The organism is Bacteroides sp. OM05-12 (assembly GCF_003438995.1).
Classification (GTDB): Bacteria; Bacteroidota; Bacteroidia; order Bacteroidales; family Bacteroidaceae; genus Bacteroides.
In genome coordinates this window covers 1-57249 of record NZ_QSUN01000024.1, presented here as the reverse complement: position 1 = coordinate 57249, position 57249 = coordinate 1, and the positions used below count along the sequence as shown (strand labels likewise).

Annotated in this window: 46 protein-coding genes; 35 read left to right on the top strand and 11 right to left on the bottom strand. The window is 40.3% G+C overall.

Annotated elements, in window-relative coordinates:
* The first annotated feature begins 559 nt into the window (after positions 1-559).
* The 11 genes from DXB63_RS14850 (at position 560) to rpiB (ending at position 15608) form a co-directional block, all read left to right on the top strand.
* A complete protein-coding gene (locus tag DXB63_RS14850; protein WP_122127193.1) occupies positions 560-1651 on the top strand; it encodes an aldose epimerase family protein in 1092 nt (363 codons plus the stop codon).
* Positions 1652-1701: 50 nt separating this feature from the next.
* Positions 1702-3159 (top strand): MFS transporter, encoded by a 1458-nt coding sequence (locus DXB63_RS18275; RefSeq protein ID WP_233522873.1) that lies wholly within the window; start codon positions 1702-1704, stop codon positions 3157-3159.
* 72 nt (positions 3160-3231) lie between these two features.
* Positions 3232-4386 (top strand): galactokinase, encoded by a 1155-nt coding sequence (gene galK / locus DXB63_RS14835; RefSeq protein ID WP_122127188.1) that lies wholly within the window; start codon positions 3232-3234, stop codon positions 4384-4386.
* Positions 4387-4598: 212 nt separating this feature from the next.
* Complete coding sequence (locus tag DXB63_RS14830) at positions 4599-5741, top strand: aldose epimerase family protein (protein WP_122127192.1); 1143 nt, start codon at positions 4599-4601, stop codon at positions 5739-5741.
* Between the two features lie 24 nt (positions 5742-5765).
* Complete coding sequence (locus DXB63_RS14825; RefSeq protein WP_122127187.1) at positions 5766-7460, top strand: sodium:solute symporter; 1695 nt, start codon at positions 5766-5768, stop codon at positions 7458-7460.
* Positions 7461-7628: 168 nt separating this feature from the next.
* Complete coding sequence (locus tag DXB63_RS14820; RefSeq protein WP_122127186.1) at positions 7629-8306, top strand: NUDIX domain-containing protein; 678 nt, start codon at positions 7629-7631, stop codon at positions 8304-8306.
* A gap of 159 nt (positions 8307-8465) precedes the next feature.
* The gene (locus DXB63_RS14815) at positions 8466-9152 is read left to right on the top strand and encodes an L-ribulose-5-phosphate 4-epimerase (protein WP_122127185.1); all 687 of its coding nucleotides are present in this window, start codon (positions 8466-8468) and stop codon (positions 9150-9152) included.
* A gap of 445 nt (positions 9153-9597) precedes the next feature.
* Positions 9598-11109, top strand: a complete 1512-nt coding sequence (gene araA / locus DXB63_RS14810; protein WP_122127191.1) for an L-arabinose isomerase — start codon at positions 9598-9600, stop codon at positions 11107-11109.
* 200 nt (positions 11110-11309) lie between these two features.
* Positions 11310-12980, top strand: a complete 1671-nt coding sequence (locus tag DXB63_RS14805) for a ribulokinase (protein ID WP_199604218.1) — start codon at positions 11310-11312, stop codon at positions 12978-12980.
* Between the two features lie 175 nt (positions 12981-13155).
* Positions 13156-15171, top strand: a complete 2016-nt coding sequence (locus DXB63_RS14800; RefSeq protein WP_122127183.1) for a transketolase — start codon at positions 13156-13158, stop codon at positions 15169-15171.
* Positions 15171-15608, top strand: coding sequence for a ribose 5-phosphate isomerase B (gene rpiB / locus DXB63_RS14795; protein WP_122127182.1), 438 nt, complete (start codon positions 15171-15173; stop codon positions 15606-15608). Before DXB63_RS14800 ends, rpiB begins: the two co-directional genes overlap by 1 nt.
* Positions 15609-16324: 716 nt before the next feature.
* On the opposite strand, the gene DXB63_RS14790 is transcribed toward rpiB, so the two are convergent.
* Positions 16325-18355, bottom strand: coding sequence for a patatin-like phospholipase family protein (locus DXB63_RS14790; RefSeq protein WP_233522872.1), 2031 nt, complete (start codon positions 18353-18355; stop codon positions 16325-16327).
* Between the two features lie 148 nt (positions 18356-18503).
* Between DXB63_RS14790 and DXB63_RS14785 the strand changes: the two genes are divergently transcribed.
* The 6 genes from DXB63_RS14785 to DXB63_RS14760 all read left to right on the top strand — a co-directional run bounded on the left by DXB63_RS14785 (position 18504) and on the right by DXB63_RS14760 (position 22615).
* Positions 18504-18779, top strand: a complete 276-nt coding sequence (locus DXB63_RS14785; protein ID WP_122127180.1) for a tetratricopeptide repeat protein — start codon at positions 18504-18506, stop codon at positions 18777-18779.
* Positions 18780-18790: 11 nt separating this feature from the next.
* Positions 18791-19027, top strand: a complete 237-nt coding sequence (locus DXB63_RS14780) for a 4Fe-4S binding protein (RefSeq protein WP_122127179.1) — start codon at positions 18791-18793, stop codon at positions 19025-19027.
* A gap of 33 nt (positions 19028-19060) precedes the next feature.
* On the top strand, positions 19061-20143 hold the full coding sequence (locus DXB63_RS14775; protein WP_122127178.1) for a 3-methyl-2-oxobutanoate dehydrogenase subunit VorB: 1083 nt from the start codon (positions 19061-19063) through the stop codon (positions 20141-20143).
* Between the two features lie 189 nt (positions 20144-20332).
* Positions 20333-21097 carry a thiamine pyrophosphate-dependent enzyme gene (locus DXB63_RS14770; protein WP_122127177.1) on the top strand — a complete coding sequence of 255 codons (765 nt, stop codon included), beginning with the start codon at positions 20333-20335 and terminating at the stop codon, positions 21095-21097.
* Between the two features lie 20 nt (positions 21098-21117).
* Entirely contained in the window at positions 21118-21660 is a 543-nt protein-coding gene (locus DXB63_RS14765; protein ID WP_122127176.1) for a 2-oxoacid:acceptor oxidoreductase family protein, read from the top strand.
* A 130-nt stretch (positions 21661-21790) separates the two neighbouring features.
* Complete coding sequence (locus tag DXB63_RS14760; RefSeq protein ID WP_122127175.1) at positions 21791-22615, top strand: ion transporter; 825 nt, start codon at positions 21791-21793, stop codon at positions 22613-22615.
* Between the two features lie 127 nt (positions 22616-22742).
* Here the strand turns inward: DXB63_RS14760 and DXB63_RS14755 are convergent, their stop codons facing one another.
* Together DXB63_RS14755 and DXB63_RS14750 are read right to left on the bottom strand one after the other, a co-directional pair.
* The gene (locus DXB63_RS14755; RefSeq protein ID WP_122127174.1) at positions 22743-23153 is read right to left on the bottom strand and encodes a DUF3244 domain-containing protein; all 411 of its coding nucleotides are present in this window, start codon (positions 23151-23153) and stop codon (positions 22743-22745) included.
* 181 nt (positions 23154-23334) lie between these two features.
* On the bottom strand, positions 23335-24975 hold the full coding sequence (locus DXB63_RS14750) for a lipopolysaccharide assembly protein LapB (RefSeq protein ID WP_122127173.1): 1641 nt from the start codon (positions 24973-24975) through the stop codon (positions 23335-23337).
* 127 nt (positions 24976-25102) lie between these two features.
* Between DXB63_RS14750 and DXB63_RS14745 the strand changes: the two genes are divergently transcribed.
* Together DXB63_RS14745 and DXB63_RS14740 are read left to right on the top strand one after the other, a co-directional pair.
* Positions 25103-27202 carry a putative porin gene (locus tag DXB63_RS14745; protein ID WP_122127172.1) on the top strand — a complete coding sequence of 700 codons (2100 nt, stop codon included), beginning with the start codon at positions 25103-25105 and terminating at the stop codon, positions 27200-27202.
* An 18-nt stretch (positions 27203-27220) separates the two neighbouring features.
* On the top strand, positions 27221-28045 hold the full coding sequence (locus tag DXB63_RS14740) for a transporter substrate-binding domain-containing protein (RefSeq protein WP_122127171.1): 825 nt from the start codon (positions 27221-27223) through the stop codon (positions 28043-28045).
* On the opposite strand, the gene DXB63_RS14735 is transcribed toward DXB63_RS14740, so the two are convergent.
* On the bottom strand, positions 28033-28914 hold the full coding sequence (locus tag DXB63_RS14735) for a hypothetical protein (RefSeq protein WP_122127170.1): 882 nt from the start codon (positions 28912-28914) through the stop codon (positions 28033-28035). The two genes, DXB63_RS14740 and DXB63_RS14735, sit on opposite strands and share 13 nt — an antisense overlap.
* A gap of 153 nt (positions 28915-29067) precedes the next feature.
* On the opposite strand from DXB63_RS14735, the gene DXB63_RS14730 reads away from it, so the two are divergent.
* The 4 genes from DXB63_RS14730 to DXB63_RS14715 all read left to right on the top strand — a co-directional run bounded on the left by DXB63_RS14730 (position 29068) and on the right by DXB63_RS14715 (position 33233).
* Positions 29068-30042, top strand: coding sequence for a Gfo/Idh/MocA family protein (locus DXB63_RS14730; protein ID WP_122127169.1), 975 nt, complete (start codon positions 29068-29070; stop codon positions 30040-30042).
* 28 nt (positions 30043-30070) lie between these two features.
* A complete protein-coding gene (locus DXB63_RS14725; protein WP_122127168.1) occupies positions 30071-31126 on the top strand; it encodes a DUF4421 domain-containing protein in 1056 nt (351 codons plus the stop codon).
* Positions 31127-31180: 54 nt separating this feature from the next.
* On the top strand, positions 31181-31651 hold the full coding sequence (locus tag DXB63_RS14720; RefSeq protein ID WP_122127167.1) for a nucleoside deaminase: 471 nt from the start codon (positions 31181-31183) through the stop codon (positions 31649-31651).
* Between the two features lie 622 nt (positions 31652-32273).
* A complete protein-coding gene (locus DXB63_RS14715; protein WP_122127166.1) occupies positions 32274-33233 on the top strand; it encodes a hypothetical protein in 960 nt (319 codons plus the stop codon).
* Positions 33234-33351: 118 nt separating this feature from the next.
* Here the strand turns inward: DXB63_RS14715 and DXB63_RS14710 are convergent, their stop codons facing one another.
* Positions 33352-34938 carry an OmpP1/FadL family transporter gene (locus DXB63_RS14710; RefSeq protein WP_122127165.1) on the bottom strand — a complete coding sequence of 529 codons (1587 nt, stop codon included), beginning with the start codon at positions 34936-34938 and terminating at the stop codon, positions 33352-33354.
* A 35-nt stretch (positions 34939-34973) separates the two neighbouring features.
* Entirely contained in the window at positions 34974-36236 is a 1263-nt protein-coding gene (locus tag DXB63_RS14705) for a hypothetical protein (protein WP_122127190.1), read from the bottom strand.
* Positions 36237-36466: 230 nt separating this feature from the next.
* On the opposite strand from DXB63_RS14705, the gene prmA reads away from it, so the two are divergent.
* The gene (gene prmA, locus DXB63_RS14700) at positions 36467-37312 is read left to right on the top strand and encodes a 50S ribosomal protein L11 methyltransferase (RefSeq protein ID WP_122127164.1); all 846 of its coding nucleotides are present in this window, start codon (positions 36467-36469) and stop codon (positions 37310-37312) included.
* 163 nt (positions 37313-37475) lie between these two features.
* Here prmA and DXB63_RS14695 read toward each other — a convergent pair whose 3' ends face one another.
* Positions 37476-38366, bottom strand: a complete 891-nt coding sequence (locus DXB63_RS14695) for a glycoside hydrolase family 25 protein (RefSeq protein WP_122127163.1) — start codon at positions 38364-38366, stop codon at positions 37476-37478.
* A 96-nt stretch (positions 38367-38462) separates the two neighbouring features.
* Complete coding sequence (locus tag DXB63_RS14690) at positions 38463-40109, bottom strand: diphosphate--fructose-6-phosphate 1-phosphotransferase (RefSeq protein ID WP_122127162.1); 1647 nt, start codon at positions 40107-40109, stop codon at positions 38463-38465.
* A 251-nt stretch (positions 40110-40360) separates the two neighbouring features.
* Between DXB63_RS14690 and DXB63_RS14685 the strand changes: the two genes are divergently transcribed.
* Entirely contained in the window at positions 40361-40642 is a 282-nt protein-coding gene (locus tag DXB63_RS14685) for a putative quinol monooxygenase (protein WP_122127161.1), read from the top strand.
* Positions 40643-41118: 476 nt separating this feature from the next.
* On the opposite strand, the gene DXB63_RS14680 is transcribed toward DXB63_RS14685, so the two are convergent.
* From DXB63_RS14680 to DXB63_RS14670, 3 genes are read right to left on the bottom strand one after another with little or no spacing between them, the layout of a single operon-like run.
* Positions 41119-42507 carry an efflux transporter outer membrane subunit gene (locus DXB63_RS14680; protein ID WP_122127160.1) on the bottom strand — a complete coding sequence of 463 codons (1389 nt, stop codon included), beginning with the start codon at positions 42505-42507 and terminating at the stop codon, positions 41119-41121.
* A gap of 1 nt (position 42508) precedes the next feature.
* Positions 42509-45619 (bottom strand): efflux RND transporter permease subunit, encoded by a 3111-nt coding sequence (locus tag DXB63_RS14675; protein ID WP_122127159.1) that lies wholly within the window; start codon positions 45617-45619, stop codon positions 42509-42511.
* A 3-nt stretch (positions 45620-45622) separates the two neighbouring features.
* Positions 45623-46786 carry an efflux RND transporter periplasmic adaptor subunit gene (locus tag DXB63_RS14670; RefSeq protein WP_369869634.1) on the bottom strand — a complete coding sequence of 388 codons (1164 nt, stop codon included), beginning with the start codon at positions 46784-46786 and terminating at the stop codon, positions 45623-45625.
* Positions 46787-47167: 381 nt separating this feature from the next.
* On the opposite strand from DXB63_RS14670, the gene DXB63_RS14665 reads away from it, so the two are divergent.
* The 10 genes from DXB63_RS14665 (at position 47168) to DXB63_RS14620 (ending at position 56723) form a co-directional block, all read left to right on the top strand.
* Positions 47168-47437: a hypothetical protein gene (locus DXB63_RS14665; protein WP_122127157.1), complete on the top strand. Its 270-nt coding sequence runs from the start codon at positions 47168-47170 to the stop codon at positions 47435-47437.
* Between the two features lie 21 nt (positions 47438-47458).
* Positions 47459-48013 (top strand): lysophospholipid acyltransferase family protein, encoded by a 555-nt coding sequence (locus DXB63_RS14660; protein WP_122127156.1) that lies wholly within the window; start codon positions 47459-47461, stop codon positions 48011-48013.
* Positions 48014-48017: 4 nt separating this feature from the next.
* The gene (locus tag DXB63_RS14655) at positions 48018-48788 is read left to right on the top strand and encodes an amidohydrolase (protein WP_122127155.1); all 771 of its coding nucleotides are present in this window, start codon (positions 48018-48020) and stop codon (positions 48786-48788) included.
* 124 nt (positions 48789-48912) lie between these two features.
* Positions 48913-50904, top strand: coding sequence for a glucosamine-6-phosphate deaminase (locus DXB63_RS14650; protein ID WP_122127154.1), 1992 nt, complete (start codon positions 48913-48915; stop codon positions 50902-50904).
* A 262-nt stretch (positions 50905-51166) separates the two neighbouring features.
* Entirely contained in the window at positions 51167-51946 is a 780-nt protein-coding gene (locus DXB63_RS14645) for a Cof-type HAD-IIB family hydrolase (protein ID WP_122127153.1), read from the top strand.
* Between the two features lie 100 nt (positions 51947-52046).
* Positions 52047-52769: a tyrosine-protein phosphatase gene (locus DXB63_RS14640; RefSeq protein WP_122127152.1), complete on the top strand. Its 723-nt coding sequence runs from the start codon at positions 52047-52049 to the stop codon at positions 52767-52769.
* Positions 52770-52799: 30 nt separating this feature from the next.
* Positions 52800-55721 carry a xanthan lyase gene (locus DXB63_RS14635; protein ID WP_122127151.1) on the top strand — a complete coding sequence of 974 codons (2922 nt, stop codon included), beginning with the start codon at positions 52800-52802 and terminating at the stop codon, positions 55719-55721.
* Positions 55722-55781: 60 nt separating this feature from the next.
* Positions 55782-56102: a hypothetical protein gene (locus DXB63_RS14630; RefSeq protein WP_122127150.1), complete on the top strand. Its 321-nt coding sequence runs from the start codon at positions 55782-55784 to the stop codon at positions 56100-56102.
* A 58-nt stretch (positions 56103-56160) separates the two neighbouring features.
* A complete protein-coding gene (locus tag DXB63_RS14625) occupies positions 56161-56382 on the top strand; it encodes a sulfurtransferase TusA family protein (protein WP_122127149.1) in 222 nt (73 codons plus the stop codon).
* Complete coding sequence (locus DXB63_RS14620; RefSeq protein WP_122127148.1) at positions 56379-56723, top strand: hypothetical protein; 345 nt, start codon at positions 56379-56381, stop codon at positions 56721-56723. Before DXB63_RS14625 ends, DXB63_RS14620 begins: the two co-directional genes overlap by 4 nt.
* The last annotated feature ends 526 nt before the right edge of the window (positions 56724-57249 follow it).

Sequence of the window (57249 nt, the reverse complement as noted above, 5' to 3'; positions counted from 1 at the left end):
TAATTTCATGTGTAAGACTCTTTTTTGTCCAACTTTTGGGGTGCAGTTCAAAAAAAAGTGCCTTCACTGTAATTCACTGTTAATCAAGAACAAGAATGCGAATAGTGATAAGGTGAAGAAAGAAAATAATAATTTTGTTTTAGTACAAAACACTGATAAAGTCTATAAAAATCGACCTAGATGACTTATTCAATCAACCTGATGTTTTCGAAAAACATCAGGTTGATTGAAAAAAGACATACGGACGATTAAAGACAAAGGTACGGTCGATTGATGACAAACTCCTATCGTTTGTTAACGATCGACCGTATCCTAAAATTCAAGCATATATGTCCTCAAACTGTTCCGTTCCGATAACATTTCTCATCCGTAGAAACCTCCTTTTTCGTCTACCACCGAAAAATTCAAGCATATTAAATCAGCAGACACATATAGATAATTATTTATAAGCGAAAGTTTCTTAAACCGACAAATAGTTTTATAGTTTTTATTTGGGTATCCCAAAGTTTTTAATTTTATTTGCGTACAAATTACAAATACTTTAAAATTGAAGAATATCATGATAAACACATTTTCAACAGAAAATAACCTGTCAAAACTTGACAAAAAGGACTTTCAAAAGACGATAAACGGAAAGCAAACGGACTTGTTCATTCTCAAAAATAATAAAGGTACAGAAATAGCAGTGACCAATTATGGCGCTGCTATTCTATCAATTATGGTACCGGATCGCAATGGCAAATATGCAAATGTAATTTTAGGGCATGATAACATTGACAAGGTCGTTAATAGCCCCGAACCATTTCTAAGCACTACCATCGGACGTTATGGGAATCGTATTGCCAAAGGCAAATTCACACTTGACGGAAAAGAATATTCTTTAACCATTAACAATGGTCCCAACTCATTACATGGCGGTCCTACAGGTTTCCACACCGCGGTATGGAATGCAGAGCAAACTACTGCAAACTCCGTTACTTTCAAATATACATCTATCGATGGTGAAGAAGGTTTTCCCGGCAACTTATCCGTCATAATGAGCTATACGTTGGATGATGACAATGCTTTTATTATTAAATATGAAGCCGAAACAGATAAAAAGACACTCGTGAATCTCACTAACCATGGTTTCTTTAATCTGGCAGGAATTGCGAATCCTACACCTACAGTAGATAATAATCTAGTAACTATCAACTCCGATTTTTATACCCCGATGGACGATGTATCCATCCCTACCGGTGAAATAGCAAAGGTGGAAGGCACACCGATGGATTTCCGTACCCCGCATACCGTAGGAGAGAGAATTAATGATAAATTTCAACAACTGATATATGGCGCAGGTTATGACCATTGTTATGTTTTAAATAAAAAAGAACCGAGAGAACTCAGTTTTGCAGCAAAATGTGTAGAACCAATAAGCGGAAGAAGCATGGAAGTATATACCACTGAACCGGGTGTACAGCTTTATACAGGTAACTGGTTGAATGGATTTGCCGGAGCACATGGAGCAACTTTCCCCGCAAGAAGTGCTATATGCTTTGAGGCTCAACATTTTCCGGACTCACCAAATAAACCGCATTTTCCTTCAGTAGTATTAGATAAAAATGAAAAATACCACCAAACTACTATTTATAAGTTTGGCATCGAATAAAATAGGAATAACTAACCCAATTTAATAACAAAAAATAACTTTAAAAGATTATGAATCAGGAAAAAAAGAATTATGCATTGCCTATTGCAATGATGTTCGCTCTCTTCTTCATGATAGCTTTCGTCACAGGTCTTCCTAGCCCTATGGGAGTTATCGCAGCTAAACAATTCAACGCTACCAATTTCGAATCACAACTTGGATTCTTCGCCAATTTTATAGCATACGCTTTTATGGGTATTCCCGCCGGCTTAATGCTTAAGAAGATAGGTTACAAGAAAACAGCATTAGCAGCAATTATTGTAGGATTTATCGGTGTAGGTATTCAGTTTTTATCAGGAAAAGTAGAAAGCTTCCCGGTATATCTGGCAGGTGCTTTTGTCAGCGGTTTCTCTGTATGTATGCTTAATACAGTAGTAAACCCAATGTTGAACACATTAGGCGGCGGAGGAAAGAAAGGAAATCAGTTACTCCAATTCGGAGGTTCCATCAACTCTATCGGTGCTACGATAGCTCCTATGTTAGTAGGTTGGCTAATGGGAGCAGAAGCCGGAAGAACGATAGCAAAAGCTACTCCTGCCTTATTCTTGGCAATGGGTATCTTTGCTCTTGCATTCATTGTTCTTTACTTTGTTAATATTCCGGAACCCGATATGCAAAGCAATGAAGCAGGCGCTAAAAAAGGACAAAAAGACAAATACGGTCCTATGTCTTTCCGCCACTTTATATTAGGTACAGTTGCTATATTTATCTATGTAGGTATTGAAGTAGGTATTCCAAGTACTGCTAATTTATTCATGACAACTCTTACCACGGAACAAGCCGAGGTTACAATTGCAGAATATGAAAAACAACAAGCCGACAATACTTATTTAGTAACATTGCAAGAAGAAGACAAAGCCAACTTCGGAAACGAAGAATATACTCCGAAAGTAATTGGTCAGGATACTTATAATAAAGCTCAGAAAGTTGTCAACCAAGAAGTAAAACCGGGATTAGGTATTGCTGCCGGTATAGCAGGAACACTCGTCGGACTATATTGGTTACTCATGCTGGTAGGCCGATTGGTCGGAGCATCTTTAGGAAATCACTTCTCCAGCAAATCAATGTTGACTTTCGTTGCTTGTTTAGGTTTAATTCTTCTTATAGGTGCTATCTTCTTACCGACATCTATGGGTGTAAACGTCAGTTCCTTGGTTGGTTCAGATGAAACAGTCATTATTCCGATAAATGTCATATTCCTTATCCTCTGCGGATTATGTACCTCAGTTATGTGGGGTGGCATCTTTAACCTTGCCGTAGAAGGATTAGGAAAATACACAGCTGCTGCATCCGGTATCTTTATGGTCATGGTTTGCGGTGGAGGTATCATTCCTTTAATTCAAGGATATGTTGCCGACGTAGCCGGTTACCTCAGCAGTTACTGGGTTATGTTTATCTGTGTAGCTTATCTGTTATGGTATGCACTTATCGGCTGTAAGAACGTAAATAAAAATATTCCTGTAGAATAATAAAGAATTAAGGTATACCCGTACAATATAATGTGCGGGTATATAATTATAAACCTTTAAACGTATAATATCATGGATATAGAATTTGTAAGAAGCCGCTTTATTAAGCATTTTGATGGGACAACCGGTTCGATATACGCTTCTCCGGGACGTATCAATCTGATTGGTGAGCATACCGACTATAATGGCGGATTTGTATTTCCGGGTGCGGTAGACAAAGGCATGCTTGCCGAAATCAAACCTAACGGAACAGACAAAGTACGTGCTTACTCCATCGACTTAAAAGATTACACAGAATTCGGTTTGCAAGAAGAAGATGCCCCCAAAGCAAGTTGGGCAAGATATATTTTCGGTGTATGCCGTGAAATGATCAAACGAGGCGTAAACGTAAAAGGTTTTGATACAGCTTTTGCAGGTGATGTACCTCTAGGAGCAGGAATGTCATCATCGGCAGCTTTGGAAAGCACCTATGCATTTGCTATTAATGAACTTTTCGGTGAAAATAAAATAGATAAGTTCGAATTAGCGAAAGTAGGTCAAGCTACTGAGCATAACTATTGTGGAGTTAATTGTGGTATAATGGATCAATTTGCTTCGGTATTCGGAAAAGAAGGCAGCCTTATTCGTTTAGATTGTCGTTCACTGGAATATCAGTATTTCCCATTTAAACCGGAAGGATACCGTTTAGTATTGGTCGATTCAGTTGTAAAACATGAATTGGCTTCTTCTGCTTACAACAAACGCAGACAAAGTTGTGAAGCCGCTGTAGCAGCTATTCAGAAAAAACATCCTCATGTAGAATTCCTTCGTGATTGTACTATGGAAATGTTGAATGAATCAAAAGCTGAAATCAGCCAAGAAGATTATATGCGTGCCGAATACGTTATCGAAGAAATACAGCGTGTACTTGATGTTTGCGATGCATTGGAAAAAGGCGACTATGAAACGGTTGGGCAAAAGATGTACGAAACACATTATGGCATGAGCAAATTGTATGAAGTAAGCTGCGAAGAACTTGACTTTTTGAATGACATAGCATTTGATTGTGGTGTTACCGGTTCACGAGTAATGGGTGGCGGCTTCGGTGGTTGTACTATCAATTTGGTAAAAAATGAGCTCTACGATACTTTCATTGCTACAGCTAAAGACAGATTCAAAGCTAAATTCGGTAGAAGTCCGAAAGTATACGATGTAGTAATTGGAAACGGTTCTCGCAGAATTGAATAAGACTATATAATTCTCTATATATAATAAGGTGTAATATCGATTGTGATATTACACCTTTTTTATTTCAAGCTCTTTAAAGTGTAAATATTACAATTATCATCGCTTTCATGTTGCATAACATACTAATTACCTATATATTGTATCGTAATAAGTGTTACTTTTACACCATTAAATTACAGTAGAAATTATTAATATCATTACCAATGAAAGACATGAAGAAGCTTGTATTCAGTATGGGATTAGGAATGCTTATTCTGGCATCTTGTACTACAAAACAGAAAACGACTGTCACCACTTTATCAGGATTAAATCCTCAAAACTTTGTAACCGAAGTAAACGGAGAAGCAACAAAACTGTTCACACTTAAAAACACCAATGGTATGGAGGTGTGTATCACTAACTTCGGAGGAAGAATCGTTTCCATCATGGTACCCGATAAAGATGGCAATATGCAAGATGTTGTTTTGGGATTCGACAGTGTGGCTGACTATATTAATGTTCCTAGTGACTTCGGCGCATCCATCGGAAGATACGCTAACCGTATAGATCATGGGCAGTTTGTTTTGGATGGAGACACCATTCAATTACCTATAAACAATTATGGACACTGTTTACATGGAGGCCCTAAAGGATGGCAATACCAAGTTTATCAAGCTAATCCGATAGATAGCACGACATTGGAACTGACCCGCATTTCTCCGGATGGTGACGAAAACTTTCCCGGAAACCTGACGGCTACCGTACTTTTCAAACTGACGGACGACAATGCCATCGACATCAAATATTCTGCAACTACGGATAAGAAAACGATAATCAACATGACACAACATTCGTATTTCAATCTATCCGGTAATCCGGCAAATGCAGCTACCGATCACATTCTATATGTTAATGCAGACTATTATACTCCGGTAGACAGTACATTTATGACAACCGGTGAAATACTTCCGGTGAAGGAAACTCCAATGGATTTCACTACTCCCAAAATGGTGGGACAAGATGTAGCTAACTTTGAATTTGCACAACTGAAGAACGGTAACGGATATGACCATAACTGGGTATTGAACACAGCAGGAGATATCACCCAACCAGCTGCAAAATTGACTTCTCCTACCAGTGGCATCAGTGTAGAAGTTTATACTAATGAGCCGGGCATTCAAGTATATACAGGCAACTTCCTTGACGGAACGGTGAAAGGGAAGAAAGGTATCGTATATAATCAACGTGCATCCGTTTGTTTAGAGACACAGCACTACCCTGACAGTCCTAACAAGCCGGAATGGCCTTCTGTAGTACTGGAACCGGGACAAACTTACAACAGTGAATGTATATATAAATTCTCGGTAGAGAAATAATCGTTAACTCTTAAACTATATAGTATGGAATTTTTAGATTGGTTAGTTATCGGGGTATTCTTTTTAGCCCTTATAGGAATCATCGTCTGGGTGGTCAGACAAAAGCAGAATAATTCGGCAGATTACTTCTTAGGTGGACGTGATGCCACATGGCTGGCTATCGGTGCCTCTATCTTTGCATCCAACATTGGTTCGGAACATCTTATCGGACTTGCCGGTGCAGGTGCTTCAAGCGGTATGGCTATGGCACATTGGGAAATTCAGGGATGGATGATACTTATTTTAGGTTGGGTATTCGTTCCGTTCTATACCAGAAGCATGGTTTATACTATGCCGGAATTCTTGGAAAGACGTTATAATCCACAATCACGTACGATACTTTCCGTGATCTCATTGGTCAGTTATGTACTGACAAAGGTTGCCGTTACCGTATATGCCGGAGGATTAGTATTCCAGCAGGTATTCGGCATCAAGGAATTATGGGGGATTGACTTCTTTTGGATCGCTGCCATCGGGCTTGTATTGTTGACTGCCGTTTATACAATCTTCGGTGGTATGAAGTCCGTACTTTATACATCTGTACTTCAAACGCCTATCCTGTTACTCGGTTCATTGATTATCCTTGTACTCGGATTCAAGGAACTTGGTGGATGGGACGAGATGATACGTACTTGCAGTGCCGTAACAGTGAATGAATATGGAGATACGATGACGAATCTGATACGCAACAATGGCGACCCGAACTTCCCTTGGCTGGGAGCACTGATCGGTTCGGCTATTATCGGTTTCTGGTATTGGTGTACAGACCAGTTCATCGTGCAACGTGTGTTGTCCGGTAAGAACCAGAAGGAAGCACGACGCGGTACTATCTTCGGAGCATACCTGAAACTGCTGCCTGTATTCCTGTTCCTTATTCCGGGTATGATTGCATTTGCACTTCATCAACATAGTTTGGCAGCCGGAGGAGAAGGATTCCTGCCATTGCTTGCCAACGGCAGTGCAAATGCCGACGCAGCATTCCCGACATTGGTTGCCAAACTATTGCCTGCCGGTGTAAAAGGCCTGGTGGTTTGCGGCATCCTTGCAGCGCTGATGAGTTCACTCGCATCACTGTTCAACTCGTCCGCCATGCTGTTCACCATCGACTTCTATAAACGCTTCCGTCCTCAAACTTCGGAGAAGCATCTTGTTACCATCGGACAGATTGCAACGGTAGTAATCGTTATTCTAGGTATCCTTTGGATTCCTATCATGCGTAGCGTCGGTGATGTGCTTTATACCTATCTGCAAGACGTACAGTCGGTATTGGCTCCGGGTATTGCCGCAGCGTTCCTGCTGGGTATATGCTGGAAACGTACTTCGGCTCAAGGCGGTATGTGGGGACTTATCTCGGGTATGGTCATCGGATTGACCCGTCTCGGAGCTAAGGTGTATTACAGCAACGCCGGCGAGGCAGGTGATTCACTCTTCAAATACCTGTTCTATGATATGAACTGGCTGTTCTTCTGCGGATGGATGTTCTTATTCTGTATTATCGTAGTAATTGTTGTCAGTCTATTGACCAAAGCACCTACGGCAGAAAAGATTCAGGGACTTGTATTCGGTACGGCTACGGCCGAGCAGAAGGCTGCGACTCGCGCAAGTTGGGACAAATGGGATGTTATCCATACGATTATCATCCTAGGGATTACCGCCGCTTTCTATTGGTACTTCTGGTAGGGGTCACAGACCCTCTTGTTTCGACAAGCGATGATTAGAAAGCAAAAGAACAAGGTTCGCTGATGACGCGGATCGAACGGATAAAGACGGATTAATCATATTAAATCCGTTCCAATCAGCCCAATCGGCGAGCCATCGGCATTAATAACAGTAAAACAATTAAGATATATGACAAATTATTATAACCATCACCCCAAGTTTTACGTAGCAGTAGACTGCATTATCTTCGGATTCAATCAGGGGGAGTTGAGCCTGCTCTTGCTGAAGCGGAACTTCGAGCCTGCCAAAGGACAGTGGTCGCTGATGGGAGGATTCGTACAGGAGAATGAGAGTGTGAATGATGCTGCCAAACGGGTATTATCCGAGCTGACCGGACTGACGGACGTGTACATGGAACAGGTAGGCACATTCGGAGAGATAGAGCGGGATCCGGGCGAACGGGTAGTTTCCGTTGCCTATTATGCATTGCTGAATATCAATGAGTCCGACCGCGAATTGGTACAGAAGCACAATGCGTTCTGGGTGAACATCAACGAACTGCCCGAACTTATATTCGACCACCCGCAGATGGTAGAGCAGGCCCGGGAATTGATGCGTATGAAAGCCTCTACGGAGCCTATCGGATTCAATCTGCTGCCTAAGCTGTTTACCCTATCGCAGTTGCAAAGCCTGTATGAAGCCATCTATGGTGAAGACATCGACAAGCGCAACTTCCGCAAACGGGTAGCGGAGATGGACTATATTGAGAAGACAGACAAGATAGATAAGTCGGGATCAAAGCGTGGGGCTGCGTTGTACAAGTTCAACAATAAGGTTTACCGTAAAGACCCGAGATTCAAACTCTAACAATCCATGCCCGATAAAGAATAAGAACGAGGTTCGCGGATAACACGGATCAAACGGATGAAAACGGATATGGAATATTAACCCGCACCAATCAGCCTAATCAGCGTCATCCGCGCACCATCGGCATTGATAAAGATTTAGAACTAATATAAAAGAACTATGTTAGAAGCATTAAAAGAGAAAGTATTCCGTGCCAACCTTGACTTGGTGAAGCATGGATTGGTGATTTTCACTTGGGGAAACGTCTCGGCTATCGACCGTACAAGCGGGTTGGTGGTCATCAAACCCTCCGGAGTGGATTACGATGTAATGACAGCAGACGATATGGTGGTGGTAGACCTCGACGGTAACGTGGTGGAAGGACGGTTGAAACCTTCCAGCGACACTCCCACCCATATCGTGTTATATAAAGCGTTCCCCGAGACGGGCGGAGTGGTTCATACGCATTCCACCTATGCCACAGCGTGGGCTCAGGCCGGATTGGATATTCCCAACATCGGAACTACACATGCCGATTACTTCCACGACGCCATCCCCTGCACAGCGGATATGACGGCGGAGGAAGTAGAAGGTGCTTATGAACGGGAGACAGGCAATGTCATCGTACACCGTTTCAAGGAGTTGAATCCTGTTCATACGCCGGGTGTGCTGGTGAAGAATCACGGACCTTTCGCATGGGGACGGGATGCAGCCGATGCCGTACACAACGCCGTTGTCATGGAGCAGGTGGCCAAGATGGCAAGCATCGCCTACGCCGTGAACCCTGCGTTGACGATGAATCCGCTACTCGTGGAGAAGCACTTCAGCCGCAAGCACGGGCCGAACGCCTACTATGGGCAGGGGTAATTGTTCGTGGTATAGCGAACGCATACGTTCGTGCCATAGTGAACACTACTGTTCGTGTACCCATGAACACGTACGTTCGTGGTATAGTGAACACATACGTTCACGTAGGCATGAACACGTAAGGACCGGTACCCCATTCCGCATAGGGACCGGTCGACCGGTACACGTAAGGAATGGTCGACCAAACCAAAGAGGGGCGGTCACAGATTCCGTCCTCAGTGCAGAAGCGTGAAGCGGAGCGACAGAGAGGGCGTCGAGAACGAAACGCTGTTTGAGCGTTAGCGAGTTCGTTTCGTTTAGCCCTCGACCGAGCGGAGTAGCTTTGGAACGCAGACGGCAGCTTTTCTTTGCTTCCGTTTCTTTTCCCTGCGGAAAAGAAATGAAGAGCCTGCGCGGCTGGAGCGCAATAACAAGATTAATAATAGATAGTATAAACAACATTAGTATGGAAAAAGCATTTGATAATTACGAAGTATGGTTCGTCACCGGAGCACAGCTCCTTTACGGAGGCGACGCAGTGGTGGCAGTAGACGCACACTCTAACGAGATGGTAAAGGGATTGAACGATAGCGGCCGTCTGCCCGTCAAGGTAGTATATAAAGGTACGGTAAACTCATCCCGTGAGGTGACGGCAGCTTTTAAGGCAGCCAACAATGACGACCGTTGCGTGGGCGTCATCACTTGGATGCACACCTTCTCTCCCGCCAAGATGTGGATACACGGATTGCAGGAACTCCGCAAACCGTTGCTGCACTTCCACACACAATTCAACAAGGAGATACCTTGGGATACGATGGACATGGACTTCATGAACCTGAACCAATCGGCTCACGGCGACCGTGAATTCGGACACATCGTCACCCGTATGCGCAAGAACCGCAAAGTTGTGGTAGGCCATTGGCAAGATGAAAAAGCTCAGGCACAGATAGCTGCATGGATGCGCGTGGCTGCTGCATGGGCAGATGCTCAGGATATGCTCATCGTACGTTTCGGCGATCAGATGAACAACGTAGCCGTAACCGATGGTGACAAGGTCAGTGCCGAGCAGGTATTGGGCTATCACGTGGATTATTGTCCGGTAAACAATCTGATGGAATACTATACGGCTGTGGAAGATAAAGACGTAAAGGCACTTGTAGCCACTTATTTCCAAGAATACGACCATGCTCCCGAACTGGAGAAAGAAGGTACGGAAGCCTATACCAAAGTGTGGAACTCCGCCAAAGCCGAGATAGCCCTCCGTCGTCTGCTGAAAGACAAAGGCGCCAAAGCCTTCACTACCAACTTTGACGACTTGGGACTGTTCGACCAAATACCCGGCCTCGCTTCACAACGCCTCATGGCGGAAGGTTACGGTTTCGGTGCAGAAGGCGACTGGAAGACTGCCGCCCTCTACCGCACCATGTGGTTCATGAGTCAGGGTATGCCCAAGGGTTGCTCCTTCCTCGAAGACTACACACTGAACTTCGATGGCGAACGCAGTACCATCCTTCAGGCACATATGTTGGAAGTCTGCCCGCTGATAGCCGAACAGAAGCCTAAATTGGAAGTACACCGCCTCAGCATCGGTATCGACAGCGAGACAGCACGTCTGGTTTTCACCAGCAAACAAGGTGAAGGTGTTGCCGCTACCATCGTCGATCTCGGCAACCGTTTCCGCCTCATCGTAAATAAAGTGGATTGTATCAAAAGCAAACCGCTGCCCAAGCTCCCGGTAGCTTCCGCACTGTGGATCCCCCGTCCTAACCTCGAAGTAGGTGCCGCAGCATGGATTCTTGCCGGAGGTACTCACCACACCAGCTTCTCCTACGACCTCACAGTGGAATATCTGGAGGATTATGCCGAGATGGCAGGTATCGAAATGGTAGTCATCGACGAGAATACCACCATCAGCGAGTTCAAGAAAGAACTGAGAATGAATGAGGTGTATTATATGCTGAATAAAGCGTTGCTATAATTAACAATGAAGTGTGAAGGACTCTCCTCTGAGTAATCCGTACCTAAGAAAAGAGGACAAGAACGAGGTACACGGATAACGCTGATTAAGCGAATGAAGACGGATTCTAATATTAATAATCCGCATTAATCAGCCCAATCAGCGTCATCAGTGAACCATCGGTCTTAAAAGTTCTTCATAACACATAATTCGTAATTAATATGAAATACGTAATAGGTTTAGACTATGGCAGCGACTCAGCCCGCGCCATCGTCGTCAACGCCCAAACAGGCGAACAACTTGCCACCGCTGTGAAATATTATCCGCGATGGAAAGAGGGCAAGTATTGCAATCCCTCCATCAATCAATACCGCCAACACCCGTTGGACTATATCGAGGCATTGGAGGTGAGCGTGCGGGAAGCCCTCGCACAGTGTCCTGCCGGAACAGCCGAACAGGTAGTAGGTATTGCTTTCGACACTACCGGAAGTACTCCCGCCTTCACTGACGAGAATGGTACTCCCCTCGCCCTGTTGCCTGAATTTGCCGAGAACCCGAATGCGATGTTCGTCCTCTGGAAAGACCATACTTCCGTGCAGGAAGCAGCCGAGATCAATAAGCTCAGCAAAGAATGGGATATCGACTACACTGCCTATGAAGGAGGTATCTACTCCTCCGAATGGTATTGGGCAAAAGCACTGCATATCCTCCGTGAAGATCCGAAGGTGAGAGAGAAAGCCTACTCCATCGTGGAATACTGCGAATGGTTGCCGGCACTCATCACAGGAGTAAGCAAGTCGAAAGACATTGTCCGCAGCCGTTGTGCCTGCGGTCACAAAGCCATGTGGCATGAGAAATGGGACGGACTGCCAAGCGAAGAGTTCCTGACCAAGCTCGACCCTGCATTGGCCGGATTCCGCAACAGACTGTTTACCAAGACCGAAACGGCCGACAAAGCAGTAGGCACGCTCTCTCCCGAATGGGCAAAACGCTTGGGGCTGACAACAAATGTAGTGGTTGCCGGAGGAGCGTTCGACTGTCACATGGGTGCTGTCGGTGCCGGCGTAACACCTCACACATTCGTACGTGTCATCGGTACATCCACCTGCGATGTGATGGTAGCCTCCTACGAAGAAATCGGGCATAATCTGATCAGAGGTATCTGCGGACAAGTAGACGGTTCTGTTATTCCTGGCATGGTAGGTTTGGAAGCCGGACAATCCGGATTCGGTGACATCTATGCATGGTTCAAGCGTGTACTGGAGTTTCCGTTGAAGAACATTATCGGGCAGTCTTCACTCATTGATGAAGCCACCAAAGCAAAACTGATAGAGGAAGCCTGTGACCGTATCATTCCCGCCCTCACCGCAGAAGCAGAAAAGATACCGGTAAGTGAGAGCACCATCATCGCAACCGATTGGATGAACGGACGCCGTACACCGGATGCCAACCAACTGTTGAAAGGTACGATTACCGGATTGACATTGGGCAGCACCGCCCCTCGTATTTTCCGCGCATTGGTGGAAGCAACTGCTTTCGGTTCCAAAGCCATCGTAGACCGTTTCCGCAACGAAGGTGTACGCATCGACAATGTGATCGGTATCGGAGGTATCGCATTGAAGTCGCCTTTTGTGATGCAAACCCTGAGTGATGTGCTGAATATGCCTATCAAAGTATGCAAGACAGATCAGGCCTGCGCACTTGGTGCCGCCATGTTTGCTGCAACAGCAGCAGGTATCTATTCCAAAGTGGAAGATGCACAGGCAGCCATGAACTCCGGTTTCGCTAAAGAATACTTCCCCAATGAGGCGAATGCCAAAGCCTATCAGGAGATATATGACAAATATATCAAGTTGGGAGCATTCACAGAAAAGGAATTATTCAATAAATAACATCAAAGTCACCGATGCAGAGCACTCTTATTGCTCTGCACCGGCACGACTTATCTTCCCCTACGAACTTTTCCCTGCTTATAACTGTTACAGATAGAATAAAAATACACATTAGCTTGGTGGATAATTGGGGGTAATCCATTATCTTTGCAAGAAACATAAACGATATCCTGACATGAATGATAGTAAACTTATGAACCGTGCTGCCGACAACATACGTATCCTGGCAGCTTCGATGGTAGAGAAAGCCAATTCCGGGCATCCGGGCGGTGCTATGGGTGGTGCCGACTTTATCAATGTACTTTATTCCGAGTTCTTGGAATACGACCCGGAAAACCCTAAATGGATAGGTCGCGACCGCTTCTTCCTCGATCCGGGGCACATGTCGCCCATGTTGTACTCAACATTGGCACTTACAGGTAAATTCACACTCGACGAACTCAAAGAATTCCGCCAATGGGGAAGCCCTACTCCGGGACATCCGGAAGTAGACGTCATGAGAGGCATCGAAAACACTTCCGGTCCGTTGGGACAAGGACATGCCTATGCAGTAGGCGCAGCTATCGCAGCTAAATTCCTTAAAGCACGTTTCGGTGAAGTAATGGGACAAACCATTTACGCTTTCATTTCCGACGGAGGCATACAAGAGGAAATATCTCAGGGAACAGGACGTCTTGCCGGACACTTGGGCTTGGACAACCTGATAATGTTCTACGACTCTAACGACATTCAGCTTTCTACGGATACCAATGCCGTAACAAGTGAAGATGTTGCCAAGAAATATGAAGCATGGCATTGGAAAGTCATTACCATCAACGGTAATGATCCCGACCAGATCCGTAAGGCTTTGGTTGAAGCTAAAGCAGAGAAAGAACGTCCGACACTTATTATTGGTAAAACAATCATGGGTAAAGGCGCGGTTACGGAAGCCGGAGATAACTTTGAACGTAAATGCTCCACTCACGGTCAGCCGTTGAGCGCAAGCGGTGCTTCTTATGATGCAACCATCAAGCATTTAGGTGGCGATCCTACCAATCCGTTCCAAATATTCAGCGAAGTAAAAGAACTCTATGCCAAGCGTGCGGAAGAGTTGAAGAAAATAGTAGCCGGCAAGAAAGAGGCTCAGGCTCAATGGGCAAAAGCAAACCCAGAACTTGCTGCCAAGCTCGATACATTCTTCTCAGGCAAAGCTCCGAAAGTAGACTGGGCAGCTATCCAACAAAAACCGGATAGTGCAACCCGTGCCGCATCGGCAACTGTACTCGGCGCATTAGCTGTGCAGGTTGAAAATATGATTGTATCTTCAGCCGACTTGTCGAACTCAGACAAGACAGACGGTTTCTTGAAGAAAACTCATGCTTTCACGAAAGGTGATTTCACCGGAGCATTCCTTCAAGCAGGTGTTTCCGAATTATCTATGGCATGTATCTGCATCGGTATGTCACTTCACGGTGGCGTTATCCCTGCATGTGCCACATTCTTCGTATTCTCCGACTATATGAAACCTGCTGTCCGCATGGCTTGCCTGATGGAACAACCGGTTAAATTTATCTGGAGCCATGACGCATTCCGTGTCGGTGAAGATGGTCCTACCCATGAACCGGTAGAACAGGAAGCACAAATCCGACTGATGGAGAAACTAAAGAATCACAAGGGACATAACTCTATGCTTGTTCTCCGTCCTGCCGATGCAGAAGAAACGACAGAAGCATGGAAGCTCGCGATGGACAACGTATCCACCCCGACCGCACTTATCCTCTCCCGTCAGAACATTAAGAACCTTCCGGCAGGTAATGACTATAAAGGCGTAGACAAAGGTGCATACATCGTAGCCGGTTCGGATGCAAATCCTGATATTATCCTGGTAGCTTCCGGTTCGGAAGTAGCAACATTGATAGCAGGTGCAGAATTACTTCGTAAAGACGGTGTCAAAGTACGTATCGTATCTGTTCCGTCCGAAGGATTATTCCGCAGCCAAAGCAAAGAATATCAAGAATCCGTAATACCGGCAGGTGCCAAAGTATTTGGTCTGACAGCAGGGCTTCCTGTAAACTTGGAAGGACTTGTAGGTGCCAACGGTAAAGTATTCGGTCTGGAATCATTCGGTTTCTCCGCTCCTTACAAAGTGCTCGACGAGAAACTTGGTTTCACAGCAGAAAACGTATATAACCAAGTAAAAGCAATGTTATAATGAAAACAATAGGGTTAGCTTGTGACCATGCAGGCTTTGAACTAAAAGAATTTGTAAGAACATGGCTGGATGCCAAAGGATGGCCTTACAAGGATTTCGGAACTAATTCATGCGAAAGTGTGGATTATCCGGATTTCGCTCACCCATTGGCACTTGCCGTTGAAGCGGGAGAATGTTATCCGGGCATCGCCATTTGTGGCAGCGGCAACGGAATAAACATGACACTCAACAAGCATCAGGGAATCCGTGCAGCTCTCTGCTGGATACCGGAAATTGCTCATTTGGCACGACTTCATAATGATGCAAACATTCTGGTTATGCCGGGACGTTTCATCACCAACGAGGAAGCAGTTCAAATAATGGAACAATTCTTCTCTACCGAATTTGAAGGCGGACGTCATATCCGGAGAATCAACAAGATTCCCATAAGCAAATAAAATAATATAGAGTTTAAATCCCCTTATTCCATCCTCGCACTCTGAATTGCAAGGAAAGAATAAGGGGATTTTTCTATAAAAGAGCCCTCCTATCCATAAAAGCACTCTTATTTTAATTTAATAACCATAGGTTCACGTCTTCACTTTTTAATGTAAGTTATTGCGATACAAGCAATAAAAGTGAAGGCACTTTTTTGAGTTGAGAGTTAAGAGTTGTGTAAACTTTTTCTACAAGAAATTTAAAGAACTTGGTTCACGGATAACGCTGATTAGGCTGATTATAACGAAATAATAATCTTAAAATCCGTCTTCATCCGCTTAATCGGTGTTATCCGCGAACCATCGGCTTTCTCTATTCTCAACTAAGAAAAAGTGCCTTCACTGTAACTAAATAGTAATCAAGTACAAAAGAGCGAATAGTGATAAGGTGAAGGCAAGTCAAAGTAAATTAAATAACAGCTAAACAGGCAAAATAAGCAAGCTAAAATCGCTCAAGGGAGCGTTGGCTTACACCCCAGTAGCTATAAGCCAACGCTCCCTTAGGCGTTAGACATCACTCCCTTGAGCGAAAAGCAACGCTCCCTTAGGTGATTTTACAAAGGTACGGTCTGTTGCAAACAAACATACGGTCCGTCGATCACAAACTCCTATCGTTTGCAAACAATCGACCGTATCTCTTTTTTTCGAGTTTCAGACAACAACTAAACGGTTGTATATCAGAACACATATCCTATGGATGCATAAAACTTCAATCGATGGGTAATCCCCGTAAAACCAAATTGAGCTTCCAAAGGACCGAACAAACTGTTATAAGCATATCCGGCAGCCACACCCCAGAGATTTTTACCCTCTGTCAGATGCAAAAGGCTGTTTTCCGTCAGTCCGTAATTACCTGTGACGGAAACATAGTTTTTACTCCCGATGCGTTGACGGAGTTTCACACGGGCCACGATTGTTGAGTTCTCCTGCACTTCGAGATGCCCCAATCCGGCAAAAGGCATTTGTTGCGGCACATACCGTCCAAAAGTAGTACCTCCCAAAGCATTTAAGTAAGAGAAAGGTATGTCTTTGCCCGTCAGCACACGTCCGTAAAGAGTCGGAAGGACGGCAAAACGATCCGTTATTCTCGCAACCGTTTCCACGGATAAATTAAATGCGGCAATAGGTATATGATTCTTATAATTTACCAGATTATCCGTATAAACGGAACAACCGGCATTGAACCGGAAACCTTTTTCCGGAAAATACCATTGATCGAAACCTTCAATATCAAGATTCGCAAAATAGCTGAAGAATCCTTCGGGAGAAACTTTCAAAGTTCCCTCGCTCTCCTTATTATATAAGAAAGAATCATAGTCGAAAAACTCATACCGCAGCCCCGCCTCCAGTTTCAATCGCCTGTTGAATACATTAGAATAACTAAGAGCACCTCTGTAATAACGATAAGTAGCATTATATTTTCTATGACCTTTATTATAAATATCAATATCATTGTATCGAAACTCAAAACCGGCATTCACACTCTGTTCTTTCTTTAGTAACACCGAATAGTCAGCCCTGACCAACGGATTTTTACTTAACAGTCCGGTCAGCGCAAGACGTGAATTAACCTTTCCATCCAGATACATCGTCGCATTCATCAACAAAGAGCCAATCACTTCCGTATCAAAGCCAAGTCCGAAGTTAAGTGTACTATGCCGGAAGAACGTTTCCGAAAAATTATGTTTCCGTTCCTCTGAAGTTTCACTACGAGGATGATATTTTGCGGTAAAAGGGCCATGAGGCATAGGACGATAATCTTCCCCCACCCCAATGCTTTCTTTTAGTTTCATTAGTTCCGGCCATTTATCCATTGTCGCCCTTTCGCCATTTACAATAAGCGTATCTATCGCCTGCTTGCTAAAACTGGCTGTCGAAAATCCCTTTACATCAGGATGGATATAAAGCGTTGTTCGTTTTTTATTCTCATCATACAAATTCTGACCGGTCAAGCCGATCAGCTGCAAAAGTATTTCTTTTGTACCCGTAAGTTCGGCAGCATCGAGCAAAGGCGACTGTACATCAATACCAATTACCACGTCGGCCCCCATCTCATACGCTATATTCACCGGGAAATTATTAACCATTCCACCATCCACAAGCACCATACTATCCATACGTACCGGAGTGAACACAGCCGGAATGGCCATGCTTGCCCGCATCGCCTCATCCAATAATCCCTGATGAAATATAACCGCTTCACCGTTCACCACATTCGTAGCTACACAAGCAAAAGGAATCGGAAAATCATTAAAATCCAAAGGCACATTATATCCTACCGTCAATTCCGTAAAAAGATTGGATAAGTTTTGACCGTTGATAACCCCGCCTCCTACAAACTTTTTACCTTTTCCTATACTGAACGGGAATGATAGCTGATACATCCCCGCCTGTTCTTTTTGCATAAACGTCTGTTCATCCGGTAGTAATTTATCACTAAGAAGAAATGCCCAGTCCTGCTTATTGACCATACTATCCAGTTGGTGCGCCGTATAACCGATAGAATATAATCCGCCTACAATAGCTCCCATACTTGTTCCGACAATATAATCAATCGGAATCCCGGCTTCTTCCATCACTTTCAACGCACCTATATGTGCCGTTCCTTTCGCGCCACCTCCGCTAAGCACTACCGCCACCTTTTTTCTAGCCATCACTACCGGAGCAAACACGATGGCTAACAGGATTATAAATACTATTTTTCTCATGATAGTTATAACAAATAGTCAATATATAGTGTTTACTCTCATCGCGGATCATAAAAAAACATCTATTTCTTTTTTTTCTTCTAACATTATGCTTCTTTTTTCCAAATAAAAACTATCTTTGTAATTACAAACAGATGTCAAGACAAAGATGGAACAGCTAAATAATATCAAAATGCTTATCAGTCAAGGTTGTATAGACCAAGCCATCAAAGAGTTGGACGTTATCATCACAAACAATCCTTCAACTTGTGATGAGGCTTATTATCTGCGTGGAAATGCTTACCGCAAACTAGGTGACTGGAAGAATGCCCTAAACAATTATTTGTCGGCAATCGAAATTAATCCGGAAAGCCCGGCTCTCCAAGCGAAAGAAATACTTATGGACATTCTGAATTTTTATAATAAAGATATGTACAATCAATAAACCTAATCATTATGGCTAAAATTAAAGGAGCAATCGTAGTAGACACCGAGCGGTGCAAAGGATGTAACCTTTGTGTGGTGGCTTGTCCGCTCAACGTTCTGTCATTAACTAAAAAAGAAGTAAACATCAAAGGGTATAACTTTGCCCGGCAGATACTTGAAGATACCTGCAACGGCTGCGCTTCGTGCGCAACGGTTTGTCCGGACGGATGTATTTCCGTATATAAAGTAAAAGTAGAAAACGTATAATTTATAATCAGAAAACTTGTAATTCCAAAAGATATGGCAGAAGAAGTAGTATTAATGAAGGGGAACGAAGCTATTGCACACGCAGCTATCCGCTGTGGTGCCGACGGCTATTTTGGATACCCCATCACTCCTCAATCGGAGGTATTGGAAACGCTTGCCGAACTTAAACCTTGGGAAACTACCGGAATGGTTGTTCTTCAGGCTGAAAGTGAAGTAGCTGCAATTAACATGGTGTACGGAGGAGCAGGAACCGGAAAAATGGTACTGACCTCTTCGTCAAGCCCCGGTGTCAGCTTAAAACAAGAAGGTATCTCCTACATTGCAGGAGCAGAACTTCCTTGTCTGATTGTCAATGTAATGCGTGGAGGTCCCGGCCTTGGAACAATCCAACCTAGCCAGGCTGATTATTTCCAGACAGTAAAAGGTGGCGGACACGGTGACTATCGTCTCATTGCCTTAGCTCCTAACTCAGTTCAGGAAATGGCAGATTTCGTTGCTCTAGGATTTGAACTTGCATTTAAATACCGCAACCCGGCTATCATACTTGCAGACGGTGTTATCGGTCAAATGATGGAAAAAGTAGTACTTCCTCCTCAAAAGCCACGTCGCACAGAAGCTGAAATCATAGCTCAATGCCCGTGGGCAACTACAGGTAAACCTAAAACCCGCGAACCCAATATCATCACTTCATTGGAATTGAAACCGGATATTATGGAAGTCCGTAATATTCATTTGCAAGCTAAATATAAAGAAATCGAAGAGAATGAGGTTCGCTTCGAAGAAATCAACTGTGAAGATGCGGATTATTTGATGATTGCATTCGGTTCTTGCGCACGTATTGCCCAGAAAGCAATGGAAATGGCACGAGCAGAAGGCATTAAAGTCGGATTATTACGCCCAATTACTTTGTGGCCTTTCCCATCCAAAGCAATCGCTGATTATGCCAATAAAGTAAAAGGTATGCTTTCAGTAGAATTGAACGCCGGACAAATGGTTGAAGATATTCGTCTGGCTGTAAACGGAAAAGTAAAGGTAGAACATTTCGGACGTCTCGGCGGTATTGTTCCCGATCCGGATGAAGTGGTGAATGCTATCAAAGAGAAGTTAATCAAGTAAGTACGAATGAGTACCGATAAGTTAAGAAATATACTGAATATCCTTTTCATGGTTCTGGCATTAGCATCAGTTATCATGTATTTCACAATGGATGACAAACACCCCTTTATGTATGTATGTGGTGTTGCTATCTTTTTGAAATTAATGGAGTTCTTTATACGATTCACCCGATAATAAAGGAAAGAAATTATGACTAAAGAAGAAATAATAAACCCCGAAAACCTGGTTTACAAAAAACCTACCCTGATGAATGATAACCCGATGCATTACTGTCCGGGTTGCAGCCATGGTGTAGTACACAAATTAATCGCAGAAGTAATCGAAGAGATGGGATTGGAAAACAAAGCTGTCGGAGTATCACCGGTAGGTTGTGCCGTATTCATCTACAATTATCTTGATATAGACTGGCAAGAAGCAGCTCACGGACGCGCTCCTGCCGTAGCTACCGCAATGAAACGCCTTTGGCCTGACAGACTGGTATTTACTTACCAAGGTGACGGTGACTTGGCTTGTATCGGAACTGCTGAAACAATCCATGCTTTAAACCGTGGCGAAAACATTACGATTATCTTTATTAATAACGCTATCTATGGTATGACCGGAGGACAAATGGCTCCTACCACCCTAGTTGGCATGAAGACGGCAACTTGCCCTTACGGACGTGATGTAAACTTGCACGGCTATCCTTTGAAGATGACGGAAATTGCTGCAACATTGGAAGGCACGGCTTATGTAACCCGCCAATCCGTACAAAACGTTCCTGCAATCCGTAAGGCGAAAAAAGCGATCCGCAAGGCATTTGAAAATTCCATGAACGGAAAAGGCTCTAATCTTGTAGAAATCGTATCTACTTGTAACTCCGGATGGAAAATGTCTCCTGAAGCATCTAACAAATGGATGGAAGAGAATATGTTCCCATTCTATCCGCTGGGTGATTTAAAAGATAAAGAATAACTTAGCAAATGTGATTACAAATGAAAGAAGAAATAATTATAGCAGGATTCGGCGGACAGGGAGTACTATCTATGGGTAAGATTCTGGCTTACTCAGGATTGATGGAAGATAAAGAAGTAACCTGGATGCCGGCATACGGACCTGAACAACGAGGCGGAACTGCCAATGTTACGGTCATTGTGAGTGATGAGAAAATATCTTCTCCGATCCTCAGTACATATGATACAGCTATCATCTTAAACCAACCTTCTCTGGAAAAATTTGAAAGTAAGGTAAAACCCGGAGGTATTTTAATCTATGATGGTTATGGTATCATTAATCCACCGACACGTACGGATATACAGATATACCGTATTGATGCAATGGACGCAGCCAATGAGATGAAAAATTCCAAAGCATTCAACATGATTGTTCTTGGCGGACTTTTAAAACTACGCCCGATGGTTAAGATCGAAAGCGTACTGAAAGGTTTGAAAAAGACACTTCCGGAGCGTCACCATCATTTAATCCCGATGAATGAAGCCGCAATCATGAAAGGCATGGAAATCATCCATTTACAGTAATACAAAAGAAAAATTCATAACGTAATAAGAAGGCATATTCTAAAACTATTGATAGTTTTAGATATGCCTTTCTTTTTTATCAAATCTTTTTGTCCCAATAATTGTTTATAGAGATAAACCATCATTTAACATGAATTTAGCGGACAAGAAACTTCAACATAGGCTATACACCATTATCTTCGAATCGGATACTCCGGCAGGGAAAGCATTTGATGTAGGACTGATCTGTGCCATTATTTTCAGTGTAATAATAGTAATGCTGGAAAGTGTGCAGTCATTCGCAGAAAAGTATAAGATTCTATTCCTTACATTGGAATGGGTACTTACCTTTTTCTTCACAATAGAATATATACTCCGAGTTTACAGTTCACCTCAGACAAAAAAATACATATTCAGTTTCTACGGTATCATCGATTTTCTAGCGACATTTCCTGCCTACCTGATCTTTTTTTTCTCCGGAGCGCACTATTTCATGGTTATCAGGGCATTCCGCTTAATTCGGATATTCCGTATCTTTAAACTATTCAATTTTCTAAACGAAGGGGAAATATTGCTCTACTCCATACGTGATAGCCGTAGGAAAATCTTTGTTTTTTTCTTCTTTGTGGTTATCCTAGTTATATCTATCGGCACTATTATGTATATGATAGAAGGTTCATTACCCAACAGTCAATTCAACAACATACCCAACAGTATATATTGGGCAGTGGTAACCCTGACTACCGTAGGTTACGGAGACATAACTCCCATAACAGCATTCGGCAGATTCCTTTCTGCCTGCGTTATGTTACTAGGATATACAATTATAGCCGTACCCACAGGAATTGTTTCTGTATCTATGATTAATGCACATCGAAAGAGAATACAGCTAAAAGAATGCTCCAACTGTCATGCTTATGGACATGATTACGACGCTGTATACTGCAAATATTGCGGAGAGAAACTAACAAAATAAAATAATAAAACTCTCTTCTCGGGACGTTAGGTCTAAGTTAAAAGGGTATTAAATAAAGACAATTCATATTTATAATAAAAAGAATCCCAAAGAAGAAAGTTTTATTTTAACTGACGACTCAGTTAATTTATTCTATCTCAAAATTTCCATAATATTCTTCATTGCCCGGATATACTAAATCAAGAACATATCCTTCTGATTCTTCATAACCAGCCAAAGAGATGACAACTGTTCCTTCTGATAGAGCAACGACCTCTTCATAAACGACTTCACCTTCTGCATTCTTAATAGTAACAATTACATCATCATTGCTCATTGCAAAGCGAGAAAGAGCCGGGGTATCTGTTTTCACAGACGAACCAAATTCAATTGTTATCTTGTCATAATCAAGATTAGCAACTGGAGTTTCAAATTTTGGTCGGGTTTTATCTTGTTGAGCTTTTATCACTATTTGCCTTGTTGTAGGAGGAATCGCCATGACTTCATTACACACAAAAGAAAACAAAGCTAATAAAACAAATAATTTTAGACTTTTCATAATGCTATTTTAATTAAGTATCAAACACTGATGCAAAATTAAAAATGTCAGGAGAAAGATAGTTAAGAGATAGAGGGACAGATTATACTACAATAAAGCATTATATATAGTTATTTATCAATCTATTAATTAATAATGCCAAGTAATTATAGTAGGGACAAAATGTCACTAATCATATATATTAGAAGTTCATGATGAAATCTTCAAGAGTTATATTTTTGTTTATTTTCAGAAAATGTTCTTTTTTCAAACGTTGTTTCCGTTTCTTAATTGCATCTTTACCTACACAATATATATTACATAAATCATCCAAGCTAACTTTCAAACGGATCAACAAACATAATTGCAAATCATCTTGAGATAATGTTGGATACTCTTTTTTCAATTTTAAAATAAAACCATCAAATACATCATCCGCCATTTGCATTAGCTCCGCCCAATCCCTATCACTTAAATATATTTTCTTATCTATAGCATTAGCCTCTATTTGAGACAATGAATCTAAAGAAGGAATTTTTCTCACAGCTAATGCCTTTTTATAAAGATGCTCCCGCAATATAGCTGTTTTTTTCTGAAGAATAGATAACTCCTGAGCTTGCATCATTAAAACTAAATCTTTATTCTTTAGCTCTAATTCTTTTAACATTAAAGTATTCTCCTTTCTGTTTTTTCTTATTTCATATAATAAAATAATACCCAATATAGCAATTACGCCAAACAACACTAACCTATTTATAACTAGAACTTTATCTTTATACTTCAATAACAATTTATTATTTTCATTCTGAAGTTTCTCATTCTCATACTTTTGCTGTATCCGAATGACTTCTTCACGCTGTTCTATCTTCTCTATAGAATCCCTATAAAATAAATATTGATCATTATATTTTATAGCAAAGTCCCAATTATTCTGTTCTTTTTCTAATCTATAAAGACCTATATAACTTGCAGCTTTTATATATAAATCATTACTAGTCAAAGCTTTTTTAAGATATAAAGCTGTAGAGTCGTAATTATTCAAAGAATTATAAATATCAGCTTTCAACAAATAATAATGGTACAAATTGTTATCTGTGCCTAAATTAATTGCATGAGATACATATTCTAATGCCAAAGCAGAGTTTCCTATTGCATAATATGAACGGCCTAATTCATTTAATAATCCAACATAAAGTTCACGACGTTTAATTGTATCTACACTATTTAATGCTTGCTGATAATAATAAAATGCACTATCATCTCGTTCCTCCATAAAATAGCAGCGAGCTATATCCCTATATACAAACTCAATATTATGGTTATTATCTAGTTTAGAATATTGTAAAGCCTTTCGTTGCATCTTTAAACTTTCTTCATACCAATCTCTATTATAATAAATATTACCCAAGTTCCAATATATCAATGTAGCTAAACGATAATCTTTCGTTTTTTCGACAGCACTGCTTGCTCGGAGATATAACATTGTAGCTTGTTTCAAACTATCCTGTGTTTCATAATATCGACCCCAATAATAATATGTTTGAGCTTTCCGAAAAGAATCTGAAACATTTTTGAAATAATCAACCGCTACCAATATAAGAGAATCTGATTCCAAAGGAATATCATTTTTATCCATAGCCTGAACGAGCAATAAGGAATAAAGAGCATTATCAGCATGCGACAAAGACTTTACATCCATTTTCTTTAATGAATGATAAGCACTATCCGGATGAATATCCATTTGCTCTGATACTTTCATTAATACTGATTCCGCATTATTTTCTCTAAAACAAGCAATTGGAATGATCAAGATTATAATAAATATTATTGGAAAAGCTTTCATTGAAGTTTTTAATTTTAGGCAAAGATAAAAAATCCCTCCCAAAAACGCTTAAATATTTTACCTTTCAGTTAAGAGACAATGAAAATAATCCCAGTGAATTATTTTTTGTTGTATATTTGCGCCAATTATGAAAAGAATATTCATCATATATATCTTCTTACTCCTATTGGGGCAAATATCAGTCTCGGCACAGGATATTAACCGGTTGAGAGAGAGAGACTCCAACTACGGAAATAACAGTATTGCCGATAGGAACTATGATACGATGGAACGAGATTCAACCGAGCAAGAAGAAATTGATGCCAGTAGCATTCCCATTGAACTCCATATGTGGAACGTAGACGAGAGACTAGGAACCAGAAGTCCTGCGCCGGTAGACACGATATACCACTTATTTCAAAACAGTAATCTTACAGATGGATATAATGGAGAATATAACTATCTTGGTAACTTGGGATCGCCACGTGAATCACGAATATTCTTTAATAGGCCATCGCATACACAGTTTATGTTTACCGATCCATATTCTGCCTTTATTATTCCTCCTGAAAAAATAATGTTTACCAACACTAAATCTCCTTTTACCAATCTCACTTATCATAAAGCAGGAAGTAAGCGGGACGGAGAAGACAGATTCAAAGCCTATTTTTCTGTTAATGTTAATAAAAAGTTAGGAATAGGTTTCTCATTCGATTACCTCTATGGACGAGGATTATATGCCAGTCAATCTACTGCATTTTTCAATAGTTCTTTCTTTGGAAGCTATGTCAGCGATCATTATGATTTACACGCAATATTCAGTTTCAACAGATTAAAAATGGCAGAAAACGGGGGAATCACAGATGACAGATATATAACCAATCCTCTTGACATGGAGGCTAATTCGAAGAAAACTCCTCAACCATCTGATATTTTGACGAATTTATCAAATACATGGAACGAGAATAAGGGATTCTATTTCTTCTTAACACATCACTATAACTTAGGCTTCGAGCGTGACAAAGACATGGAAGCCAAGAAGAAAGATGAAAAAGAATTTATTCCTGTAACAAGTTTCATCCATACATTACGTGTTGACAAGAATGAACGTAAATTTATTAGTTATGACAAATCTGCTGATATATACGTACATAACTATTTTCAACAGGACTCGGTAAAAGACATAACAAAAACATTATCAATAAAAAACACATTAGCAATTTCTATTCGCGAAGGGTTCAGTTCGTGGGCTAAAGCTGGCTTAACAGGCTTTATTACACATGAATTTAGAAGTTTTACATTACCGGACACCATACCGGGAAATCGTACTATTTTTAATGAGAAATACAAAGAGAATATTGTTTCTGTAGGTGGAGAGTTTGCCAAAAGACAAGGAACATTCTTACATTATAATATTACCGGAGACATCGCCATCCTTGGAGAAGATCTGGGACAATTCAATATCGACGGTAAGCTAGATCTCAAATTCCGTTTATTTAGAGACACCGTACGATTTGATGCTCATGCCTATATAAAAAGCCAAAATCCTGCTTTTTATTATCGCCATTTCCAATCTAATTTTTATTGGTGGGATAATCACAATTTATCAAAAGAATACCGCACACGCATTGAAGGACAATTATCTATTGATCGTTGGCGAACTAAACTAATGGCAGGTATAGAAAATGTGAAGAACTACACCTATTTTGGAAATACCGATGAAGCATTTTCTGATAATAGTGGAAATACATTCTATAAGAACAATGTACAAGTAAGACAGGCATCAAATAATATTCAAGTCTTTTCAGCGACATTAAAACAAGATTTTAAAATAGGAATTTTACATTTAGACAATGAAGTCACCTATCAAAAATCCAGCGACAACACCATACTTCCCCTGCCAGATCTTAATCTATATCATAACCTATACCTCAGTGCCAAACTAGCAAAAAAAGTTCTAAGTGTTGAGATAGGAGCAGATGTTCGTTATTTCACAAAATACCATGCTCCCAATTATTCCCCTGTTATCGGGCAATATTATCAACAAAATCAGCAGAACTTGATTGAAATCGGTGCATACCCGCTCATTAATGTGTATGCAAATATCCATTTGAAACGTACCCGCATCTATGTTATGATGTATCATGTAAATAAGGGCATGGGTAATTCGAACTATTTCCTAGCTCCTCATTATCCAGTTAATCCACGTATGTTCAAATTTGGAATATCGTGGAATTTCTTTGATTAACACACAAAAAATGAAGTCATGTATTCTCGTCAAAAACGCTATTTAGGTTATCTTATCATGGGAATTATAGCAACTCTGATAGCAACTATTTTATCCCGTAATGAATCTAAAAATCAGACTCACCCACGTGATTATGAAGAAATAGAAAGATCCGGAATCTTGAAAGTCGTTACTGAATATAATTCACTTAGCTATTTTGTAGATGGAGATACCATATCCGGATTTCAATATGAATTAATAAAAGCTTTTGCACATGATAAAGGACTCAAAATGAAAATAACTCCGGAAATGAGTTTTGAGAAACGCTTGGAAGGTCTTAATCATGGAGTCTATGACATAATCGCATACAACATACTAGTTACAAGTGAACTAAAAGATACAATAGCACTGACAAGACCTATCATCTTAAATAAGCAAATCCTAGTTCAACGTAAAGGTGATAACAAAGATTCGACCTATATATCCAACCAATTAGAATTGGCACATAAAACCTTAAATGTGATAAAAGGTTCTCCTTCTATACTTAGGATACGCAACTTGAGTAATGAAATCGGAGATACGATTTATGTGAATGAAATAGATAAATATGGTTCAGAACAACTCCTAGCAATGGTAGCTCACGGAGACATAGACTATGCTGTGTGTGATGAAAGTATAGCAAAAGCCTGCATCGATTCTTTACCACAATTAGACATAAACACGGATATAAGTTTTACACAATTCTATGCATGGGGAATAAGCAAACAATCTCCCGCCCTATTAGATACACTCAATAACTGGTTAAAGAATTATACAGCAACAAAAGAGTATAAAAAACTTTATAAAAAATACTATAAAGATTGATTATCCTCCATTAATAACTCCTTGCGTTTAGTCTCTGCACTACCATACTGAAACGCCATAGCTGAAATTATCAGAACATTTGTTAAGTAAGAAATCAATAAAGCAATTGTTACTAAGAAAAACATCAAAAATGGAAAAAATCCAGGTAAAACAACAGTTTCTCCACTCATTACAGCTATAGTTGCATAACTATTCACCATAAGTCCCATAAGCCAAGGTAAGCAAACTATCAGTTGAATAATAAATACAATAAATGAAGATATAAACCTGATTGCAAAAATAGCTCCCCATGTCGGAATTCCTAATTTAAAAGACTTAATGATTGCATTTATTAGAGATGTCTCCTCCAAAATATAAACAAATGGAGTATAGCTGAATGGAAGTAGAACAAACAGAGCCAACGGAATGATTAAAATCAAGGTATAAGGGCTCAAAGAAAGTAACAAAAGGATCAAGATTCCACATAAAGTCCCTATAACAAAAATCACAAGACCATACAAAAAAATCTTTTTCGCATTAACAATAAGTGCTTGTTTTAAATCTTTCAATCGATATTCAGGAAGTGAACCAGACCGCGCATATTTATAAAACAACGTATATATCAATGAATTAAAACAGCAAGTACCAGCTATTAATATCAAAAAAGATATTATAGTAACAATCCAGTATCCAGCAGAAGTTTTATCCTGTAATCCGGTAATAAAAAGGACATTGTATAATGCTAGTATAACTACCATAGGTAATAATAGATATGTCCCTAACTTCAGAAAAACTCTAAGATTATTATTAACGAACCTAAAAGCAGCAAATAATCTACCTAATAAAGAACGCGACTTAAACAATTCAAGATTATAGATTTGATCAGCCATTTTATTCTATTTTTAATTGTTATTTACCCTTACTATTCATTATGATGTCAAAATAATCACATCAGAGTGATGACAAAAGTAGCGAATTTTAATATATTTGCAACCCAATAGACTGTTATTTTGTTATAAGATTAATAAAGAGAACTAAGAAATATGATTAAATGGGGTTTCATAGGTTGCGGTAATGTGACTGAAAAAAAGAGTGGTCCGGCTTTCAGTAAAGTCGAGGGTTCGATGGTTACAGCCGTTATGAGCAGAGATGAGAAGAAAGTAAAAGATTATGCTCAACGCCACAATATTCCCAAATGGTACACAGACGCTCAGGAACTTATCAATGATCCGGATGTAAATGCCGTATACATAGCTACTCCGCCATCATCCCATGCTACTTTTGCCATCATGGCAATGAAAGCAGGTAAACCGGTATACATAGAAAAGCCTATGGCCAGTAATTATGAAGATTGCGCACGCATAAATCGTATTTCGGAAGAGACAGGTGTACCTTGCTTTGTAGCATATTACCGACGTTATTTACCTTATTTTATCAAAGTAAAAGAATTAATAGAACAAGGTGAAATAGGTAACATCATCAACGTGCAGATACGTTTTGCGCAACCTCCCGGTGAACTTGATTATAATCGTGAGAACCTGCCTTGGCGTGTACAATCAGATATAGCCGGAGGAGGATATTTCTATGATTTAGCTCCTCACCAATTGGATATACTTCAAGATATGTTTGGTCCAATCCTAGAGGCAGAAGGTTTTAAGAGCAATCGTGGCGGTCTTTATCCGGTAGAAGATACAGTTAGTGCATGTTTCAAGTTTGACTCAGGTCTTGTAGGTTCAGGGTCATGGTGCTTCGTTGCACACGAATCAGCTAAGGAAGATCGTATCGAAGTTATAGGTGACAAAGGTATGATTTGTTTCTCAACTTTTACTTTCGATCCTATTGCTTTACATACAATAAGAGGACGAGAAGAGATTCTTCCCCCTAATCCAGAACATATACAAATTAATTTGATACAAGCAGTAGTAGACCATTTATTAGGAAAATCCATCTGTACATGTGACGGTATCAGTGCTACTCCCACAAACTGGGTTATGGATAAAATATTAGGAAAGCTATAAAACAAATTCAAAGTTTTTACAAACTATCATGCGGAAATATTTTTCAATACTTATGTTTATTCTCCCTTTATGCTTATTACAGGCACAAAATGAGAAGCCTAAAGGATTTTTCCGTAAGATAGGACATTTATTGAATGATATTGATACTTTATATATATCCCCCAATAAGTACAATTTTGCTTTCATGCTTGAAAACAGCAACTGGTATGAAAACTATCGTTTTAGGACTATCGGAAAAGAAGTTCCACAAACGCTAAGAATTTCCCCGAACATGAACTATAAACTCGGAGCTTATTTTGGATGGAAATGGATTTTCATAGGTTATTCTATCGATATGAAAAATTTATTCAGTAAAAATAAGGTTTCAGACCAACGTACCGAGTTTGCTTTAAGTTTATATAGTTCCATTGTTGGTTGTGATCTTTACTACCGAAAAAGCGGTAATGCCTTTAAACTACGTAATATGTCAGACTTCTTTCCAGAAGGATATTCTGGAAAGATTGATAAAAATATCAATGGCTTTTCTGTAGACATAGCCGGTTTAAACGCTTATTGGATTCTAAACCATAAGCGATTCTCATATCCCGCTGCTTATAGCCAATCAACCAACCAAAAACGCAATGCAGGATCTATCATTGTAGGTTTTTCTTTCTCTACACATAAAATCAATTTTGATTATGAAAAATTACCAATAGACGTCCAAACACAGTTAGATGACGGACTAAAATTTCGCAAACTGACTTATTCAGATTATAGTCTAAGCGCAGGATATACCTATAACTGGGTATTTGCCCGAAATTGCCTTTTCAACGCTTCACTAGCACCGGCTATTGCCTATAAACGTTCAAAGGTAAATTCTGAAAAAACAAATTATCCGGCATTGAAAAATATTAATTTTGATTTAATCACTCGTGCCGGAATCACATATAACAATTCAAAATATTTCATAGGTGCATCATTAGTTATGAACACATTTGGCTATCGCTCGGATAATTTTTCCATGAGTAATAGTTTCGGAACAATTCGGATTTATGCCGGATTCAATTTCTTTAAGAAAAAAGAATACCGCAATAAAGAAAATTAGTAAGAAATAAAAATTATCTTTGAAGATAGATAATAAATTTAATAACCTAAGCGTATGAAAACTAAAAATGATTTTATGCGGAAAGCAATTGAACTTTCCATTGAGAATATCCATAATGGCGGAGGTCCTTTTGGAGCAGTTATTGTAAAAGATGGAGAAATTATAGCTACAGGCGTAAACCGTGTAACAGCTTCATGTGACCCGACCGCTCATGCCGAAGTCAGTGCCATACGTGCCGCTGCTAGCAAACTCGGAAGTTTCAATCTCAGTGGATGCGAAATATACACGTCATGTGAACCTTGTCCTATGTGTTTAGGAGCTATCTATTGGGCACATTTAGATAAAATCTATTATGGTAATAACAAAACCGATGCAAAAAATATCGGATTTGACGATTCTTTCATTTATGATGAACTGGAATTAAAGCCGGAAAATCGAAAGTTACCATCTAAAATACTTTTGCACAATGAAGCGATAAAAGCATTCGAAGAGTGGAGAGATAAAGAAGATAAAATTGAATATTAATTTTTAACCAGACTATTGTAATATCCAGAAGAAATAATAAAGCTCTTTATATTCATCGATACTACTATAGTTTTTTGAGGAGTTAATAATGATTTGATTCCTCTTTTTCTATAATATTTCAAATTCTAAACAATAAAAAGCCTGTGCCTGACGACTCAGGACAACAGACTTTTTACAACGACGACGACATATTTTTTAAGTATAGCATAAATACATATGCTTTTCTTAACGGGACAAAAATAGAAATTAAATATGTCACATTTATATCTAATAATATGTATTCTATTTTTTCACGTTTTCTATTTTCCTAACTATTAAAATTAATCAGCTGATATCCGAAAAAAGACAAAACATCTACCTAGAATAGTTTCAATTTTCGAAATAACACTACTCCTGTTTTTGTTAAACAGAAAAACATATCAGAAATAAATTTATTTATCAAAAACATAAACAATATTACTATATAAGACCACACTACAAATAATTACTAAACTAAAAATAAGTACTCCAGAAATATATGATATAGCATACCGTATTCTTATCAAGATGCTATATATTTGTAAAGAACAAATGCATTCCACTATATTTTCACAAATTATATGTATATCAAAAAAGTAAACACATGAAAAATGGTATAATAGCTGAATTAATTAATGAAATGAAAGAACGTATTCCTGCAGGAGAAACTCTTGCGAACTTTCTTACTGACGCCCTATGTATGGGAAAAGAGGCTGTATACCGCAGACTACGAGGAGAAGTCTCATTTACTTTTGATGAAATTGCAATTATATCCCACAAATTAGGAATATCCATAGATCAAATTATAGGCAATCATATAGAAAACCGGGCTACATTTGATCTCAACTTACAATATTCTCCTGATCCTATCAATAGTTACTATGAAATACTAAATCGATATCTAAAGATATTTGATTTCATAAAAGATGATCCTAGTACCATAATATATAGCGCCGCCAATATTATTCCTTTCACCATCTATTCCCCTTATGAAAATCTATCAAAATTTCGATTATGCCGATGGATATACCAAAATGATAAAATAAAAACGCCTCATTCATTGATAAATATGCAAGTCCCAGAAAAAGTAATAATTGCACATAATAAACTTAGTAAGGTGGTAAAGCAATGTGTTAAGACCTGTTTTATCTGGGATAACAATATCTTCCATTCTCTCATTAAAGAAATTAAATATTTTGCAGGATTAAATCTAATCACAGAAGAAGATGTAAGACTACTCAAAACTGAACTTATTCAATTGTTATATGAAATGGAGTATCTGTCATTAAAAGGTGAGTTCAGTAGTGGTAATAAAATAGAGATTTATCTCTCCTATCTAAATTTTGAAGCAACTTACAGCTATATTGAAAAAGAGAATTTCCAGATTAGTTTATTCAGAGTATATTCCATAAATTCTATGGATTCACAGAATCCACAAATATGTAATCTACAGAAGAAATGGATACAATCTTTAAAAAGGCATTCCATCCTTATCTCGGAAAGTGGAGAAATGCAGCGTATCAAGTTTTTAGAGGAACAAAAGAATATTATAGAAAAGTTATAGAATACTTTTACAAGATAAAAATCACCTTGATGAATTTAAAATTCATCAAGGTGATTTCTTGCATTCATCCTTATGTTTTCAAAAAACATCCTGATTGTTTTTTGATTCAATACAAATATCAAAATCTTACACCTAAGGTCATCATCAGTTGGTGACGATCATTGTTAACCTTAGCTGGGACATAACTTATATATTCATTACTAAAAGGATAAAAATCAGATTTGTACATAGTTAACTGATATGCCAAATCAGCATAGAAGACACGCCCTTTATATCCTAGCCCCACAGTAATATTATTTATCCCTTTTATATTCTCAAATTCTGTATCTGTACGGGTAGTATCATAAGGCAGAAGTTTAAACGCTCCATTCTTAAATGAGCCGGTTGTATAATTATATCCTGCTCGAACGGAGAATTGTGGTAATAACTTTCCTTCAACACCAACACGTACGGTATGAATACCTTTCAAATATTGTTTAACCCTATCATTTGTTGTACCAAAAACGACTCCATCAGGATCTTTCATTTTAGCCGTCGAATAATCTGTATATTCATATTCGGCACCAAGAGCAACCGACTTACCGATTGTATATCCCAAACTAAAATTATATTTCCACGGAGTTATCAATTGATAATCCAATACCCTGTTACCTGCTGCATCATAAGTATCTTGTACTGCATGATATTGCTGTCCTTCATAAGTAATATCCGATTCTAAACGAGCAGAATGAATATCTGTTAAATTAAACCAAGTCGGCGTATGTATAGCTACGCCAATACGCAAAGGCAAAGAAGCAACAGGACGTACAATAGCACCAAACTTAGCATCCACACCGGCTCCATTTGTACCATACCAATTCGATATCGTGTAGCTTCCCGTACTTACAGTTTCTGTATAAGAAGAAAATCTTGAATAGTCTACATCATAAGCACCAATAGTCACACCAAAATAGAATTGATCTTCAATATTAAAGGCTATATTAAAATCATATTCATTCATTCCACCGGATTCTCTACTCTTGTAGTTATTTCTCACGCCCGGCAAACCTTTATAGTAATCATAATAATCTGTTCTTCCATTTTCAGTAATTTCATCCGAACGATCATAATATAATAAATTTCCCCTTGTCCCCATAATAGACAGCCACCCCACATCATTCCAATCTCTATTATTATAGGCATTAAAATTCGGATTATCTAATAAATAATTAAAGTCTTCCAATGGTAATCCATTAGTCATCGTCGCAAATTGGCTAGTTTGAGACAATCCATTCAAATCACCTCCCATAAGCATTGCTTTATTGAAGTTTTTCTTCTTATGGTAATTAAAAGCGAAATTGACAAACTTTAAAGTAGTCTTATTCCCTATTTTATTAGAATAAACAAATCCGGCATTATCAAATGAGCCTACGAACTTATTATTATTCAATACACTATTTGAAAAAGTACTCTCTGATGCAGAATTATTGAAGCCAAACGAGAACATTATATCATTACTTCGATAAATACCTATTCCGGCTGGATTTGTACTTATCGTTGATATATCTCCTCCAAGTGCTCCCATAGCACCTCCCATACCCACAAAGCGAGCAGTTCCATTCAAATCACTTCCTAAAAAACGATTCACATCATATATAGTCTGAGCTCCTGCATTGCCTACGATTATTAAAGCACAGGCAGCTACCATTAATCTTATATTTTTCATTGCTATTCCTTTTTTACATTTTACCAATTGAAAAACTATCTTCTACCTCCTGATGAACGTGAACTTCCACCACCGGAACGGCTTCCACCTCCAGAATAGCTTCCGCTTGAACGAGATGAGCCACCACTGCTACCTGAAGAAAAACTTCTGCTAGAAGAACCACTGTAAGATGGACGTGTGCTTGAGCTAGAGCTACTCCCTCTGCTATAACTGCTATTTCTTGTTGACGATTCTGATGGAGTATAGCTTGAGCTTCTTCTCGTACTACTGGAACGATTATAACTAGAAGATGAACTAGGACGTGATGAACTGGAACGAGTATATCCACTTGAAGATGAACGATTAGAACTAGTACCATCGACACGACTTCCACTCATGCTGGGACGAGTACTGATAGAACCCGAACTGCTACTTGGGCGAGTAGAAGCACTAGGACGGGAAGATGTTGACGGACGTGTACCTACTACTCTTCCATTCGATGGCCTTGTTCCGGAGACACTGCCACTAGGACGTGTACTAGACACTCCCGGACGGCTTGATACAGCTCCTCCCGGTCTGGTACTTCCCACACCTCCATAATAAGAAGGACGATTGTCATAATAAGAAGGACGTCCCCAATGTCCATGACCATACCAAGGATCATACCATCCATGATGATGTCCCCAATAGCCACCCCAATAACCGGGATAGTAACCACCCCAGCCCCAATAACCGGAATAATAAGGGAAGCCCCATGTTATACCGAATGATCCAAAACGCCAATCCCACCATAAACGGTTAGTATAGGTAGGGAAAGCATAGGCATAAAATCCATCATCATATACATTCCAATCCCAAGAATTGACACCATATACAACATCCCAATAAAGCGGACTACTTATAGGTATGGCAAAACGCGGATTACGAAAACGAACAATGCGCATGGCATATTCATAATCGTCTTCGCTCCCATCAAAACCATTTACCCATTCTCCTCTGTCTGCATCATCTTTTTCCTGTATCACCAGAGTATCATTCTCCATTGTAAATGTGTTATCACTCGAATCATACCGACGATTATATTCATCCACATCACGGACATTACCTTTACGATCTTTTACTACAAATGCAGCTCCGGCAGGTACATACCCTTCTCTCTCCGGTGTAGTTTTGACCTCTTCAGTCCGTTCAGTCTTTCTGTCTTCAGAAGAAGTTCCTTTGTCTTTCGGAGTGTAATAAAGATCGTCATCAAAGCTCTGTGCCATTCCAGCCAAAGGCAGACACATAACCATAAACGATAACAGAACTATCTTTTTCATAACTTCCATATTTTAATTAAGTAAATCTTTTATTCCTGATACAAAGATAATCAAGGCATTTATCCAGTTCGGAAGAATTTCCCCAAATAACAATAGGGATTTCCCTATTTAATGTATTAATAAGATATTTAAGAATTCACTTTCACAATAAATTCTGCAGTCCACCAAATTATTGGTTAATAATAGTGTATCTTTGCAGAAAGTATAACCTATAAGCATTTATCATTAACATGAGATATTTTGAGATTACTTTTATCACCACTCCCTGCACTGAAACAGTCAATGACGTACTATCTGCTGTATTGGGAGAAATCGGTTTTGAAAGTTTTGTGGAACACGAAAATGGAATTAAAGGATATGTTCAACAAAGCCTACTTGATGAAAACACTTTAAAAGAAATTTTAAGAGACTTCCCTTTACCGGATGCTAACATACAATATGAGGTTCAATTAATGGAAGATAAGAATTGGAACGAAGAGTGGGAAAAAAACTTCTTCCAACCAATCGTTATTGGTAATCGCTGTGTTATTCACAGCACTTTTCACAAAGATGTACCCAAAGCTGAATATGACATTGTTATAAATCCGCAAATGGCATTCGGCACAGGGCATCACCAAACAACAAGTTTGATTCTTTCCGAACTCTTGGATGCCGACCTGAAAGGTAAATCCCTGTTAGACATGGGATGCGGTACATCAATCTTGGCTATTCTCGCCGCTATGCGGGGGGCAGCTCCTATTACCGCTATCGATATTGACGATTGGTGTGTGGAAAATTCCAAAGACAACATAAAACTGAACGAAGTTGATAACATCACTGTCGAATTAGGAAATGCTGACTTATTGAAAGGACGTAAACCTTTTGACATTATCATAGCAAATATTAATCGCAATATTCTGTTAGCAGACATGAAAGCATACGCAGAGGTAATGCATCCGGGGTCTGAAATATACATGAGCGGATTTTATGTACAAGACATTCCTTATCTGCAAGAAGAAGCTGTTAAGCATCGGTTGAAATTCCAATATCATAAAGAAAAAGATAATTGGGCGGCTGTAAAGTTTGTGATGGAATAAAGCCCCAATATAACCGAAAATTAAGAGTCAAAAGTCTTAACTTTCTATCTTTTAGGGACGGATTGCGCGAGAAAGAGTTAAAGAAACAATCGTATAATCAGCGTAATTCGTGCCCAAAGAATGATAAAAAGATAGCTGTTTTTTGTTTTGACATCTCAACAAATTATCTACCGCTTTTTATTGTCATCCCCACTAACTCCTGCAATGTACCGTTGAAAATATTCAAATCCACATTTTTAGGAATACCGGGAATTGAGCCGACATCCGTGTGTTGCCAAAATTGCCACGCGCCCTCATACCTCACTGAATCCACATAATAATGGGCTATCCAATAAGGGTAAGAGTTGAAAACAGAATCATTGAGATAGCGCATCTTAAACTTATAAGAAGTATATAAAATTGGTTTTACCTTATAATGTCTTTCTACTTTATCCAGCCATATCTTCAAGTCCTTTTTCAGTTCTTCAGGCTCTTTCTTACCTTTTAATTCTATATCCAATACCGGTGGCAAATCACCGGAATCCAACTTTACAGTATTTATAAAAAAGTCAGCTTGCCTCAAGGCAGGAGTAGACGGATTATAGAAATGGTATGCCCCCCGAATAAAACCATGCTTCCGGGCAGATGCAAAGTTTTTATTAAAGGTGTCATCATTCAAATCGCCTCCCTCAGTGGCCTTAACAAACACAAACTTCAATGGATAATTCTCCGATTGATTTTCTTTCAGCAGACTCCAGTCTATATCTCCTTGAAAATGGGATATGTCAATGCCATGCACCTGGTAACCATACGGCATACATACTCCATACTCACGGCAACCATAACAAGGTTTCCACCGATAGGCATAAGGCTTTATAAAGAAATAATAAAAAACGACGGCAAATAAAAGAATTATTAGAGCAGATAAAACATAAAACAACCATCTCGGCATCTCTTTAGAAGTATGCTTTTTTCTTTTCGAACTCTTTTTCCGTGAAGAAGAAGATTTCTTTTTCGAAGCAGCCGGACGTTTCTTCCGGGGTTTATTAACAACGAGAATCGGTGATTCTTTCATTTAGAAACGCTAAGATTAATAAATAAAATAAGTGATAAGCCTCAGCAATAAGCACGGCTCACCACTTATAACTTATCACTCAATATTTATACAAAATTACTTGCTTTGTTCCAACTGCAATGTCTTGGTAGGCTGGTCGCAAACTTCCGTAGGTCCAAAATACTGGATAGGTCCCGGATATACATAATCCGTTGTTTTAGCCCATTCCTCACGCATGGAAGCGAACTTTAAGAATGGTTTTCCATCCAACTTTACTAAAGCTTTCTGAATAACCGGTTTCATTTCACCATGACGACGTTCCATATTCATCATCATTGTAATAGGCACACCACCGGCAATCCATTTATCAGCAGGAGCAGTCGTATTACGTACAGAAGACATATAGCCGGTTTTTCCGTTAGCAATCAAAGCTGATGCTGTATAACCTAAAGAGTAGCAATAGTCTGCATCGTAATTAGATGGAGCAGCACAACGTCCTTCATAACCAAAGAAATGGTGTTGGGCAGCAAACTTACCTACATACTTGCCTTCTTCTTTCCACTGAGCTAGTTTAGTACCTACCATTTCGGAAAGCAACTTTTCTGTTTCAATTAATGAAACCTGTACATTTCCGTGCGGGTCACGGTCAAGTGACAACTGACGGGCAACACCTTCAGGAAGACTTGCATAAATAGCCGCATTCTCCTTAGAGAGTTTAGAAATGATATAGTCACGTTGGTGAGACTTCTTAATATGAGAAAACTCTTCTGCATTGTTAGCAAGGAAATCATTCAATTCCGCAATCAATCTCTTCATGGCAGGAATGAACTCTACCAATCCTTCAGGAATTAACACCGTACCGAAATTATTCCCCTGAGCAGCACGATCGGCAACAACCTGTGCTATATATGTCACTACATCATCCAATGACATATCTTTAGCCTCAACTTCTTCTGAAATAATACAGATGTTAGGCTGAACCTGCAAAGCGCACTCCAAAGCGATGTGAGAAGCAGAACGTCCCATCAACTTAATGAAGTGCCAGTATTTACGGGCAGAATTACAGTCACGTTGGATATTACCGATTACCTCTGAGTAAACTTTACAAGCGGTATCAAAACCGAAAGAAGTTTCAATCATATCATTTTTCAAGTCACCGTCGATGGTTTTAGGGCAACCGATCACCTGAACGCCATATTTCTTAGCTGCATAATATTCAGCCAACACACAAGCATTCGTATTAGAATCGTCACCACCGATAATAACAAGAGCAGAAATACCCAATTCTTTCAAGATTTCATACCCCTTCTCAAACTGTTCTTTTGTTTCCAACTTCGTACGTCCGGAACCGATAATATCAAAACCACCGGTATTACGGTATTCGTCAATAATATCAGCAGTCAGTTCCATATAATTATGGTCTACCAACCCACCCGGGCCAAGGATAAATCCATAAAGTTTACTGTCTTTATTTAAACTCTTGATACCGTCAAACAAACCGGAGATCACATTGTGTCCGCCGGGGGCTTGTCCACCTGAAAGAATAACGCCAACGTTTACAGCAGGAACATTAGCAGGTTCATTAGCCTCAACAAACTGAATCAACGGCATACCATACGTATTCGGGAAAAGTTTCTGAATAGCTTCCTGGTCAGCAACAGACTGTGTAGGTTGGCCTTCGCTCACCTTAACAGCACCTTTCAACGCTTTAGGAAGTTTAGGCTGATAAGCAGCCCTTGCAATTTGTAATGCACTTTTAGTCATTTTACTTAAATATATTAAAGGTGTTAGTAATTTTTATTTTAAGGACGCAAATTTCGTTTTTTTTTCTGATATATGAAAACGATTCAAGTTTAAAACTACACTTTTTAATTTAATATCACCTATTTGACAGCTATTTGTAAAGTGCAGTTAGCATTTATTCGAACTTAATGAAAATTTAAAGCCAAAAGTGAAACAGACCTGACATATACGATGTATCTTTGCAGAGATTTAGGTATTAAAAATAAAAGAATATGGAAAAGAAAACGATTGTAGCACGAGCAGAAGTGCTTGAAGGAAAGGAAAAAGAGTTTATTGCCAAAGCTGAAAAACTAATTGAAGCTACCAGAGCAGAAGAAGGTAACATCAGTTACACACTCTATCAATGTCCGGAACGTCCCACTATGTTCATCTTCTACGAAGAATACAAGGATAAAAGAGCGATGGCTATTCACGCTGCATCAGAGCATTTTAAAACATTCGGCAAAGAGATAGAAGGCTTATTAGCCCAAGAATTGAGCATTGAAACGTTCTGATTTACGATTACCGACCATGAGTTTCATCCTTCAGTTTCATTAACTTCATTCTGATAATTAGTTTATTAGGCTGAATGATTCGAGAAAAAGCTGAAAGATGAAATTCCACAGCGGGATAGTCTTCGACAGAAAATATCGGGACTATCTGTTTTATCGGCTGAATCTTTTCCACGATAAAGATTCAGGATAACCCACTGATAATCAAATAGAGTATTCAGAAACTGAAGGATTGAAGGATGAATTAGAATAATTCTGTTTTAACAGGTATTTATGTCAGCAAAATGCAGCATTTATCCCAAGCCGATTGATAAAAAAAAACATCCCGATGATTTTAAAAAACACCTTGGTGATTTAAAAAAACATCAGGTTGATTAAAAAAAACATCAGGACGTTTGTAAACAAACATACGGTCGATTGATTACAAACTCCTATCGTTTGCAGACAATCGACCGTATGTATAAATATAGTAGTCTGTTCTAATTAATTTGCCATCCTCCCCCTAAGGCTTTATACAACTGCACAACAGCAATCAACTCATCACGTATGGCATTGCTCAAACCAATTTGTGCATCAAAGTAACCACGCTGAGCATCAAGAACATCGAGATAATTAATCACCCCGTTGATATACTGCAACTGTGCCAATTCCACATAACTTTTAGCTGCACGTTCCAACCTCAGTTTAGCATCATAGACTTCTTTTATCTTATTGAAATCCACAATCGCATTCTTCACTTCCTTAAATGCAGAAAGAACAGATTTTTCATAACGATAAACCTCCTGCTCATAAGCAGCCTTTTTTGCTTTCAGCATAGCCCTGTTCTTACCCATGGCAAAAATAGGCGTCAATAAAGTACCATTCAACAGCCCATAAGGTGACTTTAAGAAATCCGATAGGTCGGTACTTTCCAAACCGTATTTTCCTGTCAGTGAAATACGGGGAAACATATTTGTAAACGCCACTCCTACTTCGGCATTGGCTGCAACAAGCAGTTGTTCTGCCTGACGAATATCCGGCCTGCGTTCCAACAGTTCCGAAGGCATACCCACAGGCAGGGAGTCCGGAAAATTAAACTCTTGCAACAACAGACTTCGTTTTATCTTATTCGGATACTCACCCGCTAAAAAAGCTATATCGTTTTCTTTTAGAGATATCTTACGCTCCAAGTCCGGAATCAACGTGGCGGTACGTGCCAACTCGACTTGTGCCTGCTGATACGAAGTTTCAGAAGTCAATCCCCCCTCAAAACGTAACTTGGCAAGATGTACTCCCTCTTTGCGGGCTTCCAGCGTCTGTTTTACAATAGACAACTCATTATCAAGAGCCACCAGCTCATAATATGCCTGTGCCACTTCGGATACGATTGTCATACGCAAAGCACGTTGTGCTTCCACTGTACTCAAATACTCCGCCACCGAAGCATCCTTTGCCCAACGGAGATTACCCCAAAGATCCAGTTCCCAAGAAAAGAGGAACTGCCCTTCAAACGTATCATTTTTCTTTGCATTATCTCCCCCGTGATTTTCCCATTCCCGTTCTCCATTGACAGTTCCGTTTATCTGCGGCAAAAGGTTAGCCACCTTAATACGTTTCTGGGCTGCCATTTCTTTTACACGCGCAGCTGCAATCAACATATCTTTGTTATGTTCCAAAGACTTCATTATTAAGTTTTGAAGGGTAACATCCGTATAGATTTCCCACCATTTCTTATCGGCAAATGTCAATGTATCCTGTTGTCCGGCTATTTGTTCCGGAAGATTCAAAGAAGGCCGCACATAGCTTTTCCCTATTTTGCACGAACCAGCCAGCAATCCGAACAACAAACATAAACCTGTTATTATATAATTCTTTATTCTTTGCTTCATATTACTTTCTTTTTAGCTTAACTTTCGCTTTATTTTTTGCCTTGTAAATCAATACAAAAAAGAACGGAACCAATATAATACCGAACACGATGGCAAATATCATTCCGAAGAATACTCCGGTACCAATAGCCTGCCTGCTTGCAGCGCCCGGTCCGCTTGCTATTACCATCGGCAACATACCAAGCACAAAAGCAAGCGAGGTCATCAGGATAGGACGAAAACGGAGTTGAGCCGCATGTACGGCCGACTGAACCAAATCTCCCCCTTTATCGACTTCTTCTTTGGCAAATTCAACAATCAGGATAGCATTCTTGGCAGCCAATCCCATCAACATAACCAAACCTATCTGAAAATAAATATCATTTTCCAATCCACATATCCAGATTCCGAGATAAGCGCCAAAAGCGGCTACGGGCAGAGAAAGCAACACTGCAATCGGAACCATCCAACTCTCATATTGCGCGGCAAGGAATAGAAATACAAAAAGGAACACCAATGCCATAACAATACCGGTACGGCCACCTGCCTGTTTCTCTTGATAAGACAATCCGCTCCATTCCAAGTCTATATTTTCAGGAAGATGCTCACGAACAATATTCTCCATGATTTCCATCGCCTGTCCAGAACTATATCCCTGTGCCGCAGAACCTCGAATCACCGCAGCCGTAAACATATTGAACCGCTTAATGCTACCCGGACCGGTGGTGTAAGAAGCATTTCCCAAAGAAGTCAATGGAATCATAGCTCCATCCGCTCCTTTTACAAAGAAGAGGTTAATGTTATCTTTATGTTCACGATAAGGGGCTTCTGCCTGTATATACACCTTATATATTCTATTGAACATATTAAAATCATTCACGTAAACCGAACCGGTATAAGCTTTCATCGTAGAAAAGACATCCGCCAAAGGCACTCCAAGCAGTTTTACCTTATCCCTATCCACATCAAAATAAAGCTGTGGTATATCAGCTTGCAACGAAGAAGAAAGTCCTGCCAGTTCTTTATGTTCAGATGCATAATACATCAATGTATCTACCGCCTGTACCAAATTATCGAATGTAGCATCTCCCCTCGCCTCAAGTTGCATTTCAAACCCGCCGGAAGAACCCAATCCCGGTATGACCGGAGGAGTGGAAAGATAAACCTTACATTCCGGATATTCTTTCAAGTCTTTTTCCACCTGCTTCATAATCTCTTCCAAAGAAACATCCTGACGTTCCTCCCACGGTTTCAAAATAACAGTCAGTTCGCTGCGTGCCTGATTACTTCCCACCCGGGGACTACTACCGGTCACATTCTGCACATATTCCACCATCGGATTCTCCATCAGATAAGCAATGGCTCTCTCCGTCACAATACGACTGCGTTCCAAAGTAGCCCCTTCAGGCAATTCCAACTCTACCTTGAAATATCCCTGATCTTCTATCGGCATGAAACTTGTCGGTATCAAGCGGTTGACTAACAGAATAAGAATCAACATGAGCCCAAAGCCGCTCAATATTCTACGGGGATGCTTTACTATCTTACGAATAGCAGCTACATATTTATTGTTTCCGATACTTAACCATTCATTTATTTTACGAAAAACGATATTCTTCCTTTTCCCGTCAGAAGGTTTTAATATCAACGAACACATAACAGGACTTAAAGTTAATGCAACCACCGTGGATATGAGCACAGACACTACGATAGTAACAGTAAACTGGCGATAAAGCTGCCCTGTAATACCTCCTAAAAAACTAACAGGAACAAATACGGCAGCCAAGACCAAAGAAGTGGCAATCAATGCACTTGCCAATCCGTTCATCGCTTTCTTTGTCGCCTCATAAGCCCCCAATTTTTCTTCTTCCATAATACGTTCCACATTCTCTACCACAACAATGGCATCATCTACCACGATACCAATGGCAAGAATCAATCCCAATAATGTGAGAATATTCAAAGAGAAACCGAAAATCAACATAAAGCCGAACGTTCCGATCAATGAAATAGGTACGGCAACAATAGGAATCAATGTTGCACGCCAACTTTGCAAGGAAAGAAATACGACCAATACGACCAGAAACAGAGCCTCGAACAAAGTTTTATAAACTTCATGGATAGACTCGGAAATATAGGTAGTCATATCAAACGGAATCTCATAGCTCAACCCGTCGGGGAAATTCTTGCTTATCTCTTTCATTGCATCTTTCACACGTTGTGCTACCTCTATCGCATTTGCACCGGGAAGCATAAAAATACCCAAGACCGCAGCATTCTCCCCGTTAATGCCACTCTCCGTATTATAAGAAGATGCTTCCAGAGAAATACGGGCAACATCACGCAAACGGATAATAGAACCGTCTTTATTAGCCCTTATCACAATCTCTTCAAACTGTCCGACGGTGGAGAGACGTCCTTGCGTTATAATAGGAATGGTTATATCCAAACCTTTCACCGGTTGCTGTCCCAACACACCCGCAGCCGATTCACGGTTCTGATCTTTCAGTGCATTCTGTATATCCTGAACAGTCAAACCGAAATTCGCCAGTTTATCAGGTTGTACCCAAATCTGCATGGCATAGTAACGGCTACCGATGTTGGAGACGCGCCCCACTCCGGGAATACGACGAATCACATCAAGCACATTTATCGTTGCAAAATTACTCAAATAGATTTCGTCAAACTTCGGATCATTAGACGTTAAACAAAGCGTCATCAACTGACTGGCCGACTGTTTCTCTACCGAAATTCCATTTTGTATCACTTCTGCAGGTAAACGGGATTCTGCCAACTTCACACGATTCTGTATTTCCACAGCCGCAAGGTCGGCATCTGCCGAAATATCAAAAGTAACAGTAGCCGAAAAACCTCCGGAGTTAGAACTGCTCGACTCCATATAAAGCATACCGGGCGTACCGTTCAACTCCTGTTCGATAGGTGTAGCCACCGCTTGTGAAACAGTCAACGCACTTGCACCCGGATATGACGCACTTATCTTTACTACAGGCGGAGTAATCTGCGGATATTGGTCAATAGGCAGCATTGTCAATCCGATGATACCTACAATAACAATTACAATGGAAATAACCGCCGAAAAAACCGGTCTATCTATAAAAAAACTAACTTTCATACACTATTTCTTTTTCTCATTCTCGGTAGCTGCCATCTCCTGCACGATTCTAACTTTCATACCGGGAGCTAACTTATGAATACCCTCTACCACTACATCTTCTCCTGCCTCCAATCCACGCTCTACGACCAATTTATTCTCAAATTCAGGTCCTAATTCTATAAAACGCCTTTCCACGGTAGTATCTCTCCTTACTACATAAATATAAGCTCCACCCTTTTCAATGGTTACCGCTTTTTGAGGAACTACCGTTGCATCTTCACGTACATCCAGCAACAGTTTTACCTTCGTAAACTGCCCCGGCAATAATACATGTTTCGGATTAGGCATTTCGGCACGTACAGAGAATGTTCCTGTCTGTGGATCTACCTGAGGTTCTGCAAAATCCACATAACCTTTGAACGGATACACCGTATTATCAGCAAGTGTAATAGAAATATTCGGTTGCCAGGAACGGGTAGAGTCACGCTGACCGAGATTGATATTACGTTCTTTACTTTTCAAATAATCCAATGCCGTCATGCTGAAATCGACCAGCACGGTATCACTTTTAACGATCGTCGCCAACAAAGACTTCCCGCCGGGACCTACCAACGTACCTAAATCGACATTACGTTCACTGATATGCCCGGACAGGGGTGAACGTACGATTGTATATCCTAATTCCAACTCGGCCTGCGCCAAGTCAGCCTCACTCATGGCAACTGCCGCCGTAGAGCTTTCATAAGCGGCAATAGCGTTATCCAAATCAAGCTGGCTGGCAGCATTTTGTTCATAAAGCGGCCGGATGCGCTCCAAATCTCTCTTAGCCTTCAATGCCTGTGCTTCATCTTTCTTCAACTGGGCGCGAACTTTATCGGCTTTGGCACGATATAAATCCTGATTAATCACAAAAAGTACCTGATTCTTATTAACATAAGTACCTTCTTCAAAAAGCATATTTTCCAGATAGCCTTCCACACGCGCACGCACTTCCACAAATTGCTGGGCACGAATACGACCTACATACTCCCCGTAAATCTCCACGTCGTCACGTTCAACGGGTTCAACAACAACAGTCGGCAAATCCGGCGCAGGTTTACGCGGACGGTTGATAATATAATAAAGACCAATGATAAGAGCTATGCTCACAATGGTAATAGTCAATCTATTTCTGTACTGTCGCATGTCTCTATTTGAAAAGAACTTTCTCATATGTATAATAAATTATTTAAATTAACCATATACTCTCTATTGATTTACAAAGCATGTACCAAAATCCGTTAATATTTATTTGTATACTAATAATCAATACACTACATCATTGTTGTATAACAAATATAATGTGGAAATGTATCGCAACTTGTAGAAATATTCTACAACAACGGTATGAAAACCATTCCTGATAATATCATTATAGACAACCATAATCATACCCGAAATTTATCGAGGTGCAAAAGTATCAATTATTTATTCAATACAATAATTTCCCTTAAAATAGCCATATACTTAAATAAACTTTTTATCTTTACCGAGAATTAAATAGTTATTAATTTAAATTTTACGATTATGGCAAACAGAAGACAGCTCAAAAAAACAGTTAATTATATTGCAGGAGAGTTATTTACAGAATGTTTAGTAAACTGCCTATACGTTCCCGGAACAGATAAAACAAAAGCTGATGAATTAATGGGCAAAATCCTTATCATGCAAGATGAGTTTATAAGCCGCATAAGCCACACGGAACCGGGGAACACAAAAGGTTTTTACAAGAAACTCCGTGTAGATTTTAATAATCAGGTAAACGCAATCATTGATGAAATTGCAAAGCTGAACTAAGTTGAACTTACACATTATTACATGAAAAAAGCAATTTGCAGTTTTATCTATCATAAATTACTGGGATGGAAAGCAGTGGTAAACGTACCCGACTATGACAAGTATATCATTTGTGCTGCTCCCCATACCAGTAATTGGGATTTTATTATAGGTAAACTTTTCTATGCAGCTATTGGACGGGAAACCGGTTTTATGATGAAAAAAGAGTGGTTCTTTTTCCCTTTTGGTTATTTATTAAAAGCAATGGGCGGGATACCCGTCAACCGGGACAAGAATACTTCGACAGTAGAGGCTGTAACCAATGAAATAAAAAAACGTAAAACCTTTCATCTTGCCATTACTCCCGAAGGAACGCGTTCTCCAAATCCAAACTGGAAAAGAGGATTTTATTATATCGCTTTAAAAGCTCAGATTCCCATTGTTCTTATTGGCATAGACTATAAGACAAAGACTATAACCGCAGGAAAAGTAATCATCCCAAGCGGAGACTATAAGGAAGATATAAAAGAAATAAAAACTTATTTTAAACAGTTCACAGGAAAGCATCCCGAGAACTTTCAGACAGGAGAGATTTAATATCATGCGTATCAGTCTTATTCAAACAAATATCATTTGGGAAAATAAGGAGGAAAACTTAAAACTATTAAATGAAAAGTTAGAAACGCTCCGGAATACGACAGACATTGTCGTACTCCCGGAAATGTTTTCTACGGGATTCAGCATGAACAGCCGGATTTTGGCCGAACCGGTCGATGGGCCAACCATTACCACTCTAAAGAAATGGGCTAAAGAATATAACTTCGCTATTACCGGGAGCTATATATCCTCTGACAATAATACTTATTATAATCGGGCATTCTTCCTTGCCCCTTCCGGTGAATCATTTTATTATGATAAACACCACTTGTTTCGTATGGGAGAAGAGCCTCTACATTTTAGTGCGGGAGAGCAAAAATGTATCTTTAATTATAAAGAATGGAACATTTGCCTGAATGTGTGTTATGATTTGCGCTTTCCGGTCTGGCTCCGCAATACAAACAATTCTTACGATTTATTGTTAATAGTAGCAAGCTGGCCGACACCGCGTATCAAAGTCTGGGAAACACTGCTCTATGCTCGTGCAATGGAAAACCAAAGTTATGTTTGCGGAGTGAACCGGATCGGTAAAGATGGTAACAATTTAGATTATCCCGGAAAATCCATGTTATTGGATGCCAAAGGCGGATGCCTGACCAGCTTTAAAGAAGGGGAAGAAAACATCCAGACTGTAGAAATAGATATCGAATCCTTGCAGAGTTTTCGAGATAAATTCCCGGTCTGGAAGGATGCAGATAGCTTCATTTTATCCTAAATATAGCTGATTTTGGCTAATTTTATAACAAACGTGGACAAATTTGAACATTGATCTTTCTCAAAAGAGGTATTTTTGTGGAGTAAAAATTTAAAAGATAATCTAATCTTATAAGAACAAACTTATGAAAACCAATCTTAGTTCGCAGATAACCCTCAACAGGGTATCTCCAAAGTATTACAAACCGGAAAATGCTTTTGAGCGTTCAGTTTTGACAAGGCTGGAAAAGATTCCGACTGATATTTATGAATCAGTAGAAGAAGGTGCACGCCATATTGCCAACGAAATAGCCCAGGTAATCCGTGAAAAGCAGCGTGCAGGACGTTTCTGCGTTATAGCACTCGCCGGAGGTAACTCTCCCCTCAATGTATTCAATGAATTAATCCGTATGCACAAGGAAGAAGGATTGAGTTTCCGCAATGTTGTGGTATTCAATGCTTATGAATATTATCCTCTTAATGCGAATGCCTCATATAGCAATTTCAAAGCATTACAGGAAATGTTCTTGGATCACATCGATATAGACAAACAGAATGTATTTACTCCGGACGGTACAATCACTCAGGATACAATTTTTGAATATTGCCGTCTGTACGAACAGCGTATAGAGAGCTTCGGTGGAATCAACATCATGCTTCTCGGTATCGGTCGTGTAGGTAATATTGCACTGAATGAGCCGGGATCTCAAATCAATTCCAGAACCCGTCTTATATTGTTGGACAATACTTCACGCAATGAAGCTGCAAAGACTTTCGGCGGAACAGAAAACGTACCTATCAGTTCCATAACAATGGGTATCGGAACAATTCTTTCTGCCAAGAAAATCTACCTAATGGCCTGGGGTGAAGAAAAAGCGGACATGATTAAACAAGCCGTAGAAGGTCAGATTACAGATGCCATACCGGCTTCCTTCCTGCAAACTCATAGCAATACGCATATTGCACTTGATTTATCTGCTGCCGCTCACTTAACCCGTATCCAAAGACCTTGGCTGGTAACTTCTTGTGAATGGAACGACAAACTGATACGCAGTGCCATTGTATGGTTATGCGGATTGACCGGAAAACCGATTTTAAAACTCACAAATAAAGATTATAACGAAAACGGTTTAAGTGAATTATTGGCATTGTATGGTTCTGCATATAATGTAAACATTAAGATATTCAATGATTTACAACACACTATTACCGGATGGCCGGGTGGTAAACCCAACGCAGACGACACATATCGTCCGGAACGTGCAAAACCATATCCGAAGCGTATTGTCGTATTCTCCCCACATCCGGATGATGACGTTATCTCAATGGGAGGCACAATCCGTCGTCTGGTAGAGCAGAAACACGAAGTACACGTCGCTTATGAAACTTCGGGCAATATTGCCGTAGGTGATGAAGAAGTGGTACGCTTCCTGCATTTCATCAACGGATTCAATCAAATATTCGACGGTGGACAAAACGGTGTCATTAATGAAAAGTATGCTGAAATCCGTAAATATCTGAAAGAGAAAAAAGACGGTGATATGGATACTCAGGACATACTGACGATCAAAGGTTTGATTCGTCGCGGCGAAGCGCGTACCGCATGTACCTACAACAACATCCCTTTAAACCGTGTTCATTTTTTGGATTTGCCTTTCTATGAGACAGGAAAGATTCAGAAGAATCCTATCAGTGAAGCGGATGTTGAAATCGTGCGCAACTTATTGAGAGAGGTCAAGCCTCATCAGATATTTGTTGCCGGTGACCTTGCCGACCCGCATGGAACTCACCGTGTTTGTACGGATGCCGTGTTCGCAGCAATCGACCTTGAAAAGGAAGAGGGAGCTAAATGGTTGAAGGATTGTCGTATATGGATGTATCGTGGTGCATGGGCGGAATGGGAAATCGAAAACATCGAAATGGCCGTACCTATCAGTCCTGAAGAACTTCGTGCCAAACGTAATTCTATCCTAAAACATCAGTCACAGATGGAAAGCGCACCTTTCCTTGGAAACGACGAACGTTTGTTCTGGCAACGTTCCGAAGACCGTAACCGTGGCACTGCTGCATTATATGATAGTCTTGGACTTGCTTCTTACGAAGCGATGGAAGCATTTGTAGAATACGTTCCATTATAGAATATGTCAAAACCATCTCAATTCCCCCGCTTGAGCGGGGGTAGGGGGTGTGTGAATTTTCTAACAGTTTAATAATCAAAGAAAGATCACACACCCCTTAATCCCCGCTCAAGCGGGGAAACTTGGATGCTTTAACGTTTGACACCCTCATTAAAGGAAGCCGGTTTCTTGAAAAGGGAACCGGCTTTCGCATTTCATGATTTATATCATTTTTCTTTCCCTGATAAAGCCCTATCTTTGCCGTCATAAAAACAAAAACGATATGATAAAAGCAATTTTTTTCGATATAGACGGAACATTAGTCAGCTTTAATACACACAGAGTACCGGAATCAACAGCTCATGCCATCAAAGAATTAAGAAAGAAAGAAGTCAAAGTCTTTATCGCTACAGGACGCCATCTGTCCGCAATAGATAATCTGGAAACGCTGGAGTTCGACGGATACGTCACACTGAACGGAGGTTACTGTTATGCCGGAAAAGACAAGGCCATTTACAAACACCCTATCCCAAAAGAGGATATAAAAAGTCTGATTCGCTTTCTGGAAGAAGATACCGATTTCCCTTGTGTATTTGTACGCGAACATGATCTTTTCATGAATTACCAAAACGAAACGACTGAATCTTTATTTAACCTGTTGAATTTTCCCGTTCCTGCCATAGCTCCGATACAGGATGCACTTAAAGAAGACATATTCCAACTGATTGCATTTTTTACAGAAGAACAAAAGGAACATGCCATGACTGCCCTTCCTCACTGTGAGGCAACAAGTTGGCATCCATCTTTCGCCGACGTAGTACCCGCAGGCAGCAACAAAAGCATTGGAATAGATAAAATCATAGAATATTTCGGGATCTCTCTGAATGAGACAATGGCTTTCGGTGACGGTGGTAATGACATTTCAATGCTGCAACATGCCGGACTCGGAGTTGCAATGGGTAACGCCAAGGAGGAAGTAAAACAAAAGGCAGATTATGTAACCACATCCGTGGATGAAGACGGTATCGCAAATGCATTGAAACATTTCGGCATCATTGATTAAAGCCTCCTGCAAACATCTTTGCCGGATTAAACTCTATTCACCTTTTTTGTGTTCATATCTTAATGAATAATAGTACCTTTGCCTAAATGATTTTATAAGTATGAATAAAGATAAATATACACGATTGCTCCCTATTGAAGGAGCTTATAATGTACGCGATTTGGGTGGATACCCTACAAAAGACGGTAAACAAGTCAAGTGGAAAAAGCTACTGCGTTCGGGAGATTTGAACGAACTGACGCTGCAAGATCTGAATTATTTAAAAGACATCCCGGTAATAACCGATATTGATTTCAGGAGTTTTCAAGAGAAAGAAGCCGCTCCGGATAAACGGATGGAAAGTCTGAAAGAATATGTATGGTTACCGGTTGATGCCGGTGACATGAATGACATTAAAATAACAGATGTCACACTCATTCCTAAGATGATGGAAGAGGCGTACCGAACAATCATACGCAAATTCCAGAACGAATACAAGAGATTCTTCGAAATCCTGATAAACCGGCAGGCTGCCCCACTTCTTTTCCACTGTTCCGCCGGAAAAGACCGCACAGGAATAGCCGCTGCTTTATTACTTTCCGCTTTAGGAGTGGATAAGGAAACAGTGATGCAAGACTATCTCCTGTCTGCCGAATACATTAAAGGCAAATATGACTTCTTGATACGTATGCAACCGGCACTGGAACCGCTCACTACTGTTCGTCCGGAATATCTGGAAGCTGCTCTTCAGGTGATCGACAAGGAATTCGGAGGTATGGAGCAATTCCTGCATCGGAATTTAAACGTCGATTCCGAAAAGCTAAAAGAACTCTATACGGAATAAAACCTTTGTTGGCATAAACAGTTCTATTCAATGAAAAAGTTTTATATTCTCTTTTTGCTGCTGTCAATCCTGACTTCAAATATATTTGCACAGGATATAGAGCAGAATGTGGAAAAACGTCTTAATGACTTCTTTTCACAATACGCTACAACCAATGCTACTATCGGGAAGTGCAGTTTGAAAGAGATCAATCTGGATCACAATAAGCGGAAACTGTCTGTCATGGCAAGTGAGAGCTTTGCCTATCAGCCGTTTCTCCCGGAAACGGTAGAAGGTATTTACCGCCAGTTATCCCAAATGCTACCCGGTCCGGTCAATTACTACGACATAACCGTCTATGTAAACGGACAACCTATTGAAGAACTGATTCCCAACATCTACCGGAATAAAAAGAAAGACAATTCACGGTTAGCCAATGCTGATTATAAAGGGGATGCATGGGTGCAAAACACCTCTCGCCCTTATAACATTCCGCAAGGATTAGACGGACGACACATCTCACTTTGGCAAAGTCATGGAAAATATTATAAGAATGATAAAGATAAATGGGTATGGCAACGTCCCCGCCTATACACAACAACAGAAGACCTGTACACGCAATCTTACATTATACCTTATATTATACCGATGCTGGAAAATGCCGGAGCTGTGGTATTCACACCCAGAGAACGCGATACACAGCGCCATGAAGTCATTGTAGACAATGACAATCCCCGTTCTTCCTCTATTTATATTGAAGGGAAAAGCAGGAAAGCGAAATGGAATACGGCGGACGTGAAAGGGTTTGCACAAAAGAAGCAGATTTATCTTGATAATGAAAACCCGTTTTCCGATGGCACAGTACGCTATGCGCCTACCGAAAAGAAAAAATCCAAAGCATTTGCAGAATGGATACCCTACATCCCGGAAAGCGGGGATTATGCTGTCTATGTTTCCTACCGCACACTTCCCAACAGTATTACCGATGCTAAATATACCGTCTTCCACAAGGGAGGAACAACAGAATTCAAAGTAAACCAAACCATAGGAGGCGGCACATGGGTTTATCTCGGAACTTTTTCTTTCGATAAGGGAAGCAATGACTACGGAATGGTCATACTGAGCAATGAAAGCAACCGGAAAGGAGTGGTATGCGCAGATGCCGTACGTTTTGGCGGCGGCATGGGCAACATCGCACGGGGAGAAACTCCGGACATGGCCGTAACGAGCGGATTGCCACGCTATCTGGAAGGAGCGCGCTATTGGGCACAATGGGCGGGTATGCCTTATTTCCTATACGGAGAGAAGCAGGGTGCAAATGATTATACAGACGATATCAATACTCGTTCAAGGATGATAAACTTCCTATCGGGAGGCTCTGTTTACAACCCTTATGAGAAAGGGCTGGGCATACCGTTTGAGATGAATCTCGCTTTGCACAGTGATGCCGGATACACCAAAGACAACAAAACGGTAGGAAGTCTGGGTATCTATACAAGTGAGTTTAATGAAGGAAAACTCGGTTCGGGCATTTCACGCTACGCCTCACGTGATTTATCGGATATTCTTCTGACCGGATTAACGCGGGATATACGCTCTAACTTTGCCGTAGACTGGTCACGGCGTAGTATGTGGGACAAGAATTACAGTGAAACACGCCTTCCGGCAGTTCCTTCAACAATAATAGAATTACTTTCGCACCAGAACTTTGCCGATATGCGTTTAGGACTCGACCCGAACTTCCGTTTCACGGTCGGCCGTTCCATCTACAAGTCCATCCTCCGTTTCGTGACTTCCCAACATGGTTCAGACTATGTTGTACAACCATTACCCGTCAGCCATTTCGCCATTCAATTCGGAAAGAAGAAAAATACCATCCAACTGAGTTGGAAAGGAACAGACGACCCTTTGGAACCAACTGCCAAACCGCAGGAATACATCGTATATACCCGGATTGGATATGGAGGTTTTGATAACGGAATCAAAGTAGGCTCCCCCACTCATACCATGAAAATAGAACCCGGACTCGTATATAGTTTCAAGATTACAGCCATCAATAAAGGAGGTGAAAGTTTTCCGTCCGAGATACTGTCGGCATATATTGCTCCCAAAAGTAAAGGGACGGTGCTCATCGTGAACGGATTCGACAGGATAAGCGCACCTACAACCATAGAAACTCCCGATTCACTGGGATTCGACCTGAACAAAGAGCCGGGTGTACCTTATATATATGACATCTCACTTTGCGGAGCACAAACCGGATTCAATCGTCGCAACATCGGCAAAGAGACAAAAGACGGTCTGGGATATAGCGGCCGAGAACTCGAAGGAAAGAAAATAGCAGGCAACACATTCGACTATCCTTTTATACACGGGAAGGCCATACAGGCGTCAGGAAAGTATTCATTCGTTTCTTGCAGTGACGAAGCCGTAGAAAGCGGACGTGTAAAACTCAATGATTATCCGGTGGTCGATTTCATTCTCGGTCTGGAAAAAGAATCCGCACCGGAGTATAATCCCGGTAATACCGACTATAAGACTTTCACCCCTGTCATGCAGCAGCTTATCAACCTCTATTGCCAGGCAGGAGGAAACATCTTGGTAAGCGGGTCTTATATAGGAAGCGACATGACTCATTCACCGGCAGAGCAGGTTTTCACGCATGATGTATTAAAGTATGATTTCGGAGGAACACAGGCCAATTCACTGTCCGGCGAGATTTACGGCGCAGGCAGAACATTCAGCATTCCCCGAACATTGAATGAAGAAAGTTATGCCGTACCCGCTCCGGAACGTATATTGCCGGTTGCTCCCGCTTTTTCATCCTTTGTTTATACAGACGGGAGTCAAAGTGCAGGGACAGCCTACAAAGGAAACTACAAAACCTTTGTCTTGGGATTTCCTTTCGAAAGCATCACTTCCGAGCAAGAACGTGCACAAGTTATGGCCGGGATACTAAAATTCTTCGAATAAATGCTTGTTATTCCTTATTTAAGTTTATATTTGTAGGTACAAATCAATAAATAAGAAGACATGTATACGATACAAACAAATGCCTCCGGCACGAGAAGTATAGACGTTTCCGAAGAAAACTTGGAAACCATCCGCAAATATGCTTTATTTCAGCAACTCATTGACAGCACCGGTATCATTGACGAAGCGGTGTTGGATAAGCTAAAGCTCAATATCCGTTCGCTGATTGCTTCGCAAGAAGCCGACTGTAAAGATCTCCTCGACCTGTGTATAGATGTTATTTATCACAATAACATGAAAGCATTCGGGCTGACGCAACTCATCCTGCTATATATCAAATGGGTAAAGGACAACAGTGAAGAGGAGGACGAGGAGTCATAAACCCGTCGGGAAAATATAACCCGTTTCTGTTTCACCAAACATTAGAACCCCTGAAATCATGAAAACGATAGATACCTGTGTCCCGTTGCCATACAGCCCCCTGATACCGGCAATGAAAGCGATTCTCACTGCCGAAAGCGGAGAAAAGATGGAGATAATCATGAATGACGCAAGTGCATTCGGTGACTTAAAAGAATATCTATCCGAACAGAACATCGGTTTCAGGGAGATTTACGAACAAAAGATTATGAAACTGCAATTTACCATACCGGACAAATGAGTAAAGTTTTAAAAACCTTGAAAGGACTGCCTGCCGAGGCAAAAGAAAAGATAAACTCCATCTACGGAAACACAGATAAATTCTACGCAACAGTCTATCTGATTGCAAAAAACGAGCATCTGCTCCAAGAGGCAAAACCCGCTGCATGGGAGCAAAAGATAAGAACAGTCCATGCCTATCAGGGAATGATCCGTTTCATGCTCGAAGAGTTGGGATTGCCGGGAAAAGACATCATGGCAGACATCACCAGCGACTATCTGGAGGATTATGTAAACTTCCGCGAGAAAGATTTCGGCATGACCAACGAAGAGTTTATCTCCATTATCAAACGAATCTCTTAAAGGATAAATACTCCTGATTCACCTGATAATTATCGGGACAGCGGTAAACCATTTTCAACATACGGTCCTTTGTCTGCAAACGATAGGAGTTTGCGAACAAAGGACTGTATGTTTGTTTTCAATCGACCGTATGTTTGTCTGCAAACGTCCTGATGTTTTTTTCAATCAACCTGATGTTTTTTAAAAACATCAAGGTGTTTATAGGTGAAATACCGTATAAAAAACAAATTATCCTCAAATAACCTTCAATCTTTCAGTTTACGAATTTAAGTTTGACTATCAGCGTGTTATCCTGAACCTTCTTTAGAAAAAAGGTTCAGCCGATAATGAATGATGAGTATATCGGTTGAAGGATTCCATCGTTCAGGATAACTCATTCAGTATCAATGCAGAATTAGCAAACTGAAGGATGAAACTTATAGGTAATTATTGCTCTGAGAGTATACAAAGAAAAGAATATCTATACTCACTACCTACAACGATTGAATGAGCATACTCTTCCCTACCCGCACTGCTCCGTTTTCTT

Excerpts from the sequence above, each read along its gene's own strand:
- DXB63_RS14750 (WP_122127173.1), bottom strand. The coding sequence starts at position 24,975 with ATGAAAGCTTTTCCAATAATATTTATTATAATCTTGATCATTCCAATT.
- DXB63_RS14760 (WP_122127175.1), top strand. The coding sequence starts at position 21,791 with ATGAATTTAGCGGACAAGAAACTTCAACATAGGCTATACACCATTATC.
- prmA (WP_122127164.1), top strand. The coding sequence starts at position 36,467 with ATGAGATATTTTGAGATTACTTTTATCACCACTCCCTGCACTGAAACA.
- DXB63_RS14730 (WP_122127169.1), top strand. The coding sequence starts at position 29,068 with ATGATTAAATGGGGTTTCATAGGTTGCGGTAATGTGACTGAAAAAAAG.
- DXB63_RS14635 (WP_122127151.1), top strand. The coding sequence starts at position 52,800 with ATGAAAAAGTTTTATATTCTCTTTTTGCTGCTGTCAATCCTGACTTCA.
- DXB63_RS14825 (WP_122127187.1), top strand. The coding sequence starts at position 5,766 with ATGGAATTTTTAGATTGGTTAGTTATCGGGGTATTCTTTTTAGCCCTT.
- DXB63_RS14710 (WP_122127165.1), bottom strand. The coding sequence starts at position 34,938 with ATGAAAAATATAAGATTAATGGTAGCTGCCTGTGCTTTAATAATCGTA.
- DXB63_RS14720 (WP_122127167.1), top strand. The coding sequence starts at position 31,181 with ATGAAAACTAAAAATGATTTTATGCGGAAAGCAATTGAACTTTCCATT.
- DXB63_RS14820 (WP_122127186.1), top strand. The coding sequence starts at position 7,629 with ATGACAAATTATTATAACCATCACCCCAAGTTTTACGTAGCAGTAGAC.
- DXB63_RS14705 (WP_122127190.1), bottom strand. The coding sequence starts at position 36,236 with ATGAAAAAGATAGTTCTGTTATCGTTTATGGTTATGTGTCTGCCTTTG.
- DXB63_RS14805 (WP_199604218.1), top strand. The coding sequence starts at position 11,310 with ATGAAATACGTAATAGGTTTAGACTATGGCAGCGACTCAGCCCGCGCC.
- DXB63_RS14625 (WP_122127149.1), top strand. The coding sequence starts at position 56,161 with ATGAAAACGATAGATACCTGTGTCCCGTTGCCATACAGCCCCCTGATA.
- DXB63_RS14630 (WP_122127150.1), top strand. The coding sequence starts at position 55,782 with ATGTATACGATACAAACAAATGCCTCCGGCACGAGAAGTATAGACGTT.
- DXB63_RS14790 (WP_233522872.1), bottom strand. The coding sequence starts at position 18,355 with ATGAGAAAAATAGTATTTATAATCCTGTTAGCCATCGTGTTTGCTCCG.
- DXB63_RS14620 (WP_122127148.1), top strand. The coding sequence starts at position 56,379 with ATGAGTAAAGTTTTAAAAACCTTGAAAGGACTGCCTGCCGAGGCAAAA.
- DXB63_RS14650 (WP_122127154.1), top strand. The coding sequence starts at position 48,913 with ATGAAAACCAATCTTAGTTCGCAGATAACCCTCAACAGGGTATCTCCA.
- DXB63_RS14745 (WP_122127172.1), top strand. The coding sequence starts at position 25,103 with ATGAAAAGAATATTCATCATATATATCTTCTTACTCCTATTGGGGCAA.
- araA (WP_122127191.1), top strand. The coding sequence starts at position 9,598 with ATGGAAAAAGCATTTGATAATTACGAAGTATGGTTCGTCACCGGAGCA.
- DXB63_RS14830 (WP_122127192.1), top strand. The coding sequence starts at position 4,599 with ATGAAGAAGCTTGTATTCAGTATGGGATTAGGAATGCTTATTCTGGCA.
- DXB63_RS18275 (WP_233522873.1), top strand. The coding sequence starts at position 1,702 with ATGAATCAGGAAAAAAAGAATTATGCATTGCCTATTGCAATGATGTTC.
- DXB63_RS14770 (WP_122127177.1), top strand. The coding sequence starts at position 20,333 with ATGACTAAAGAAGAAATAATAAACCCCGAAAACCTGGTTTACAAAAAA.
- DXB63_RS14695 (WP_122127163.1), bottom strand. The coding sequence starts at position 38,366 with ATGAAAGAATCACCGATTCTCGTTGTTAATAAACCCCGGAAGAAACGT.
- DXB63_RS14765 (WP_122127176.1), top strand. The coding sequence starts at position 21,118 with ATGAAAGAAGAAATAATTATAGCAGGATTCGGCGGACAGGGAGTACTA.
- DXB63_RS14780 (WP_122127179.1), top strand. The coding sequence starts at position 18,791 with ATGGCTAAAATTAAAGGAGCAATCGTAGTAGACACCGAGCGGTGCAAA.
- DXB63_RS14775 (WP_122127178.1), top strand. The coding sequence starts at position 19,061 with ATGGCAGAAGAAGTAGTATTAATGAAGGGGAACGAAGCTATTGCACAC.
- DXB63_RS14675 (WP_122127159.1), bottom strand. The coding sequence starts at position 45,619 with ATGAAAGTTAGTTTTTTTATAGATAGACCGGTTTTTTCGGCGGTTATT.
- DXB63_RS14815 (WP_122127185.1), top strand. The coding sequence starts at position 8,466 with ATGTTAGAAGCATTAAAAGAGAAAGTATTCCGTGCCAACCTTGACTTG.
- DXB63_RS14685 (WP_122127161.1), top strand. The coding sequence starts at position 40,361 with ATGGAAAAGAAAACGATTGTAGCACGAGCAGAAGTGCTTGAAGGAAAG.
- DXB63_RS14655 (WP_122127155.1), top strand. The coding sequence starts at position 48,018 with ATGCGTATCAGTCTTATTCAAACAAATATCATTTGGGAAAATAAGGAG.
- DXB63_RS14645 (WP_122127153.1), top strand. The coding sequence starts at position 51,167 with ATGATAAAAGCAATTTTTTTCGATATAGACGGAACATTAGTCAGCTTT.
- DXB63_RS14755 (WP_122127174.1), bottom strand. The coding sequence starts at position 23,153 with ATGAAAAGTCTAAAATTATTTGTTTTATTAGCTTTGTTTTCTTTTGTG.
- DXB63_RS14740 (WP_122127171.1), top strand. The coding sequence starts at position 27,221 with ATGTATTCTCGTCAAAAACGCTATTTAGGTTATCTTATCATGGGAATT.
- DXB63_RS14735 (WP_122127170.1), bottom strand. The coding sequence starts at position 28,914 with ATGGCTGATCAAATCTATAATCTTGAATTGTTTAAGTCGCGTTCTTTA.
- DXB63_RS14850 (WP_122127193.1), top strand. The coding sequence starts at position 560 with ATGATAAACACATTTTCAACAGAAAATAACCTGTCAAAACTTGACAAA.
- DXB63_RS14660 (WP_122127156.1), top strand. The coding sequence starts at position 47,459 with ATGAAAAAAGCAATTTGCAGTTTTATCTATCATAAATTACTGGGATGG.
- DXB63_RS14640 (WP_122127152.1), top strand. The coding sequence starts at position 52,047 with ATGAATAAAGATAAATATACACGATTGCTCCCTATTGAAGGAGCTTAT.
- DXB63_RS14725 (WP_122127168.1), top strand. The coding sequence starts at position 30,071 with ATGCGGAAATATTTTTCAATACTTATGTTTATTCTCCCTTTATGCTTA.
- DXB63_RS14680 (WP_122127160.1), bottom strand. The coding sequence starts at position 42,507 with ATGAAGCAAAGAATAAAGAATTATATAATAACAGGTTTATGTTTGTTG.
- DXB63_RS14785 (WP_122127180.1), top strand. The coding sequence starts at position 18,504 with ATGGAACAGCTAAATAATATCAAAATGCTTATCAGTCAAGGTTGTATA.
- galK (WP_122127188.1), top strand. The coding sequence starts at position 3,232 with ATGGATATAGAATTTGTAAGAAGCCGCTTTATTAAGCATTTTGATGGG.
- DXB63_RS14715 (WP_122127166.1), top strand. The coding sequence starts at position 32,274 with ATGAAAAATGGTATAATAGCTGAATTAATTAATGAAATGAAAGAACGT.
- DXB63_RS14665 (WP_122127157.1), top strand. The coding sequence starts at position 47,168 with ATGGCAAACAGAAGACAGCTCAAAAAAACAGTTAATTATATTGCAGGA.
- DXB63_RS14670 (WP_369869634.1), bottom strand. The coding sequence starts at position 46,786 with ATGCGACAGTACAGAAATAGATTGACTATTACCATTGTGAGCATAGCT.
- rpiB (WP_122127182.1), top strand. The coding sequence starts at position 15,171 with ATGAAAACAATAGGGTTAGCTTGTGACCATGCAGGCTTTGAACTAAAA.
- DXB63_RS14690 (WP_122127162.1), bottom strand. The coding sequence starts at position 40,109 with ATGACTAAAAGTGCATTACAAATTGCAAGGGCTGCTTATCAGCCTAAA.
- DXB63_RS14800 (WP_122127183.1), top strand. The coding sequence starts at position 13,156 with ATGAATGATAGTAAACTTATGAACCGTGCTGCCGACAACATACGTATC.